This window comes from Flavobacterium sp. (assembly GCF_041392085.1).
Classification (GTDB): domain Bacteria; phylum Bacteroidota; class Bacteroidia; order Flavobacteriales; family Flavobacteriaceae; genus Flavobacterium.
The window spans coordinates 1-57671 of record NZ_JAWKMW010000010.1; the positions used below are offsets into that span (position 1 = coordinate 1).

A 57671-nucleotide genomic window follows, 5' to 3' on the forward strand; every position below is an offset into this window, starting at 1 on the left:
CTCATTTTTCATTAAAAAGATAGAAACCCCATGAATCTTAAATTAAAGAAAGTTTATTTACTAGCAGCATTTTTTCTTTCACAAATGATGTATTCGCAAGAAGGAATAGCAGTATATTCGGATTATTTAACGGATAATTATTATCTAATACATCCTTCGATGGCCGGTGCTGCAAATTGTGGAAAACTCAGAGTAACCAGTAGGGCACAATGGTTTGGTCAAGAAGATGCACCTAGTTTAAGTACAGCAAGTTTTAATACAAGTGTAGGGGATCGTTCCGGAATTGGAGCTATTTTATTTTCGGATAAAAATGGGTATCACTCACAAAAAGGAATAAAATTAACCTATGCTCACCATATCATGTTTTCACGTAGTGAAATCGATTTAAATCAGTTGTCATTTGGTATTAGTGGAGCATTGGTTCAGAGTCAATTGGATGAGACAGAATGGTTAAATAATCAGCCATTTGATCCTATAGTTGGTGGTTTTCAACAAAAAGACTCGTATTTTAATATAGATTTAGGAGCATCCTATAATTATTTAGAGTTTTATGCTCATTTTACGGTAAAAAATGCAATAGCAAATGTTAGACGTGAAATTTATACAGAATTTGAGTCTGATAATTTGAGGAAATTTTTATTAAGTGCCGGTTATGTTTTTGGAAATAGTGACCGATTACAATGGGAGCCATCTATTTTGTTTCAATTGGTTGAAGAGACGAAAGAAAAGTCAATTGATTTAAACTTAAAAGTGTATAAAGACATGGATTTTGGTAAACTATGGGGAGGTTTGTCTTATAGAAGAAGTTTTGATGGAGCTCAATATCAAGACGGGAGTAGTGTAAAAGATCAACGTTTACAATATTTTACACCAATAGTGGGGGTTAATTTTAAACAATTTATGGTCGCTTATACTTATTCTTACTTAACCGGAAATGTTCGTTTTGATAATGCTGGTTTCCACCAAATTACGTTAGGGATGAATTTATTCTGTAAGAGAGAAAAATATCAATGTAACTGTCCTGCAATTAACTAATCAATTTTATCCCGACACTTGTCGGGATTTTTTATCTATGATAATAAAGACTGTAAACGGTAAAACCCCTATCATCCCTAGTGATTGCTACGTAGCCGATAATGCCACTATTATTGGTGATGTTCGGTTAGGTTCTTTGTGTAGCATTTGGTTTAATGCCGTGGTGCGTGGGGATGTTCATTTCATTAAAATTGGCAATAAAGTGAACATTCAAGATGGAGCGATTATTCATTGTACTTATAAAAAACATCCAACTATTATTGGTAATAATGTGTCAATAGGGCATAATGCAATTGTTCATGGTTGCACCGTACATGATAATGTTTTAATTGGAATGGGAGCTATTGTGATGGATAATTGTGTAATAGAAAGTAATTCCATAATAGCTGCAGGAGCTGTTTTAACGCAGAATACACATGTGGAATCCGGAACAATTTATGCCGGGGTTCCTGCAAAAAAAGTCAAAGAAATTGACCAATCTGATTTTGCCGGAGAAATTGATCGAATTTCTACTAATTATGTAATGTATTCCGGATGGTTTAAAGATAAATAATTAAAATTCTTTTTCTATAACGGGGTATTTATTATTTAAAATCGATTTTAAAACCATTGGATTGTAATTAGTGTAAAAGATTTGTGAGCTTTTTTTCTCTAAACCAAGTAAATTAGTCTGCGTTAAAATATTCTTTGTTTGGCGGGCTACCGCTTCCCCTGAATCGATAATTTTAATATGCTTGGGGATGATTTTTTTAATCTGTGGAATTAGATAGGGGTAATGACTACATCCTAAAACCAGATAATCAATATTAGCTTCCATCATTGGTTTTAGGTATGTTTTGAGTAATGAGGTCATTTCAACGGATTCTATGTTTCCTTCTTCTATTAATTGTACTAAACCGTTGCCAACTTGCTCAATTATTTTAGTGTTCGGATAATTCATTACATTTTGATTAAACAATTCACTGCTTAAAGTTCCTTTAGTTGCCAAAATGCCAATAGTATGCGTTTCAGATTTGTTTGCGGCTGGTTTGATAGCAGGTTCAATTCCTATAAAAGGCACATCATAACTAGCTCTTAATTCTTTGATAGCATTTGTAGTTGCCGTGTTACATGCTACTACAATTAGTTTTGCGTTTTGATTTAGTAGAAATTCTGTATTTTTTTTACTTAACGCAACGATTTCTTCTTTTGATTTCAGTCCATAGGGAGCATTCTTGCTGTCGGCTAAATAAATTGTGTTTTCATTTGGTAGTAAGTTGTGAATTTCTTTCCAAATAGAAGTTCCGCCAATTCCGGAATCAAAAAGACCAATAGGATCTGAATTTATCATATTTCAAAAATAAAAAAAACTACTCAAATCCCTTTAGTTTGGGTGAGCAGTTTTTATGTTTTTTTTTTGATAGATTTCTTAGAAACCTAAATCTTTCTTAACATCTAAAGTTAAATCGGTTCCGTCGGCAAAGATTGCAGAGTTCACATCGATAACGTAGTTAAACCCTTTTGCTTTTCCTACTTTAGCTATTGAAGCTTTAATTTTTTCCATTAAAGGTTTTGCCAAATCAGATTCTTTTTGTTGCAACTCTTTTTGAGCAGTTTCTCTATAATCTCTGATTCGTTTTTCCATATCCTGTACTTCTTTCGCTCTTTCTTCGTTTACCTTTTCAGTAACAGTTGCAGCTTCTTCATCATATTTTTTCAACTTAGCATAATATTCATCAGCCATTGTTTTAAATTCAGCATCGTATTGTTTGCTAAGTGTTTCTAATTGTTTTTGAGCCTCAATCATTGCGGGCATTTTTGTAATCAACTCATTTGTGTCGACATGTGCTATTTTTGTTTGTGCAGTGGTGACTTGACTTGCACTAAAGAATAAAATAGTCGCAATAAATAAAGTTTTCAATTGTTTCATCATTTCTAGTTATTATTAATTATTGTTTTCGTTTTCTTTATCTTCGTTTTGTTTTGCTTCTTTTGCTTTTTTGGCAGCTTCTCTGTCTGCTAAAATTTTTTGTTTACGCTCTTCTATTTGTCTCTTTCTTTCTTCTAGTTTTTGTTGTCTTTCTTGTTCTGCTTTGAGTCTAGCATCGGCTGGAGTTTCTTTTGTTTCTTGAGAATCATTATTTTCAGTTTCTTTTTTTTCAGTTGAAGCACTACCGTTTTCCGTTTTTTTATCTCCTTCATTATCCTCTTTATCAGAAACTGTGCCATTCTTTTTCGCTTCCCTTTCTTCTTTTAATCTCGCTCGTTTATCTTCAAAATCTTTTTTCTTTTGAGCTGCTATCGCTTTACGAGCTTCAGTAATACTATCACGTCTTGATTTACGTTCTTCTAAGATTTTTTTACGTTCTTCTAAAGCGGGGTTGTTATCGTCTTTGTAATCTTCTATTCGTTCTTTTTCTTCCAACGCTTTGAGTTGCTTTTTACTCATTTGTTCTCGTTTAGCAGCTCTAGTTAAAGTTCGGATTACTTGGTCACTGATATCATGTCTTTTGGCAGCAAAAAGCACCGTTAAATCGGAAGATTTATCTAAAATGAAATCAAACTTTTTTGCTTCTGCTAAATCTTGAACTGCTGTAAAAACCTGATCTTGAATCGGTTTTACTAACACAGCTTTTTGCACTATTAAATCACCATTAGGACCAAATCTTTTTTGTTGGTATTCTATTAGTTCTGTTTCAAGGAATTTGATTTCTTCTTCTTTTTCTTCAATTAGTTCTTTTGTTAAAAGCACTTTTTCGTTAGCTAAACTTTCTTTTAAGGCATCAATTTCATTTTGTTTAGTTTCAATTTCCTGTTTCCATTTTTGAGCTTTTAATTCTAATTGATTTTTAGCTTCTGTATAATCCGGAACATTTTGAAGTATATATTCCATATCAATATAGCCAATTCTAACACCTCTGGTTTGTGCTTCTAAGGCAATTCCGGAAAGTGCTAAAAACAATAAAAAAACAAATTTCTTCATATTCTTTAAAATTATCTTGTAAATATAACAGAAATTAACAATTAAAATTGTTGTCCGATGATAAAATGTGTTTCCCACCCATTTTTTTGGGTCTGACCAGGAACTGCATCAAAGCCGTGTCCGAAGTCAATTCCTAATAAACCAAAGGCAGGCATGAAAACCCTAAGACCCAATCCTGCAGATCGTTGCAGTCTGAACGGGTTGTATTCTTGAAAGTTATTAAATGAAGCTCCTGCTTCCATAAACCCAAGTACATAGATAGATGCAGCAGATTTTAAAGTTATCGGATAACGAAGTTCCATAGTGAACTTGTTGTAAATTGTTCCACCATCTGTAGATGATAACGATTGATTAGGGTATCCTCTTAATTGAATAATCTCTCTGCCATCTAGAGCAAAGTTAGCCAGTCCATCTCCACCCAAGAAGAATCGCTCAAAAGGCACTAAACCTCTTTCATTATTGTAAGCCCCCATAAATCCAAACTCTCCAAGTGTTCTGAGAACAAGTGCGTTTTGATTTGTTCCTGCAATTTTGGTATACCAATCTGCTTTCAATTTAATTTTATAAAACTCCAACCAATTAAATCGTTTTTGATCTACCTTACTTTGGTCTACAGCAGCATCTTGAAAATTGGCTTCAGATACGGGTGAACCGTTTTCATCAATTAAAGTGCCAATAGGAATAATATTCCCTGTATCAGGATCGCTGGTTTCTTGGGTTGTTCTGAGTTTGTATTCTTTTAAATTCTCTAAATTTTTGTAATCTACACCATTAAAAAGTGAATAAGGAGGGGTGAATTTTGCAGTAATAGAAAATTCTGAACCATATACCGGATAAATTGGATTCACTCCTTTGTTATTTCTCGTCAATCCAACAGTATAGGCTAAGTTTCTGGCAGAACCATCGCCAAAAGTAAATAAACCTGTATTATAATTATTCAAATCATAATATTGAAAACTGATTGATTGAGATAAGACGAAGAAATCATCCGGAACGGTTAATCTTTTTGCAATTCCTACAGAAAGCGAAGTAATGTTAAAACTTCTGCTTCTGTCTACATCTCTGGTTTGAAAATTATTTAAGTATTGTTTACTATGCGATAATGATGTGGAGAATTGTACTGGTTTTTTACCTCCTAGCCAAGGCTCAGAAAAAGTTAAGCTATAGGTTTGAAAGAAGGAACTACCTTGTAACCTCAATGACATACGTTGTCCGTCGCCCATTGGAAGTGGTTTATAGGCATCTTTCTTAAAAATATTTCTGGCTGAAAAATTATTAAATGACAATCCAAGCGTTCCGATGAAACCGCCGCCACCATAACCTCCTTGTAATTCAATTTGACTTGACCCTTTTTCAACTAAGTTATATTCAATATCGACTGTTCCGGCAGCCGGATCAACATTTTTAAATTTAGGGTCGATTGCTTCAGGGTCAAAAAATCCTAGCTGACCAATTTCACGAATAGTACGCACTAAATCTTCTTTGCTGTATTTTTGTCCCGGTTTTGTTCGAAGTTCACGATAAATTACATGATCATTTGTTTTGTCGTTTCCAACTACAGTAATCTTGTTGAAATAAGCTAAGGGTCCTTCCAAGATTCTGATTTCAAAATCGATAGTGTCGTTAGCTGTTCTAACTTCAACAGGATTTATAGTAGAAAATAAATAGCCGTTATTTTGATACAAATTAGTTATATCATTAGCATCAGGATTTTTTTTGTTGGCAATTCGCTCCTGCAATAAAACACCGTTGTAAGTTTCTCCTTTTTTAATTCCTAATACCCGACTTAACCCTTCATCAGTATAAATCGTATTCCCTAAGAATTTAATATCACCAAAATAATATTTATTACCTTCTTCTACTTTTAATTTGATATCAACCGTGTTTTTTTTAGTATTAAAGGTTACACTATCATAAATAATTCGAGCATCACGATAACCTTTCTCTTTGTACTTATCAATAAGGCTAACAAGGTCTTCTTTGTATTTTTCTTTAATAAATTTTGAACCTTTCCAAAATCTTCCAAAGAATTTAACTTTGGTGTTAGACATTGCTCTTCTGAGTTTGCCCTCTTTTATTTGTTCGTTTCCTTCGATTGAAATACTGGAAACTTTTATTTTTTTTCCTTTATCAACATTAATAACCATTTTTACTTCATTACCGCTTGTTGTATCTGGAATGGTGTTAATGGCTACTTTGGTATTATAAAAACCGTCTTTTTTGTATTTGTTTTCAATGGTAGTCTTGGTTGTAGTGATTAAATTTTCATTCACCACTTTACCTTTGGTTAGGTTAATTTCTTTGAGTAAAGATTCGGCTTTATTTTTCTTGAGGCCTTGAATTTTGGCTTCATTTAGCTTTGGGAGCTCTACCATGTTTAATTCCAAAAAAATGGTGTCGCCTTTAATCTGATTAACATACATGTCAATGTCACTAAACAAACCTAACTTGCCTAATTTTTTTATTGCTGTACTTATTTCTTCACCTGGAACAACAATTTTTTGACCTTTCTCCAATCCTGAAAAGGTTACAACAGTTTGTTGGTTAAACGTTATTTTCCCTGTAACTTCAACACCGCCTAATATGTATTGAGAGCCTCTTTCAAATGGCGTTGACTCTTGTGCTTGTAATTGAAAAATACTTCCTAAAATAAGTATTGTAAAAATGGACGTAAAGTTTCTCAACACGTTTTTTTTATTTAATTTGTTCACTTGTTTTTCCAAACCTACGTTCTCTTTTTTGATAACTAATAATAGCTTCATATAAATGTTGTTCTCTAAAATCCGGCCAAAGTACATCTGTAAAATACAATTCCGCATAGGCTATTTGCCATAATAGAAAATTACTGATTCGATGCTCTCCACTGGTTCTGATTAATAAATCAACATCAGGTAGATTGTGTGTGTAAAGATGTTGATTAATAATTGTTTCGTCAATAGATTCTGGTGAAATTATATTATTTTTAACTTTATCACAAATGGCTTTTACCGCAGAAACCAATTCCTCTCTGGAGCCGTAGCTCAAAGCGAGGGTTAAGGTCATCCGTCTATTTTCTTTAGTTTTGTTAATTACTTCTAAAAGTTCTTTATGTGCAGTGGCAGGTAAAAGCGATAAATTACCAATAGAATTTAATTTGATTTCGTTTTTTTGGAGCGTTTTTAACTCTTTTTTTAGTGATTTTATTAATAAATTCATCAAAGTATCAACTTCTACTTTAGGACGATTCCAATTTTCTGTTGAAAAGGCATATAAGGTTAAGTTATTAATACCGAGTTTAGCACAACTTTCAACAGTTTCTCTTACAGACTTCGTTCCTTTTTCATGGCCAAATGCCCGCATCATACCTTGCTGTTTAGCCCAACGACCATTGCCATCCATAATGATGGCGAGATGTTTAGGTAAATTATCTTTATTTATTAATTCTTTCAAAATCATTTTATTCAGGACAAAAACATGGGTTTTCGCCAAAAGTATAAGTTAATGTAAATCCGGTAAACATATACCAATCTTTACTGTTGATATTTCCAAATTGTAAAGAAGACAAGTTTTCGTTTTTAGGATTACTACCGTCTAAATTGTCAGTAAACGTAAACCGAGCTCCAATCTCGACGCCTGCAACCAAATCTCTTGTCAATTTTGCCTTTAAACCAACAATCATTGGGATTGCCAAAGATCCTTGTTGATTATCCACACTAGCTTTGTTATCTGTATAGTACAGTTCTTTATAAAGAAAATAACTCAAACCGGTATAGACATAAGGTGTAAATTGAGACTTTAGACTATGTAAATCAAATTCAAAAAAATTAAATTCCATTCCGGCGGAAACTTCGTGAACAGTATTTTTAAAATGAAACCCTCTTAATTGTCTATCTGCTACGTCAGCATCTAAATCATTTGATGAAATTTTTCCAAATGTATAAGAAAAACGATAAGTGTGCCTTGTGCTTCTATTCCATTTATAGATAAATCCAACAGCCAAATCATTAGGTGCAATATAAGTAGTTGGTCCAACGTCACCTATATAGTTTGCCCCACCGGAAAAAATACCTATTTCGTTAATTTGGGCATTTAATCCGGCATAAATGAGTATAAAAAACAATGCAATCTTAATTCTATTCATTGGTTTTTGAAATAGCGTGCAAATATAACAATTATGACTAGTTTACAGCTAAATAATTGCCATTTATCACAAATTAATTTCAAAAAAAACGGAAATAAATGAGAGGTAGTATAGTTATGAGGGTTAATTTTTCAATGTTAAAGTGTTAATTTCTTTTATCAACACCCCAAAGCAATTTATTGCGTAACGTTTTTAGAAATGTTTCATCGCGTATTTCAACCATGTTTATTTTAAATTCTGTTTTTTTGATGGTTAAAACGGTTTCGTTATTCATTGTGGCTATTCTACTGTCTAAAGAGACTAAGAATTGTGGTTCTCTTCCGGTAACTTTTAAAATAATTTCTGTATTATCCGGAATAACTAATGGTCTAGCATTCAAATTGTGCGGAGCAATTGGAGTAATAACCAAACTTTTTACATCCGGAGTTAATACCGGACCTCCACAACTTAAAGAATAACCTGTAGAACCCGTAGGTGTAGAAATAATTAACCCGTCAGCCCAATAAGAAGTTAAATATTCTCCGTTTAAGTAAGTTTCAACGGTAATCATCGAAGTGGTGTCTTTGCGACTCACCGAAATTTCATTTAGTGCAAAATTCAGATTATTGATTTCAGCGTTTTTTGGATTACTTTCCAAACTTATCAATGTGCGTTTCGAAAAATTGTAATTTCCATCCAAAATAGATTGCAAAAACAATTCAATATTTTCTTTTTGTACTTTGGCTAAAAAACCTAATCTACCGGCATTGATTCCTAAAATTGGAATCCCGGAGTTTCGAACATAAGTTATAGCTCTTAAAATTGTGCCGTCTCCACCTATACTAATCAAAAGATCAAAACTAGAGTCTAAATCGTTGAATGTAGAAAACGTTTTGTATTCTTTTTTTAGGATATCTTCGGCATACAATATTTTTAAAAAAGCTTCTTCAATTACCAATTCAACATGATTGTGATTTAGATAAACAAAAATATCTTTAATGATAGGTCGTGTATCGTTTTGATAATATTGTCCGAAAATGGCAATTTTCATGTTTAGATATTTAAGTATTTATCCAAATAATCTGAACGTTCTTTCAAATTGTTCAAATAATTATCTTCTTGATGTTCAGAGATGATTTCGTAATTGTACCTTCTAAAAGTTTGTATAATTTCATTCATTCCGCCAAGTGATAGTTTGATGGTAATTTCAACAAAATCAACATTAGCTTCTGAGATAAAAGCCCCCAAAATCTTACCATTATTGGTTTCTATAATTTGAGCAACTTGACTGAATGAAAAATCAACGGTAGGTTTTTTTACAATAATAATACCTCCTTGTTCTTTTAAAAAAGGTGTTTCGGCAAAAAATTGAACAATATCATTTAGTTCGTAGTAACCCAGATAATTGTTTTGCTCATCTAAAACAGGAATCAAATTGGTGTGGTTTTGAGCAAAAACTTCTAAGACATCTAGCCAAATCATTGTGTTTCGTGCAAAAAAACCTTCGAAAGTATAGCGGTATTCAATCACAGATTTATGATTGTCAAATGTTATAACATCATCGGCGGCAATACTCCCAATAAAAACCCCTTCCTCAACAATAGGAAAATGAGAAAACGTTAAGTCCGTAAAAAAATCTTGAATGTTTTCAATAGTTTCTTTACTGTTAAACGGTTTAAAATCATTGTTAATATAGTTCGTTATTTCTAACATGGCTATTTAATTTCGTTGCAAAATAATCAAAAAATACTATAAAAGAGCATGTTTTAGTTTGTATTTTTGCAGTCATTTTCTAATTCAATCGTTATCAACACATGACAAAGTTAAGTGTAAATATTAACAAAATTGCAACCCTCCGAAATTCCAGAGGCGGAAACATGCCTAACGTGTTGCAAGTGGCCAAAGACGTGCAACGTTTTGGAGCTCATGGTATTACTATTCATCCTCGTCCGGACGAACGGCATATCCGTTATCAGGATGCTCGTGATTTGAAGCCGATTGTTTATACTGAATTTAACATTGAAGGAAATCCGGTTCAAAAATTCATTGATTTAGTATTGGAAGTAAAACCTACTCAAGTTACTTTAGTGCCAGATGCGGATGATGCATTAACCTCTAATGCCGGCTGGGATACCATTAAAAACAAAATTTTTTTAACAGAGGTTATTCAGGAATTCAAACGAAATGATATTCGAACTTCAATTTTTGTTGATCCTGTTTTATCTATGATTGAAGGGGCTAAAATAACCGGAACAGACCGAATTGAATTATACACCGAAGAATTTGCTCATCAATACGTATTGGGTAATGAAAAAGGAATTCTACCTTATGTTGAAGCAGCTGTTTTATCCAATCAATTAGGAATGGGTGTAAATGCCGGTCATGATTTAAGTTTAGAGAACATCTTATTCTTCAAAAATAATATTCCTAATTTATTAGAAGTTTCAATCGGTCATGCTCTCATTTGCGAATCACTTTATTTGGGAATCGAAAATGTGGTGAATATGTATTTACATAAACTCAAATAGATTTTCAATCTATAATTAAAAATAAATTCAAATGCTATATTCAAAAATTGAAGGTACAGGAAAACCATTGATAATTTTACATGGATTTCTGGGTATGTCTGATAATTGGAAAACCCTCGGAACGCAATTTGCAGAACAAGGTTTTCAAGTTCATATGCTCGATTTGCGAAATCACGGGCGAAGTTTTCATTCGGATGAATTTAATTACACTGTAATGTCCGAAGATATTTTGAGGTATTGTAACTTTCATCAATTGGTAAAGATTGATATTATCGGACATTCTATGGGAGGGAAAGTGGCAATGTTTTTAGCATCAAATTATCCTGATTTAATTGATCGTTTAGTTATTGCAGATATTGGACCGAAATACTACCAACCACATCATCAGGATATTTTAGAGGGGTTGAATGCAGTTGATTTTTCAGTAAAACCGGAAAGAAATGATGTGGAAGAAGTGCTTAAAAAATTTATATCGGATTTTGGAACCCGTCAATTTTTAATGAAAAGTTTGTATTGGAAAGAACCCGGACAATTGGCGTTTCGTTTTAATTTAGAGATATTTAATAAAGAAATTGAACAAGTTGGGATTGCTCTTCCAAAAGATACGCATTTTGTAAAACCAACTTTGTTTATCAGGGGTGGAAATTCAAGATACATATTAAACGAAGATTTGGATGAGATAAGAAGTCAATTTCCCAAAGCTAAACTTGAAACAATTCCAAACGTTGGGCATTGGCTACATGCCGAAAATCCGAAATTGTTTTTCGAAATTGTTATGGGTTTTTTAAAACCATAATTTTTTTTGTAATTTTATTAAAAATTTTATTGTATGGGATTATTACTCAGAATTCTAATTACTGCTGGTTTAGTAATGTTAATTTCTCATCTTTTGCCTGGTGTAAAGGTTGATAGTTTTGTTCAATCTATTTATGTAGCTATTATTTTGGGGTTGCTTAATTTGTTTATCAAACCGTTGATAATTTTGTTTACGTTGCCGGTAACCATTTTAACATTAGGGTTTTTTCTGTTGGTAATCAATGCGTTTATCGTTCTGCTTTGCAGTAACATTGTGGGAGGATTTCATGTAGAATCATTTTGGACAGCGTTGTTTTTTAGTATTATCTTATCGGTTTTTCAGTCTGTTGTTTATAAATTAACCGCAGCACACGAAAAATAATAGTTCTGAATTGTTAAAATTCAGCTCATTACTGTTGGTTGGGTGGCGAAAAAGTTGTACTTTTGCCACCCAATTTTAGTATATAAATAGAAATGAATATTACAAGAACAAATGTAGATGCTTTGAATGCAGTGGTTACCGTGGCGGTTTCCAAAAATGACTATGCTTCTAAAGTAGAAAAAGTATTGGCAGATTATCGCAAAAATGCTTCGATTCCTGGGTTTAGAAAAGGTGCTGTGCCAATGAGTATAATTCAGAAACAATACGGGAAAGCTGTGTTGTTAGACGAGGTGAACAAAGTGCTTCAAGAAAATTTAAACAACTATTTGGTTGAAGAAAAATTAGATATTTTAGGGAATCCACTTCCTAAAGTTACAGAAGATTTCGATTGGAATAAAGAAGATTTCACGTTTGATTTCGAGTTAGGATTAGCTCCTGAATTTTCGGTTGATTTGTCTGCAAAAAACAACATTACAGCTTTCAAAATTATTGCTGATGATAAAATGTTGAATGATCAAGTAGAAAGAATTCAAAAACAATACGGAAAATTAATTTCTAAAGATACAGTGGAGGAAGGTGACGATTTGAATGTAACCTTTGAAAATGAAGCAAATGGAATCAATAATACAACTTCCATTTCTTTAGATGCTTTTAAAGATAAAAAAACAGCCAAAAAATTTGTTGGTAAAAAAGTAGGAGATGTAGTTGAAATCTCAACCAAAGGTTTATTTGATGATGATCATAAACTAATGGATTATTTAAAAGTAGACCACGATTTAGTACATGGTTTGGATATTGAAGTTTTAGCTAAAATTGAAGGAATAACAACAAGTGAAAAAGCTGAATTGAATCAAGAATTATTTGATAAATTATTTGGAGAAGGAAATGTAACTTCAGTTGACGAGGTAAAAGCAAAAATCAAAGAGGATGCTGAAAAACAATTTGCTCAACAAGCCGATCAAAAATTCCTAAACGATGTTACTGACTTTTTGTTGGAAAACACCAAGTTTGATTTACCGGCCGAATTTTTAATTAAGTGGTTGCAAAATGCAGGGGAAAAACCATTAACAGAAGAAGAGGCAAGAGAAGAATTTGCTAAGTCTGAAAGAGGTCTTCGTTACCAATTGATTGAAGGAAAAATTATGACAGAGAATAACTTGCAAATCACTTTTGATGATTTAAAAGCATTTACATCTGAATTAATCAAAAAACAAATGGCTCAATTTGGTCAAATGAATCCTACACAAGAAGATATTGATGGAATTGTAGCCCGTGTACTTTCTAACCAAGATGAAGTTAAAAGATTGTCAGAACAAGTCATGAGCGAAAAAATGTTAGGTCTTTTTAAAGACAAAGTAAAAGCAAAGTCAAAAGAAGTTTCTTACGAACAGTTCGTTAAAGAAATGTACGGAGAATAATAATTTTGAAAAAAAGTAGTATATTTGGGCGTCGAATGTAAATTTGACGCTCTTTTATGTTTAAAAGAGGAAACAATAATAGCCTATTTTAAAAATGAATTTCGGAAAAGAATTTAAAAAGTTTGCTACCAAACATCATGGTGTGAATAGCATGTATTATGATAAAATTGTAAGTGGAATGACTCCTTACATTATTGAAGAGCGTCAATTAAATGTGTCTCAATTAGATGTTTTCTCTCGTTTGATGATGGATAGAATCATTTTCTTAGGAACAGGGGTTGACGATTATGTTGCAAACATTATTCAAGCTCAGTTATTGTTCTTGGAAAGTGTTGATGCGTCAAAGGATATTCAAATTTACATCAACTCACCTGGCGGGAGTGTGTATGCCGGACTAGGAATTTACGATACGATGCAGTATGTAAAACCTGATGTAGCTACTATCTGTACAGGTATGGCAGCTTCTATGGGGGCTGTTTTGTTGTGTGCAGGTGCCGAAGGGAAACGTTCTGCATTACCACATTCAAGGGTGATGATTCACCAACCATCGGGTGGGGCACAAGGTGTAGCTACCGATATGGAAATTAACTTGAAAGAAATGTTGAAACTAAAGAACGAACTCTATCAAATTATTGCCAATCACTCCGGACAATCGTTTGAAAAGGTTTACAAAGATTCAGAACGTGATTATTGGATGATTGCAGATGAAGCCAAAGAATACGGAATGATTGATGAAGTTTTAAGAAGAAAATAATCAAGTCTAAAGTTCCAAGTTTAAAGTCTAATAATACATACGAACGACTTTTACTTGTAATTTTCAGGCTTTTGACTATATAAAAATGGCAAAAGAAATGTTGGAATGTTCTTTCTGCGGCAGAAAGAAACCTGAGACAAATTTGTTAATCGCCGGTATTGATGCTCACATTTGTGATAAATGCATTGATCAGGCACATGGCATTGTTTTAGAAGAGCTAAAGCAAAGTAAACACTCGCATGGTTTAGGCGATTTAGTGCTTAAAAAACCAAAAGAAATCCGTTCCTTCTTAGACCAGTACGTAATCGGACAAGACCAAACTAAAAAAGTAATGTCTGTTGCCGTTTACAACCACTATAAAAGATTGATGCAGAAGAATCATGATGATGAGGTTGAGATTGAAAAAAGCAACATCATTATGGTAGGCCAAACCGGAACAGGAAAAACATTGGTGGCTAAAACCATTGCCAAAATGTTGAATGTACCTTTAACTATCGTCGATGCAACCGTACTAACCGAAGCCGGTTATGTTGGAGAAGACGTAGAAAGTATTTTAACCCGCTTATTGCAAGTAGCCGATTATGATGTAGCAAAAGCTGAAAGAGGAATCGTTTTTATTGATGAGATAGATAAAATTGCCCGGAAAAGTGATAATCCTTCCATCACTAGAGATGTATCCGGTGAAGGGGTTCAACAAGCTTTGTTAAAACTATTAGAAGGAACTGTAGTTAATGTCCCACCTAAAGGAGGAAGAAAACATCCTGATCAAAAATTTATTGAAGTTAATACACAAAATATATTATTCATAGCCGGCGGTGCTTTTGACGGAATTGAAAGAATTATTTCAAAACGATTAAACCGCCAAGCAGTTGGTTATAGTGCTTCGGCCAATACAGACCAAATTGATAAGGATAATTTGATGCAATACATTATACCGAAAGACATTAAAGATTTTGGATTAATTCCTGAAATTATTGGCCGTCTTCCTGTTTTATCGTATATGAATCCGTTAGACAGAGAAACCCTTCGTTCGATATTAACAGAACCTAAAAATGCTTTAATCAAGCAATACAAGAAGTTGTTTGAAATGGATGATGTGGTGTTTTCAATCTCTGAGGAAGCCTTAGATTATATTGTCGATAAAGCTTTAGAATACAAATTAGGAGCTCGTGGATTACGTTCACTTTGCGAAGCCATTTTAACTGATGCAATGTATGATTTGCCAAGTTCTGAAGAAAAAACTTTACATATTGAAAAAAGCTATGCCGAACACACGTTGAACAAAAACATGTTACAACGACTAAAAGCTGTTTCTTAGAATTACTTACTATACTAAATCAAACTAATCCTGAGGTTTTTACTTCAGGATTTTTTTGTGGAATTAAATTAAGCTTTTCTTTTTGAGTAGGAACTTCACATCGCCTTCCCGGTCCACAACCAAGTCTTCTCGGGCCACAAGAGTATAAAGTAATTAGGATTAAAAATAAAAGTAATTTTTTCATCTTAAACCTTTTCTGCAAATTGCATTCGTAATAATTGCTCCAAGTATGTTCTTTCGTTAGAAAGTCTCGGAATTTTATGCTGTCCTCCCAATTTGTCACTTTCTTTCAACCAATCATAAAACAAATTCGGTCTGGCAACATTAATAATCAACGGATTTAATGTCATATTATTACGTCTTTTGGCTTCATAATCTGAATTGAGGGATTGCAAAGTATCGTCTAAAATTTTTCTAAAATAGTTAATATTTTCAGGCGATTTTTTAAATTCAATCATCCATTCGTGAGCCCCTTTTTCTTTCCCCTTCATAAAAACAGGGGCAACAGTATAATCAATTACTTCGGATTCGGTTGCGTGACATGCTTTGGAAATGGCTTGGTCAGTGTTTTCTACAATCAACTCTTCACCAAAAACATTGATAAAATGTTTGGTTCTTCCGGTGACTCTAATACGGTACGGATTTAAAGATGTAAACCGAACTGTATCGCCAATCATATATCGCCACAAACCGGAATTGGTAGTAATCACAACGGCATAATTTTTAAATAATTCTACTTCCGCTAATCGAATAATTTTTTGTTCCGATGTTCCTAAAGTTTCCATTGGAATGAATTCATAGAAAATGCCATAATCCAACATCAGTAATAATTCATTGGAATTATTCAAATCTTGAATAGCAAAAAATCCTTCAGAAGCATTATAAATTTCGTAGTAGTTAAAATCATTACTCGGAAATAATTTTTGATACTGTTCTCGATACGGATCAAAACTCACGCCACCATGAAAGTAAACTTCAGCATGTGGCCAGATTTCTAATAAATTTGTTTTCCCGGTTACTTCCAACACTTTGTTTAACAAAACCAACATCCAAGAAGGAACGCCAGCAAGACTAGTAACGTCTTCATAAATAGTTTCTTGAACAATAGCCATTAATTTGATTTCCCAATCGCCCATGAGTGAAACGCGATTGCTGGGAGTCGAACTAAATTCGGCCCAAATAGGCATATTGTCAATCAGAATTGCAGATAAATCACCAAAAAAAGTGTTATTATCTTCATACAATTCTTTGCTCCCTCCTAAACGAAGGCTTTTACCAACAAACAATTGAGAATCTTCATTGTTGTTTAAATACAAACTCAACAAATCTTTACTGGCTTTATAATGACAGTTCTCTAAGGCTTCATTGCTTACCGGAATAAATTTGCTTTTGGCATTTGTTGTTCCGCTCGATTTAGCAAACCATTTGATGGAAGTAGGCCAAAAAATATTTTGCATTCCTTTTCGAGTTTGTTCAATCATGGGTTCTAAATCTTCGTAGGAAGAAACAGATACCCGCTCAGCAAAAGTTTGGTAATTTTTGATTGAGTTAAATTCATATTGTCTGCCAATCACTGTGTTTTCCGAAGTTTTGAGTAACGAAAGAAGTAATTCTTCTTGCACCTCATTCGGGTATTTCATAAACAATTCAATTTGATGAATCCTTTTCTTTAAGATCCAAGTAGCAATTGAATTGATAATGGGTAGTGGCATTTTTCTATTATTAATTAAAGTAGTGTTTGATTTGATTTGTGAAAATACAAACTTAACTTTACAACTTCACCAAAAATAATGATTTTTGATGAACCTTGAACTTTAATGAATAAACTTTCTCTTTTATGATATACGAAGGTGTTCTAACAAAAATGCAAACCGAACTTGGCAATCCTATTCACTATTATTTGGTGTTTGAAAATAGCTTTCTAAATCTTAATCAGTTGTTAGATAAAGAACTTGAAATTTCATTTTTAGGTTATCAATGTTTACATTGTGGAAAAAAGAAAAAAATTTTTCGCCAAGGTTTTTGCTATGATTGTTTTATGTCTAGTGCAGCTGCCGGTGATTGGATTATGAAACCTGAACTCAGTACAGCTCATTTAGACATTGAGGACCGTGATTTAACATATGAAAAAAAGGTGCAATTGCAACCACATATTGTTTATTTGGCCTTATCAAGTGAGGTAAAAGTAGGAGTTACCCGTAAAACACAAGTCCCAACCCGATGGATAGATCAAGGAGCCGTGAAAGCCATTCCTATTGTAGAGGTTCCCAATCGCTATTTAGCCGGAATTACAGAAGTGGCACTTAAAAGTCAATATGCAGATAAAACCAATTGGCAAAAAATGCTTAAAAATGAAATTCCTTCGGTTGATTTAGAAGAAGAACGCTTAAAGGCAAGAACGTTTTTGCCTAACGAGGTGCAAGCTTATTACAGTAGTCAACAACAAAATTTGATTGAACTTCACTATCCGGTTTTACAATACCCTAAAAAAGTAACTAGTTTAAATTTAGATAAATCACCTTTTTATCAAGGAAAATTATCCGGAATAAAAGGCCAATATTTGCTTTTCGAAGATGGAACGGTGTTTAATATTCGAACTTTTGAAGGATATGTGGTAAAAATTAAATTATAAGTTATTAACTATTTCGATTTCGAACGGTCTTTACTTTAAGTAAGAAATAAATTTCTTTTTAAACACTGACATTAATTATGTTTTTTGTCTTTTTTCGGGCGGAAATTTGTCTCACAATTCAAAACCTCACAATTATGAAACGATTATTCAGTTTGAAAAAAGCAATTTTGTTTTTGTTTTTTTTCACTATTTCTACATTAGGTTTTGCTCAAAAAACTTTTACACTACAGGCAAAACCACATTTAAAAATCTCCGGAACATCTAGTTTACACGATTGGGATATGGTTTCTGAAACGGCTACCGGAAAACTTGTGGGAACTATAGACGGGAACGGATTAGTTTCTATTTCGTCTCTTGCCGTTGAAATGCCAGCAGAGAGTATTAAAAGCGGGAAAAGTGGAATGGACAAAAATGCCTACAAAGCATTAAAAACAAATCAATTTAAAATAGTAAAATTTGATTTAAAAGCAGCTACTAAAAACTCAGATGGCACTTGGAATTTTACCGGAACATTTGCCATAGCGGGTGTTACTAAATCGATAACATTAAAAGTCAAAGAAACTTCAAATCTAGGTCAATCTGCTTTGGAAGGAAGTTATTCATTTAAATTAACTGACTACAAAATTACGCCTCCAACTGCTTTGATGGGAACCATCAAAACAGGGGATGATGTTAAAATAAGTTTTACACTAAAATTCAAATAACTCTAAAAACCAACCTCTAAATTAATTAAAAAATGAGAAATTTATTTATCCTTGCTCTTGTATTGATAAGTACACTAGCAACCGCTCAAAAGCAACAATATCAGTTAGATAATTGGAGACCATATGATAAGACAGGATTGTCTATGTTTGAATCTCCAAAAGATACCGCTACCACATTTGAAAATGTGAAAGTTAGAATAGGTGGAGCATTTGCTCTCCAATACCAAGCATTGGATCATGAAAATAATGCCGACGAGGTTTTAAATGCCAATGGTGTTAACACCAATCAATTGGCAGCATTAGGAAACAATTTTAATTTAGCGACAGCCAATTTAGACATTGATGTGGCTTTGTATGATGGGGTTAATCTTCATTTAAGAACCTATCTTTCATCTCGCCACCACCCAGAACCTTATGTAAAAGGAGGCTATATTCAAATTGATAAACTAGATTTTATCAGCAAAGGATTTATGGCCGAAACAATGAAGAATCTTACCATCAAAATTGGTCATATGGAAAACAATTATGGCGATGCACATTTTAGGAGATCAGACAATGCCTTAGCCATTTATAATCCATTTGTAGGTAATTATATCATGGATGCTTTTACCACAGAAGTGGGTGCAGAAGTTTATTACCGTAAAAGTGGTTGGATTGCTATGCTTGGAGCTACAAATGGAAAATTAAACCAAACAACCAATGCCCCAGGAGTTACAAGTCCTTCAGTAATGGCTAAAATAGGTTATGACAAACAATTGAATAGTGATTTACGTTTTAGATTAACTGGGTCTTTGTATAATACGGCTCAATCTGCAAGAACCTATCTTTACGGTGGTGACAGAGCCGGTTCTCGATATTATTTTGTAATGGAGAATACCTTGGCAACTTCTTCTGCAAACTTTTCTTCCGGATTATTAAACCCCGGACTTACAAATGAGTTAACAGCTATTATGATTAACCCTTTTGTGAAATACAAAGGACTAGAGTTCTTTGGTATGGTTGAAAAAGTAAGTGGAAAAACCAAAGCAGAAGTAGATGAAAGAGATTTCACTCAATTGGGAGCAGAGCTAATCTACCGTTTTGGAAAAAATGAAAATATTTATGTAGCGGGTCGTTACAATAGCGTTTCGGGAGAAACTGTAGCTAACGAAGAGATAGATGTAACACGTTTCAATATCGGAGGCGGTTGGTTTATGACTAAAAATATTTTGCTTAAATTCGAATATGTTAATCAAAAGTATGACGGTTTTGCTAAAACAAATATCCTAAACGAGGGTAAATTTAATGGATTTGTTGCCGAAGCTGTGATTGCATTCTAAAACAAATGATATGCGTGTTTTTGGTCTCATATTAGTTTTAACTAGTGTACTGTTTTCAACACCTAAAGATTATATGTTGGTCTGTACAAAACAGTTCACTGTTCAAGGTACTACATCAATTGGAGGTTTTGAATGTAACTACGATATGAATACCAAAGACACGCTTTTCTTTAATCAACCGGATAAAACAAAAAAAATATCACACAGTGTTCCGGTCAAAAACTTTGGATGCGGAAACTTTGTTCTCAACAATGATTTTAGAAAAACACTAAAAGAGAAAGAGTTTCCAACTGTTAAAATTGAACTTTCAGATTTTAAAAAAAATAACAATTCTTATAGTTGTGATTTAACACTAAACTTGGTTGGAAAACAAAGGATATATAAAAACCTCCCTTTGAAATTTGATAAAAATTATTTAGTTGGCAACATAACGTTACAATTTACGGACTTCAATCTTACTCCTCCAAAAAAAATGGGAGGAATGGTAAAAATTAAGGAAGAGATTAAATTGACTGTTAGTTTGCAAACAGAATAGTTGAATAGTTGCGTTAGTTATTCAGTTTTAAAAGAACCCCAAATTTATGATTCAAATTTGGGGTTAATTTTTTTATTGATTTTTCTTTTTGTTGCCGAACAAGCTGTTTAATCCTTCTTTGACTTTATCTTTTACAACTTCTTCCGTTTTGGTTTTTACCTCTTCTTTTGTTGCTGAGGTATTAGTTTTTGTAGTGTCTTTTGAATCTTTTGTTTGATTTAGTAAATTGCCCAGGGCAGATGCTCCTTGGTTTACTAGTTTATTTTTTTGCTGTTCAACCAATTGGTTCACTAATGCAGAAGTCGCTTGTTTCATGTCGGTTGAAATGATTGGTTTTGAAAAATTTCCTCCCAGCACCGCATTAACCGGAATGTTTTTAATATTTGCTGCATCTGCCGGAGATAATTTGGCAATTAAATTGTTTGCTTCTTTTCCTAAATATTTAGCGGGAACATCAAATTTTAGATTGTAATTCATCGATTGATCAAAACCATGGGTTCCAGCAATATTTACTGTAACATCTTCATATTTAATGTCAAATGGTTTCAAATTTACTTTTCCGTTTTCAAACGACAAACTTGTTTTTAAATCATTTAAATTCACTTTTTTCAAATCGATAAAATTAATTTGATTGTCCAACGCACTCAGCAAAGTAGAGTTGGAAGCATTTACAGTAGTAGAAAGCAACTGCCCAACCAAATCTCCCGTTAATGATTTTAAATCCGGAGTCATTTCCTTAGCATCTAAATTACCGGAAACTTTAATAGTAGAATTCAATTTCCCGTTAATAATATTAGCAATCGGAGCAATGCTTTTCATCATATCCAATTGCGTAAATGTTTCACTAATGTTTACTGAACTTAAATCTAAATTCATTGCAAATGTTGGTACTTTTGTTTTCGTAGAAACATTTCCGTTCACACCAATCATACCACCAAAAATGTTTGTTTTAACATTTTCTAATGTTACTCTTTCATCTTTCACAATTAATTTTCCTGAAACATCTTTTAACGTAAGATTATCATACAAAACCGTATTAGCTTTTGCATTTAAAGTGACATCCAGGAACGAAGGTATCTTCAAAGCTTCACTAGGCTTTTGACCTTCTTTCGTTGGTTCTTCCGTTGTCATGAAATCATTCACCGCCAATTGATTGGAGGTCATATTAAAATTTCCTTTCAAATTCTGATTATTAAATAAATAACCATAGAAATTTTCTAAAACACCATTTACATTGATGTCGCTCTTTCCGGTTTGTGCAGCAAATTTTTGTAAGTTCAATGTGCTAGGGTTAAACTGAACAATTGCTTCGCTTATGTTCATTCCTTTTCCGTTTTCATCGGTATATTTGAATCCGGTTATACTAACTAATCCGGCATTTTGGATGTTTTGGTATTGTTCTTTTTCCACCGATTGCATGTCGAATTTTGTGGTTACATCGGCTTTTAAAATTCCGGATAGTGGCGTATCTAACTTTATCGGATAAGCTTTGCTTAAATTCCCTAAGTTAAGGGTTCCTTTTAAAGCGGCATCAACTAACGGGTTTTCAGAAACATTTCTAATATTTGCTTTCGCATTAAAAATATCCTGATCAATTTTAAACGACAAATTATCGATGTTCACATACGTGTCGTTGATTAAACCGGTTTCGTTTTTAATTTTTGTGTCAATGATAATATTTTCTACTTTTTTGGGTAAGTCAGGAAACTTAAAGGAAGCATTATTAGAAGCTATTTCTAAGTTGAACTTCGGAATTGTTGTCTCAGAGTATAATCCTTTGGCAAAACCGGCAACTTTAAAATCTCCTGTGGTTTGAATTTTATCTAAATCACCTTTATAAGCAGAAGGAACTAATCCTAAAAAGTTTTTAAACGATGAGGTTGGGGTGTTAAACGTCAAGTCATATTGTTGTCCGGATTCAACCAACTGAATAAAACCGGCAAATTTTAAAGGCAATTGGTTAATTAAAGCTTCATTGTCTTTAAACTCATATTTGCTGTTTTCCAAATCAATACCCAACACGGCATCCAACGTTAATGAAACGTCTTTCATATAATTGGTTTTGTCCATGTCCAAACTCATCATAGCATTGGTTTCAGTGTCTAAATCCAGCTTTGAAGCCGCAAAATTTCCTGTTCCGGTATGATTAATTTTATCCACAACCATCCTGATTTTTGAACTTTCATCCAAAAAAGTGAATTTCAAATTTTCAATGGAATAACTTTGAATATTCATTGCAAAAGGCTTGCTGTCCGAAGGTTTTTCTTCTACATCGTCTTTCATGGCAATGTCAAAATTACCAATTCCGTCTTTATTAAAAATGATATTTATAATACCATCTTTACTCGAAAATGACTCTAATTCCATCGCTTCGCCTTCCGATTTAAACAATTCTTTCACCGACATTTTCAGGTTCAATTCACCGGAATAAAATAATGTATCACCTTCGAATGGAGCTTTATTAATGATGCTCAACTTGTCAATCGTCACATTGGCACGTGGAAAACTCTTAAACAAACTCAGGCTTACATCTTCAAACGCCACATTGGCATCTACATTTTCATTTATCGATTTCAAAACCAAAGCCTTGATTTTATCTTTAAACAAAAACGGAGCGGCAGCCAAAGCAATGATGGCAACCAACAAAAATATTCCTAAACCTTTTAAAATTTTTTTAATCATAATTATGTTAATTTTTTTGGAGCAAATAAGAGTATATATTTTTTTAATCTAAAAGTAATTCTTCTCCTCGAGTTAATTTAAAACGTTTCTGAAAAAAATAAACAGCCAAATATAAAATTGGGGTATCCAAGGCTGCAATTAATACTTTAAACAAAAAACCACTCAGTAACAATCCGGGAAACAAATCCCATTTTAATATATTAAAGCTACATAGCAAAAATAATACCGCAAATGTATCAACAAATTGCGAGGTAAAAGTAGAAAAGTTATTACGCAACCAAAGCATCTTTCCTTTGGTTATTTTTTTCCAAAAATGGAATATGTAAATATCAATATATTGTGCCGCCAAGTAAGCAATCATAGAAGCTAAAACCGCCAACGCAGTTTGTCCAAACACTTTAGAAAACAATGCATCATCTACAGGAGAATTTTCTATTGCCGGAGCAGCATTTGCCACATAAATAATTAATAACGAAAAAACAGAGGCAAAAATTCCCGCTGTCACTACTTCATTGGCTTTTTTCTTTCCGTAAACTTCAGAAATAATATCAGTAATTAAAAATGTAATCGGGTAGGGTAGAATGCCTACCGAGATTTCAAACCGATACAAACCAAAAAAATTCCAATAAAAAAATTTCTGAAAGATTAAATTCGAGACCACCAAGGAAGCAATAAACAAAGCCCCTAACGTGAAATAAATTTTATAAGCAAACAACTTCTCTTTTGTTTCCAACTCTTTTTTCAACAAAAGTAGGAAATAAGCAAGCAATCAGTTGTTAAGAAAATTAAAAAACCTGACAGTTTTTGGTTTCTGTCAGGTTTCAACTTTATTTGATTTTCAACTCAAAAGGCATCAACGTTTGAATGCCGGTTCGAGCAGTAGCTCTTTTTACTTGTTGTAGGGTTTGATAGGCTTCTTCTCCAATTTCTTCTTTAATCATAGCCTCTTTGGATTTAGCAAAAGGAATACCGTTTTGGTCGCTTAAAAACTGCATAAAGGTTTTATCAAATTCGGGATAGTTCACCGTTTTGTATTTTTTGATTTTTGCTAAAGTAGCCGCTTCGCTCAACGCTACATCTAAACCGCCTAATTTATCCACTAAACCATTTTGTAATGCTTCTGTACCGGTCCATACTCTTCCTTGAGCAATTGCATCCACTTGTTCAAACGTCATTTTTCTTCCGGCTGCAACACGATTAACAAAAACGGTGTAAATGTTTTCTACCGATTCTGTGGTTACTTCTTTAAATTTCTCATCAATTGGTTTAAACGGACTATAACCAACCGCATGATCATGTGTTTTTACCTGTGAGGTATTAATTCCGATTTTTTTAGATAATTCGGTCATATTTGGTAACACGCCAAAAACACCAATCGAGCCGGTAATTGTGTTGGGTTCTGCAATAATTTTATCGGCATTACAAGCAATATAATAACCACCTGAAGCAGCTAAATTACCCATCGATACCACAACCGGTTTTACTTTTTTGGTTAATTCTATTTCTCTCCATATTAATTCGGAAGTCAAAGCACTTCCCCCCGGACTATCAACACGAATTACGATGGCTTTCACTTTTTCATCTTTTCTAGCTTCTTGCAATGAAGTTCTCATGGCACCCTCGCCAATTACATTTACATCTCCCTCGCCACCTAAGATTTCTCCTTGAGCATAAATAATGGCTATTTTGTCTTTAGAATCTATTTTTTTTGGTGTTTTGGAAATGTTTTTAGCATAATCCATGATAGAAATCCATTCATAATCTTCGTCTTTTTTAACTTTCAACGCTTTTTTAATGCCGTCGTGATATTGATCTTCATAGCCAATTTTGTCAATCAGTTTTTTTGATCTAGCCATTTCCGGTGTTCTAGCCGAAAGTTGATTGGCAATACTGTTTAAACTATCTACAGAAATATTTCTGCTTTTTGAAATATCGCTAACAATCGAACTCCAAGCCGAATTTAACAAAGCAGTCATTTGTTCTCTGTTTGCTTCGCTCATTTCATTTTCTAAAAATGGCTCAACCGCACTTTTGTATTTTCCATGACGAATGACTTCCATTTTAACACCTGTTTTTTCTTGAATGTCTTTAAAGAACATGATTTCGGAAGCAAGACCTTTAAAATCCATTTCGCCTACCGGATTCATATAAATCGTATCGGCAACCGAGTTGATATAGTATTCACCTTGCGTAAAATAATCCGCATAGGAAACAATAAATTTTCCGGATTTTTTAAAATCAATCAATTTGTCTCTCAATGCTTTAGATTGGGCTAATCCTAAACTACTGCTACTGTTTAAGATTGAAATTCCCTTGATTTTATCATCTGTTTTGGCGTTGTCAACAGCATTTAAAACATCAATTAATCCTACTGACTCTTCTTCATTTAGTAAAGTTACCCAAGGATCGGTGAATTTTCCGGTATAATCTAACGATACATTCTTCATATCTAAAACCAAAACGGAATTAGATTCTACTTTTGCCACATCAGAACCGCTACCGGCAACTGCTCCAACAATCATTAACCCGAAAAATAATAGCATAAAGAATACAAATAATCCTATGATAGTGGCCAATACATTTCCTAAAAATTTCATTTTATATTTATTTAATTAAATTACTTCTTAATTAGTAGTATAATAATGTATTCTGTTACACAATATTTACAGAGATATGTATAGTAAAAGAAACTTATTAACAGGATTGGTAAAGATACTTTATTTCTAAAATAGTTTTAGTTATTTTGCTTTTCTATGAATAATCAAAGCCAAGTCATTTTATCGTTAGGCAGTAATTTAGGTAACCGTCTGGAAAACATTCAGTTGGCTATAAAATTCATTCATCAAACCATTGCCACTGTTATCAAAGTTTCTTCATTATACGAGACACCTTCGTGGGGTTTTGATAGTGAACCCTTCTGTAATTGTGCATTAGTTTTGCAAACTTCTAAAAATGCCGAACAAATTTTAGATGAAGTGTTACAACTGGAAACCAAATTAGGAAGAGTACGAAATGGCGGAGAAGGTTATCAATCCAGAGTAATTGATATAGATGTTATTACGTATAACGAGGAAATCATCGACACCGAAAAATTAAAAGTTCCGCACCCGCACATGCAAAACAGAAAGTTTGTGTTGTTGCCCATGCGTGATTTGAATTTGGATTGGCGACACCCCATTTTACAAAAATATTTACCGGAATTAGTCGCTTTGGCGGAAGATAAAAGCAATTGCAAAGAAGTTCAAAGGTTAGAAGCACCATTAGACAAAATAAAACTTCAACAATTTAATTATATTGCGATTGAAGGAAATATTGGAGCAGGAAAAACGACTTTATCAACCAAAATTTCAGAGGATTTTAATGCCAAATTAGTGTTGGAACGCTTTGCCGATAATCCGTTTTTACCAAAATTTTATGAAGACCAAAGTAGGTATGCTTTTCCTCTGGAAATGTCATTTTTGGCAGACCGATACCAACAACTTTCTGATGATTTAGCACAATTTGATTTATTTAAAGATTTTATAGTGGCCGATTATCATATATTTAAATCCTTAATTTTTGCCAAAGTAACCTTGGCTGAAGATGAATTCAGGCTTTATAATACGATGTTTGACATCATCCACAAAGAAATGCCAAAGCCCGATTTGTATGTTTATTTATATCAAAACACAGAGCAACTTTTAGAAAACATCAAAAAGAGAGGCAGAAGTTATGAAATGCAAATTCCGGCAGAATATTTAGAAAAAATCAATCAAGGTTATTTGGATTTCATCAAGACACAAACCAATTTAAACGTATTGATTATTGATGTTTCAGATAAAGATTTTGTAAACAATCAGGAAGATTATATTTTTATTTTAGAAGAAATAGAGAAAAAAATAACCGGATAAATTATCTTTTTAAAGAAAAATGACCTTTTCGTTCCGCTGTAGCATTGTCAATTTTCAAAACATACCAATAATCATCTGCCGGTAAATTTTCACCTTCAAAAGTTCCATCCCAAAAAAGATTTGATGGTGTAATTTGTTTAATTAATTTGCCGTAACGATTAAAAATGGAGATCGAAGAGTTCGGATAGAACTCCATTCCTTTCAAATAAAAAACATCGTTTTGACCGTCGCCGTTAGGAGTGAAAAAGGGAGGAACCAAAAGTACAACAAAGGTTTCCTCGTCGGAATAACCACAATTGTTGATTTTCTCTCGCACATAAGCCGTGTATAATCCGCCTTCGCCAACGGTAAATAAATTTGAATCTTGGTAAGTAAAACCATCAATAGAATACTCATATTCGCCATTTCCTGAAGAAATAATTTCAACAGAAGTATCATTTACAACAATAGTTTCAATTACCGGTATATCATATTGAACTATTGTGAAGTTCTTTGTTTTAGAACAATTTCCTTCATCTAAAGAGGTTACAACAACGGAGTAGTTTGCATTGTTATTCACTTGAATCGTTTGCGAAGTTTCTCCGGTTGACCAAAGATAAGTGGCATTTGAAACACCTGCATCTAAAGTGATAACTGTACCTTCGCAAAGTGTAACCGTTTCGTCTTCCACATCCGGTAAGTCATATACCAAAACATTAATTGGAATTCTATTTCCTGTTGAGCAACCATTATTTATTCCTTCCACATAAAAAGTAGTGTCTTCTGAAAGAATTTGGGTTGTGAATGAGGTTCCGGTTCCCAAGCTAGTTCCACCAGTTTCAACAGCATACCAATTGATTGTTCCTGCAGTAGTTGAAGCACTTAAAACAGTTGAATTTTCTCCACAAACCGGAATTGGTTCAACAACGGTAACTATCGGAATTTGATTTATTGTTGCCGTGACAGCTGTTCTTGTTCCGCTTGTACAACCAATTTCAAATGCATCAACATAGTAAATTGTTGTCTGAGTTAAACTTGGTGTTGTAAAGCTATTTCCCGAAGCCAAAGGTGTTCCTCCGGTTTGTGTGGCATACCATTTTATGTTTCCGGCAGAAGCACTGGCGGTTAGTGTTACCGAACCGTCTCCACACCTTGACTGACCTACTGAAGAAGTAATATTCGGAATTGTAATGGTCGTACTCGTAGAAATCTGCAAAATAGGATCACCAGGCATCCCGCCATATTCCACAATATATCCTTTGGGTTGATAATTGCCACTTGCTTCACCTGTATTGGATAAATCATTCCACGAACCTGTAATTCCAACACCTGGAGCGGTTACGTGAGCATAATTTTCATTACCTAAATTATTTGGTTCGCCATTATTCCAATTGGCATAATTTGGTGTTGAACCGTTTATTCCACCATTCCAAAAAATAGTACCATTTTCAGGTCCCGTCATCCAACGCCAAACACCTTCATTTGCTTCATCGCTTCCGCCAATCCAACCTGCACCGGCTGCTTGTTCGCCGGAAAGTTGAGCTTCATCAGGAGCTGTAATTGTGGCTAAATAGCCTTGTAAGCCATAATACGTTCGATTTGCGGCGGCTGTTCTTGCGTTGTTCCAAGTGATGCCAATGGAAGGTACAAACTCGTAATAATGACCATTTGAAGGAAGATAGTTTGCCTGGCCTACCGTAATGGAAAAAGTTCTAACCCCTGTTGGATTTGCAGAAGAATTTGAATAAACTACATCTTCAATAGCTGCAATCAAATTTGCATATGTGGGTTGTCCGGCAGAACCTGTTAAGGTTAGTTTTCCAGTGAGGGCATCCCAACTTGTAGTGATGGTTGGATGTGTTCCGGTTAAAATTAATATGTCCTGACCATTCACATATCCGGATGAAATTTGAATATATATTGCATCAATTCCTGTGTCATCTGGATCTGTAATCGTCATATTAGTGACAATATTCATTTGCGAACCCGGACAATAAATTTGATTACCTGTCGCAATCAAAATAGGAGCATCATTTAAAAGAACTGGTTTTTTTTCTTCATGTTTTAGAGATAAATTTTTATCAGCCAAAGATGAAAAAATACCGGAGCAAAAAAATAGAATGAGTAAGGAATTGCGAAACAATGAAAATCCGTTCATTTTGTAAAAGTAAGAATTAGAAAGCAAAAGACTTGTTCACTGATTGCTAATTTTCTCCTAAAACTATTAGTTTAGTGAATAAATCCCAAACTACAATTCCGGTACTCACCGAAATATTCAATGAATGTTTGGTTCCCAATTGCGGAATTTCAATCACACCATCACATTTTTCAATGGCTTGTTGCGAAACACCCTTGACTTCATTACCGAAAATTAAAGCGTATTTTTTTCCTTTTTCAACTTCAAAATCATTTAACATCACCGAATTTTCAACTTGCTCTATGGCAAAAACTGAAATGTTATTTTTTTTCAATTGCTCAATAACCGATAATATATCTTTTTGATATTCCCAAGCTACAGTATCCGTTGCTCCTAAAGCTGTTTTATGAATTTCCTTGTTGGGTGGAGTCGCTGTGATGCCGCATAAATAGATTTTTTCAATCAAAAAAGCATCTGATGTTCTGAAAACTGAACCAATGTTATGCAAACTTCTAATATCATCTAGAACAATGATTATTGGTGTTTTTTGAGCTTGTTTAAACTCATCAATATTTTTACGTTCCAATTCAGAATTCGCTAATTTTCTCATATTGCAAAAATAAGTAATGCATTTGGATTTATGTTAACCTACTAAATGTTTTCATTTCACGCTCCCCTCTCCTTTGGAGAGGGGTTGGGGGTGAGGTCTCTATCCGCAAATTTCACTAGATAAATTTTTGTCATTGTCATTGATTTTTACCATTGCATTGAAATTTTATTTCTGTATTTTTGAATCCTAACCATAATAAAAGCACCTTGTCAGCAAAAGTCAAAGCCGTAAAAGAACCAAAGGAAACTCCTTTGATGAAACAATACAACCAAATTAAAGCAAAATATCCTGATGCATGTTTGCTTTTTAGGGTTGGAGATTTTTACGAAACATTTGGTGAAGACGCAGTTCGGGCTTCTCAAATTTTAGGAATAGTTTTGACAAAAAGAGGTGCTGGCTCTGAAACCGAAACTGCTTTGGCGGGTTTCCCACATCATTCATTAAATACCTATTTGCCAAAATTAGTCAAGGCTGGATTACGTGTAGCGATTTGTGATCAATTAGAAGATCCAAAAATGACTAAAACCATTGTAAAGCGAGGTGTAACAGAATTAGTTACTCCCGGGGTTTCTATGAATGATGAGGTGTTGCATGCCAAGGCGAATAATTTTTTAGCTTCGCTATATTTTGGTAAAAAGCAAATTGGTGTTTCGTTTTTAGATGTTTCTACCGGTGAGTTTCTAACTTCTCAAGGGAATGAAGAATACATTGACAAATTGTTACAAAATTTTAGTCCAAGTGAAATTTTAGTAACCAAAAATCATAAGCAAAGATTTAGAGAAATTTTTGGTGAAGATTATCATACTTTTTTTATCGAAGATTGGGTTTATACAGAAGATTACGGTAACGAAGTATTGACAAAACATTTTCAAACCAATTCACTTAAAGGTTTTGGAATTGAAGAATTGCAAGAAGGTATAGTAGCTTCGGGTGCGGTTTTGTATTATTTGTCTGAAACGCAACACAACAAAATTCAGCATATTACTTCCATTCAACGTATTGCAGAAGATGCGTATGTATGGATGGATCGTTTTACGATTCGTAATTTAGAATTGTATCACAGCACTAATCCCAATGCGGTCACGTTGTTGGATGTGATTGATAAAACGCTTTCGTCAATGGGTTCACGCTTGTTGAAACGTTGGTTGGCGTTGCCTTTGAAGGATGTTGCGAAGATTCAATCTCGTCATGAAGTGGTCACATTTTTAAAGGATAATTCGGAAGTTTTACAGAAAATTCAATACCAAATTAAACAGATTTCCGATTTGGAACGATTGATTTCTAAAGTTGCTACCGGAAAAGTTTCGCCTCGTGAAGTGATGAACCTTTGTCATTCTTTGGATGCCATTATTCCAATCAAAACTTTGGCTTTGACCAGTGCAAATGAATCGTTGAAAGCGATTGGGGATAGTTTGCATGCGTGTGATTTATTACGTGAAAAAATCAAAACGACGTTGAATCACGATGCTCCCGTTTCCATTAGCAAAGGAAATGCAATCGCCAAAGGAATTCATTCCGAATTAGACGAATTGCGAGCTATTTCATCTTCAGGAAAAGAATATTTAGAAGGAATTGAAGCAAGAGAATCGGAACGAACCGGAATAACCTCGTTGAAAATTTCGTTTAATAATGTTTTTGGCTATTATATAGAAGTTCGAAATACCCACAAAGACAAAGTTCCATCGGAATGGATTCGTAAACAAACATTGGTAAATGCCGAGCGTTATATTACTGAAGAATTGAAAGAATACGAAACAAAAATTCTAGGAGCAGAAGATAAAATTCAGCAATTAGAATCGCAATTGTTTGAACAGTTAGTCATCTGGATTGGCACGTATATCAAGCCGGTTCAGTTGAATGCGGCTTTAATTGCTCAATTGGATTGTTTGAATTCGTTTACGCAATTAGCAATTGAAAATAATTACATTCGACCAGTTTTGGATGATTCATATGATTTAGAAATAACTAATGGACGTCATCCGGTAATTGAAAAACAACTACCCATTGGTGTTCCGTATATTGCTAATGATGTTTTTTTAGATAGAGATTCGCAGCAGATTATTATGATAACCGGACCTAATATGTCGGGTAAATCGGCGATATTGAGACAAACGGCATTGATTGTACTCTTGGCTCAAATGGGGAGTTTTGTTCCGGCAGAAGCGGTGCGAATGGGAATAGTAGATAAAATTTTCACTAGAGTAGGAGCGAGTGATAACATTTCAATGGGTGAATCGACATTTATGGTGGAGATGAATGAAACCGCATCGATTTTGAATAATATTTCCGAGCGAAGTTTGGTTTTATTAGATGAAATCGGGCGAGGAACCAGCACGTATGACGGAATTTCTATTGCGTGGGCCATTGCAGAATACTTGCACGAAAATCCAAACCGACCCAAAACATTGTTTGCTACGCATTATCATGAGTTAAACGAAATGGAAATTACCTTTGACCGCGTGCAGAATTTCAATGTTTCGGTGAAAGAATTGAAAGATACCGTTTTGTTTATTCGAAAATTAGTGAAAGGCGGAACTGAACATAGTTTTGGTATTCATGTAGCCAAAATGGCGGGTATGCCCCAAACCGTCATTCAAAAAGCACAAAAGATTTTAAAGAAATTAGAAAAAAATCATTCAAGTGAAGAGTTATCCGGCATAAAATCTCCGAAAGATGAATTACAACTTAGTTTTTTCAATTTAGATGATCCGTTATTGGAAGAAATTAAAGAAGAAATTATAAATTTAGATATTAATACATTAACACCGGTCGAAGCTTTGATGAAGTTGAATGAAATTAAACGAATGTTGACCAGAAAATAAAAGCTATTGAATTAACTTTCAAATTATTAGTTTTTCAAATTAATTTTTTTGCAAAAAACGCTTGTAAAAGTAAATATTTATAGTACATTTGCATCCGCATTGCTCAATAAGTAATGTTGTTCTTTTTAAAAAAATGTACGCGAAAATAGCTCAGTTGGTAGAGCACGACCTTGCCAAGGTCGGGGTCGCGGGTTCGAATCCCGTTTTTCGCTCTACCATATTATAATGCTCGAGTGGTGGAATTGGTAGACACGCTGGACTTAAAATCCAGTGAACAGTAATGTTCGTGCGGGTTCAAGTCCCGCCTTGAGTACAAAAAGCTTCATTTGTTTTTACAAGTGGAGCTTTTTTTATTTTTTTGTATTCAAGCAGTTTAGGTTGTTTATTTTGTTGAATTCTTCTGTAGTTGTTTTTAAAGGCGACGAACAGTTGACGAATGTTGTTGCAATAAATGTTTTAGGTTTTTTTAAAAACAATCATTCTATATTCACTTTAAAGCAAAAAAAATCCCGAACAACGTCGGGATTATTTTTTCTATTAGTTTGTTACTAATTACTGAGCAGCAGGAGCCTCAACAGCTTCTTCAACAGCAGCAGCAGCAGTATCAACAACAGCAGCAGCCTCTTCAACTACTTCAGTAGCAGTTTCTTCTACAGCTTCTGTAGTTTCTTCCATAGTAGCTTCAGCTTCTTTCTCTTTACAAGATACTACAGTTAAAGCAGCAACAAATACTAAACTTAAAATTACTTTTTTCATCTTACTAAATTATAAAAGGTTAATTATTAATTCGGAGCAAAGATATAAATTTTTTGGTTTAACAAAATATTTTACTATTTTTTTTTAAAAAAAAATAAACATATTGTTTTTCAAACGTTTGAGCTAAAATTATAATAGAATTTTTACCTAAAAAAAGCCATTTTAACTAAGGTTTTTATTTTTTCCCCACTACTTTCATTTCATTTATTAAATGTTTGGCACCTGCATACTTATCTATTACAAATAAAACATACCGAATATCAACCATGATATTACGGCAAATGGCAGGGTCATAATAAATATCGCTCATTGTTCCTTCCCAAACACGGTCAAAGTTTAAGCCTATTAAATTTCCATGTGCATCAATTGCCGGACTTCCGGAATTTCCGCCTGTGGTATGATTTGTACCAATGAAATTGACAGGAAGTTTCCCGTTTTCCGCATAAGGACCATAATCTTTGTTGTTATATAATTCAATTAATTTCGGGGAAACATCAAATTCGTAATCGCCCGGAATGTATTTTTCGATTACACCATCTAAATAGGTAACCGGGCTGTAGTAAACCGCATCGCTTGGTGCATAGCCTTTTACTTTTCCGTAGGTTACACGCAATGTAGAATTAGCATCTGGGAATATTCTGGCTTCTTTTGGACTTAATTCCAATATTCCTTTCATGTAGGTACGTTGCAAAGCCGTATTTTTCAGATTTATTTCTTCATATTTAGGTAAAACATTCTTTGTGTACGCTTCGGTGAGCAATTTTGCAAATGCAAATCCGCTATCGTTGTTTAATTTTTCAAGAACAGATTTGGCATCACCGGTTAACAATTCTTTTAACCCGATGTAGTTTGATAATTTAGATGTCTTGAAAATTTCTGCTGTTTTCGCTGTTAAATCTAGATTCAATAATTCTTCGGGTAAAAATTGTTTAGGAGATTTAGCAACGTATAATCTAATTAATTGCTCCATAACCTTTTCATCTACCAACGGATTGAAGTCTTTATACAATTCTTCGAAACCAAGTATGTAGTTCTCCTTTCGATCCATAAATGCTTGTTCTCCTCTAGAATTGTAAATATTTTCCAGTTGAACTAAACGATAACCAAAACTTAAAATTTCTGTATTTCTCATCACCACTTCCATAAAATAATCACGGCTCAAAGCATATGGAGCGATTTCAGTATAGTTTTTTTCAAATTCTGAAAGTAAATTACCATATTCAGCCTGTTTCCCGGCTTTAGCAACTTTGTTCATGAAATCTTTTTCAAATTCTTTTTTGATTTGAACAGCATTTGATTTTTTCAATCCTTTGGTTTCACCAATCCATTTTTTCCAATAATTGGCTACCGAAGCATATTTGGCAGCATATTGAATTTTAATAGCTTTGTCTTTTCGCATGAATCCGTCTTGTACTTTCAAAGCGGCATCACGTACTTCAATTTTGGCCGGATTGAGTTCATTTACAATTTGTTCAACAGCAACGGCAGGCAAATATTCTTGTGTTCTACCCGGATAACCAAAAACCATTGTAAAATCATTCTCTTTTACCCCATGAATAGAAACCGGAAAAAAGTGTTTTGGTGTATACGGGACATTATCTTTTGAATAGGTCGCCGGTCGATTATTTTTGTCTGCATAAATTCTAAACAAAGAAAAATCTCCCGTATGACGTGGCCAGACCCAGTTATCTGTATCCGAACCAAATTTTCCGATAGAAGAAGGCGGAGCCCCTACTAAACGAATATCTTTGAATGTTTCCACCACAAACCAGATGTATTGATTGCCGTCATAAAATGCTCTGATTCGGTTTTCTTGCCAACTTTCTTTCGGTAGCGAATTGGTTAAAGCAGAAATGTTATCTTGAATTTTTTTTTGCTTTTCTGCTTCGGTGGTAATGGTTTGCGTGTTTTCTAACACTTTTGCCGTAATGTCTTCAATTTTTACAATGAACGTAACAACTAAACCTTCGTTTGGAAGTTCTTCTTCTAAACTCATTGCCCAAAAACCTTTTTCTAAATAATCGTTTTCAACCGTTGAATGTGATTGAATTTGTCCGTAACCACAATGATGATTCGTTAATAGTAATCCTTTTGGTGAAATGACTTCTGATGTACAACCGTTGTTGAAATGCGGTACCGCATCTTTCATACTCGATTTGTTTACATCATAAATGTCTTTGGCCGACATTTTCATGCCGAGTGATTTCATTTCCTTTTCGTTCATTCCTTCCAAAAGTGAAGGAATCCACATACCGCCTTGTTGGGCATAAGTTGAAATTGAAATAAATAAAAGTAAAATTCTAAGCAGTTTCATATTATAGTATTGTTTAAAGTGGCAAGATACAATTTTTGAATTTTTATAGCATTATTTTAGGGTTTCATTAAGAAGATGGTGCATAATTATATCCGTGGCACCCTTGTTCATTTGCACAAAAGTGCTACAAATATGACCTTTTTCATATCGAATATCTTCATTGGTAAGTAAAGTAGAAAATGCTTTATTCAATTCGTTTTGGTCGGAAAAAGAAATGCAGCCTTCCATGTTTACTAGTGCGGTTGCTTCAGCAAAATGAGCATAATTAGGACCGATTACGATAGGAATGCCAAAGGTAGCCGGTTCCAAAATGTTATGCACACCGGGATTTCCGAAGCCACCACCCACGTAGGCGATATCGGCGTATGAATAAATTTTTGTTAAAAATCCAATCGTGTTGATGATGAAAACTTCATATGCTTGTAGAGATAGGTCGTGACCTGATTGTTCAGAATCATTATAATCCGAAAATAGAATCGTTTTTTTTGTAATCGATTTTTGCAATTCCAAAATTTGTTCCGGTTTGATGTTGTGTGGAGCAATGATGAATTTCAGTTTTTCAGTTGAATTATTGATGAAATTTACCAATAATTCTTCGTCTTTTGGCCATGAACTTCCAATAACAATAGTGGTTGTATTGTTTTTGAATGTTTCGATAAAATCTAATGAATTATCCCTTTCCAAAATCGAAACCACCCGATCAAAACGCGTGTCTCCTGATATTTTTACATTTTGATAGCCAAGCGATTGCAATAGTTTTTTGGAGGATTCATTTTGCACAAAAAAGAAGTCAAAAGCAGTTAAACATTTTCGGTAAAATCCGCCATACCATTTAAAAAAGACCTGATTTTCTCTGAGAATTCCCGAAATTAAATAGATTTTTATTTGCCTCTTTTTGAGCTCGTTGAGGTAATTTGGCCAATATTCATATTTAATAAAAAACACCATTTCAGGATGAACTAAATCTAAAAATTGTTTAGCGTTTTGTAGTGTATCTAATGGAAGATAAATAGTCATATCTGCTATTGAATTATTTTTTCTGACTTCAAAACCCGATGGAGAAAAAAAGGTGACAATGATTTTATGATTAGGAAATTTAATTTTGATTTTTTCCATCACGGGAATTCCTTGTTCAAACTCGCCTAAAGAAGCGGCATGAAACCAAATTGTTTTGTCTGTTGAAGAAATTTTCAGTTTGATTTGTTCAAAAACATTCTTTCTTCCATCCACAAATAGCTTCATTTTTGGGTTAAAATTGGCAATGATTTTCAATAAAAACCCTACTAAATGAACCAATACATTATATAAAAAATACATAGAATATAAATTGTGTCGCTAAAATACATCACTTTACAGAATTTTCATTGTTATAACTCCTTAAATAATTACTTTTGTGTTATGATTAAGGTTTTCGACCTTACTCTTTTAAAATTTAATAAAAATACAATGCGTAAACTCCAAATGGTTGACTTAAAAAGTCAATATGATAAAATTAAATCTACGGTTGATGCTTCCATTCAAGAAGTTTTAGATACTACAACCTACATTAATGGTCCGAAAGTTCACGAATTTCAAAAAAATTTAGAAGAATATTTAGGAGTAAAGCATGTAATTCCATGTGCGAATGGAACCGATGCTTTACAAATAGCCATGATGGGACTTGGTTTACAACCAGGTGATGAAGTGATTACTGCTGATTTTACTTTTGCCGCCACTGTTGAAGTGATTGCTTTATTGCAGTTGACTCCCGTTTTAGTAGATGTGGATATGGTAAACATGAATATTTCAATTGAAGCAATCAAAAAAGCCATTACGCCAAAAACGAAAGCGATTGTACCTGTTCATTTGTTCGGAAGAGCAGCCAATATGGAAGTCATTATGCAAATTGCGAAAGAACACAATTTATATGTCATCGAAGATAATGCTCAAGCTATTGGAGCCAATTGTCGCTTTTCGGATGGAACAAAAAAGAAAGCCGGAACGATTGGTCATGTGGGAGCAACTTCTTTCTTTCCTTCTAAAAATTTAGGTTGTTACGGAGATGGTGGTGCCATTTTTACGAATGATGATGCGTTAGCTCACACCATTCGTGGGATAGTTAATCACGGCATGTATGTACGTTATCACCATGATGTGGTTGGGGTTAATTCTCGTTTGGATAGTATTCAAGCAGCAGTTTTGAATGCTAAATTACCGTTGTTAGACAGTTATAATGCCGCACGTCAAAATGCCGCAAGAAGTTATTCTAAAGCATTTGAAGGGCATAAAAATATCATTGCTCCAACCATTTGTGCTATTTGTGATTGCCATGTTTTTCATCAATATACATTGCGAATAATCGATGCGGATAGAAATGCCTTGATGGATCATTTGCAAAGCAAAGGAATTCCTTGTGCGATTTATTACCCGATTCCGTTACATGCACAAAAAGCGTATGCGGATGTTCGATATAAGGAAGAAGATTTTCCGGTAACGAATCAATTGGTAAAAGAAGTGATTTCGCTACCCATGCATACCGAATTAGATGACGAACAAATCAAATTTATAACCGATTCAGTTTTAGAATTTTTTAATTAATGTTATTAACCCATTACCAAAAAAATGAAAGTACTTGTAACCGGAGGCCTTGGATTCATTGGCTCACACACTGTAGTTGAATTGCATAATGCCGGATTTGAGCCATTGATTGTAGATAATTTATCTAATTCTTCTATTGAAGTTTTAGACAGAATTGCAGCAATTATTGGGTATAAACCTGCTTTTGAACAAATGGATTTGAGAGAAAAAGCAGACGTAAACCAATTGTTTCAAAAACATGCTGACATCAATGGGGTTATCCATTTTGCGGCTTCAAAAGCTGTGGGTGAAAGTGTAGAAAATCCGTTATTGTATTATGAAAATAACATTAATGCTTTAGTGTATATTTTACAAGAATTACAGAAAAAAGAGTCAACTAATTTTATTTTCAGTTCTTCTTGTACAGTTTACGGTCAAGCCGAAAAAATGCCAATTACGGAAGATGCTTCTGTACAACCGGCCATGTCTCCTTATGGAAACACCAAGCAAATTGGAGAAGAGATTATTACTGATGTAGCTAAAGTATCCAATATAAAATCCATTTTATTACGTTATTTTAACCCTATTGGAGCTCATCCTTCTGCTGAAATTGGTGAATTACCAATAGGAGTTCCACAAAATTTAGTGCCTTTTATCACACAGACAGGAATTGGTATTCGTAAAGAATTATCTGTTTTTGGAGATGACTATCCAACACCTGACGGAACGGCAATTCGTGATTATATTCATGTAGTAGATTTAGCAAAAGCACATGTGGTTGCTTTACAGCGATTAGTAGAAAATAAAAACGTAGATAAAGTAGAAACATTTAACCTTGGGACCGGGACCGGGAGTTCCGTTTTAGAAGTCATTAAAACATTTGAAAAGGTTTCCAATAAAAAGTTACCGTATAAAATTGTTGCCAGGAGAGAGGGTGATATCACCTCCGCCTATGCTAATACGGATAAAGCAAATAATGTTTTAGGTTGGAAAGCACTATCCACTTTGGAAGAAGCATTAGCAAGTGCTTGGAAATGGGAACAAAAAATTAGAAGTTAGCAAATAATTTTAATAAAAAGGGTCAAGTGTTTTTTTATAACCTGACCCTTTTTTAATTTCATTTTGTGTTTTTCATATTAAGCCGAAATCGTCTCTACTTCTTTATTAATTTTATTTACTAATCCAACCAATACTTTTCCGGGGCCCACTTCTGTAAAACTGGTCGCACCGTCGGCAATCATTTGGTTTACAGATTGTGTCCATTTAACCGGAGCTGTCAATTGAATGATTAAGTTCTTTTTAATCTCTTCAGGATTGGAAACGGCATTTGCTGTAACATTTTGATATACCGGACAAATAGGTGTAGAAAAAGTTGTTGTTTCAATGGCAGTCGCTAATTCTTCTCGGGCAGGTTCCATCATGGGTGAGTGGAAAGCTCCGCCAACAGGTAAAATCAATGCTCGTTTGGCTCCTGCTTCTTTCATTCTTTCACAAGCTAATTCAACTGCTTTGTATTCGCCGGAAATTACTAATTGTCCTGGGCAATTGTAATTTGCCGCAACCACTACGCCTTCAATTGATGCACAAATGTCTTCCACTATTTTGTCGTCTAAATTCAAAACTGCTGCCATAGTAGAAGGGGTGATTTCACAGGCTTTTTGCATGGCCAAGGCTCGTTTTGAAACCAATTGCAATCCGTCTTCAAAAGATAAGGCTCCATTAGCTACAAGTGCCGAAAATTCACCCAAAGAATGTCCTGCCACCATATCCGGTTTAAAATCGGGTAGGGTTTTAGCTAAAATGACGGAGTGCAAAAACACTGCCGGTTGGGTCACTTTGGTTTCCTTTAATTCTTCAGCAGTACCTTCAAACATAATGTCAGTAATTCGAAAACCAAGAATTTCATTGGCTTTTTCAAACAATTCTTTGGCTAAAGCTGAATTATCATATAAATCTTTACCCATTCCGATAAATTGTGCTCCTTGTCCCGGGAAAACGTATGCTTTCATAAGTATATTTTATAAAGTTGTCTTCGCAAAAATACTATTTATATGGACTCGATAATTTCTTTAGTAGGCGATTTTTTGTATTCCTTTGTCATTTAAGTTATTTTGACATCCAATTACCGAAAATTTTTCGCAATAGCGGCAACAATATAAACACCATCAAAGGGACCAATATTCCGGTAACGATTAAAGTGCGAATCGGAATTGGAAAATGATTTAGTCCTTCACCAATTATATAATTTAGCAAAGTGATACTCGGGTAAATGGCAATCCAAACGATAAACGCGAATTTCCATTTAGGAGGATTTTTCATCATTGAGAAAATAAGTTAAAGCTCCGGAAGGACATTTGTGTATGGTTTCAATAATTTTATCCGTAGTTGAGCCATCGGTTTTAATCCATGGTTTTTCTTTAGGTTGAAATATAGCCGGATTATTTTTTACGCAATTCGCAGAGTGAATGCATTTGTGAGCTTGCCAAACTATGGTTACTTCTCCGTTGGTGTATTCTTTAGTGGTGGGTTCCATACTGGTTAGGTTTTTTTGGTTATAATACGTCTCTAAAAGCTTCCGTTTTATCAAAAACACTTTTGGCAAACGGACACAAAGGAATGATTTTTAGGTTTTTTTCTCGAGCCATTTCAACGGCCGCGGTAACCATCTTTTTCCCAAAACCTTTACCATTGTTTCCCGGATTTACCTCCGTATGATCAATGATAATTTTATCGGTACCAGCAAAAACAAAAGTCATTTTAGCTTCGGTTTTACCCTCAACTTCTACTGAAAAGTAGCCGTTTTTTTCGTTTTGATGGAGTTGAATTGTTTCGTTCATGTGGATTAGGTTTTAAACCTGTCAAGAAGGTTATTCAACTTGACAGGTAAAGTTACAAAATTATTCCATCGGAATATCCATTAAAAGTAATTCGGCATTTTCATCTACTTTGATATCAAGTTTTTCTGTATCCCAAACACCTAATGCGTCTTTGGTGTTTAAAGCATACCCATTAATGGTTACTTTTCCGGAAATTACAAAAGCATATACTCCGTTTTCTTTGCGTTTAACGTTGTATTCGGTTGTAAAACCTTGGTCGAGTTTTCCCATAGAAAACCAAGCATCTTGATGAATCCATACGCCTTCGTCATCTGCGTTGGGAGACAAAATTTGTTGTAATTTATTGTGGCGGTCGCTTACATCCAAAGTGATTTGTTGGTAACGTGGCGTTACGTTTCTTTTGTTTGGAAATAACCAAATTTGCATCAATTTTGTTCTTCGATCCGCATTTGGATTGAACTCACTGTGGCGAATTCCGGTTCCGGCACTCATTACTTGCACATCGCCAAATTTAATGGTTTCGGCGTTGCCCATACTGTCTTTGTGAGCCAAATCGCCTTCCAAAGGAATGGTGATGATTTCCATATTATCATGTGGATGCATCCCAAATCCCATTCCGGGAGCAACGGTGTCATCATTCAAAACTCGCAATACTCCAAATTGAACTTTATCGGGATTGTACCAATTGGCAAAACTAAAACTGTGGTAAGCATTCAACCAACCGTGGTCGGCATGACCTCTTTCGTTGGCTTTGTGTAAAACTACATTTTTCATAACTAAAAAAGATTTTGTGTTATTGATGATACAAATTTACAACCCAAAGAAAGGTTGAGCACTTAATGTAGGTTAAGAAAGTTGTTGGGTGTCTGTTGTCCGTTGTCGGTTGTAAGTTCTCTGAGACTGCGACTGTAAACTGCGACTGCCTACTTCTTAAGCATTCGGCTTTTCATTTTACTAAAAAATTCCGGTGTTACACCGATATAGGAAGCAATCTGTTTTTGAGGTACCCGTTGAATGAGTGTAGGATAGCGTTTGCAAAATTTATCAAATCGTTCTTCGGCTGATAAACTTAAATTATCCATCAATCGTTCTTGATGAGCCACCAAGGATTTTTCAGTTAAAATTCTAAAGAAGCGTTCTAATTTTGGAATATCAAAATACAGTTGTTCTTGATTTTCTTTGGATAACAAAACAACTTCGGCATCTTCCATTACTTCAATAAAGAGATTGCCTGGTTTTTGAGAGAGCAAACTATACATATCGCCAATCCACCAGCCTTCGCAGGCAAAATGCAAAACATGTTCTACGATATTATCATTGATGTTGAAACTTCGCACTAATCCGGAATTAACAAAATAGGAATGTTTGCAGATTTCTCCGGCATTATGCAAAATGGTTTTGGCTTTGTACTGTTTGGTTTCAATTTTAGACAAAAACAATTCTTTTTCCGCTTCAGAAAGGGAAACAATTTTGGCTATGTTGTCTAAAATCAAGGTCATTATGCATTTACTTTTACCAATTTTGCTGCTGCTTTTGCTCGTTCGATAATTTCTTCGATGGGTGTGTCTAACGAATCATTTACCAAGGCAACGCCCATTCTTCTGTACGGTCGTGAAGTGGGTTTGCCAAAAATTCTGAAATCGGTTTTAGGTAAAGCTGCAATTTGTTCCATTCCTGAATAGGTGGGATGGTTTGAGTTTTCAGATGCTATGATAACGGCACTGGCTCCGGCTTTTTCTGAGGTAATTTCGGCTATTGGCAAACTCAATACAGCTCGTAAATGCAATTCAAATTCGTTGAAATTTTGTGTTCCGGCTAAGGTTACCATTCCGGTATCATGCGGTCTTGGTGATAATTCAGAGAAATAAACGCCTTCATTAGTTAGGAAAAATTCTACTCCAAATAATCCGGCTCCACCTAAGGCTTCGGTTACTTTGCGAGCCATTTCTTGAGCTTCTAAAATATCTTTTTCAGAAACTTTTGCCGGTTGCCAACTTTCTTGATAATCTCCTCGTTCTTGTCGGTGACCAATGGGAGCACAGAATAAAGTGGGTAAATTGTTGTTTTGAGTGACGGTTAACAAAGTGATTTCTGAATGAAAAGTAACGAATGCTTCGACAATAACTTCCACTACATCGCCACGAGAACCTTCCACAGCATAATTCCAAGCTTTGGTAATATCTTCATTTGATTTGATGGTTGATTGTCCTTTTCCGGAAGAACTCATTAAAGGTTTCACCACACATGGAATTCCAACTTCTGAAACTGCTTTTTCCAATTCTTCTGCTGATTTGGCATAGCGATAATTGGCTGTTCGTAATCCTAATTCTTTTGCTGCCAAATCGCGAATGGCTTTTCGGTTCATGGTGAAATTGGCTGCTTTCGCAGAGGGTACAACCGTTATACCTTGCTTTTCATAATCATAAAAACGTTCGGTTCTTATGGCTTCAATTTCAGGAACAATGAAATCGGGTTGGTGTTTGGCTACAATTCGGTCGAGTGCTGCACCATCTAACATATTGATGACTTCAAAACCGTGAGCGACTTGCATGGCGGGAGCATTTTCATAACTATCCACTGCAATTACGGTCTGACCGATGCGTTGTGCGGCGATGACAAATTCTTTTCCGAGTTCTCCGGAACCGAGTAGGAGGATTTTTGTTTTCATATTCTAATTGAGTAGGTTTTACGTGAGGGATTTTGGCGGCATCTTTTTTTTTATCCGATGTAATCGGGGTAAAAAAGATATAGCGAAAAGCCCGTTCGCCTTTAGGGCGGAATACACCAAAGTTATAAAAAAAGCCCCAAGATTCCTTGAGGCTATTGTGTTATGCTAAAACTTCTTTGATTCTTCGCATTGCTTCGATGAGCAATTCTTCGCTGGTGGCGTAAGAAAAGCGAATGCAATCCGGGTTTCCAAAAGCATCTCCGGTTACGGTGGCTACGTTGGCTTCGGCAAGCAAATACATCGAAAAATCAGTTGCGTCTTTGATGAATGTGCCGCGTAATGTCTTTCCGAAGAAAGAAGAAACATCCGGAAATACATAAAAAGCTCCTTCGGGAACGTTAATTTTTAGTCCCGGAATTTCTTTGATTAAACCTACGACTAAATCTCTTCTTTTGTGAAAAGCTTCCACCATGTAATTCAGCACTTTTGGGTCGGCATCCACAGCAGCAATCGTAGCTCGTTGAGCAATAGAATTGGCTCCAGAAGTCACTTGACCTTGCATTTTGGTACATGCTTTTGCGATAAATTCGGGAGCTCCGATGTAACCGATTCTCCAACCGGTCATCGCGAATGCTTTGGCTACGCCATTCACCGTGATAGTTCTATCGAACATTCCCGGAATGGAAGCAATACTGCAAAAAGTGCCTGAGAAATTGATGTGTTCGTAGATTTCATCAGCTACAACATAAATGTTTGGGTATTTTTCCAACACTTTGGCAATAGCTGTAAATTCTTCACGACTATAAACTGATCCGCTTGGGTTGCAAGGCGAACTGTACCAAATCATTTTTGTTTTTGGAGTGATGGCTTTTTCTAATTGTTCTGTAGTGATTTTAAAATCGCTTTCTACAGAAGTTGGAACTTCAACCGGAATTCCGCCTGCCATTTTGATGATTTCGTAGTAGCTTACCCAATAAGGAGCGGGCAAAATTACTTCATCACCCTCATTCAACATACATTGAGCAATGTTGTAAAGGGATTGTTTTGCTCCGGTTGAAACCACAATATTTATCGGTTTATAGTCTAAATTATTATCTCTTTTGAATTTACGACAAATGGCTTCTTTTAATTCGGCATAACCATCAACAGGCGAATAAGTACTATAGTTTTCATCGATGGCTTTTTTTGCGGCTTCTTTAATAAAGTCGGGCGTATTGAAATCAGGTTCGCCTAAACTTAAACTGATGATGTCTTTTCCTTGGGCTTTTAACTCTCTGGCCAATGCTGCCATAGCCAAAGTTTGAGAGGTAGATAAATTATTAATTCTATCCGATAACGAATTCATTATAGTTGTGTTTTGTGTGTTTAAATTTTAATTAAAATTAGGCCATTTGAGGTTTTTGTCCTAATTCCTTTAAATGCTTAAAGTGTGAATAAATAGCCTCACGCGTGGTTTTAAATTCATAGTAAGGTAAATTACATTCTTTGGCTGTTTGTTTTACAATTTCTGCAATTTTTCCGTAATGAATATGACTAATATGAGGAAAAATATGATGCTCAATCTGATGATTTAACCCTCCGGTGTACCAATTGACAATCCAATTTTTGGGAGCAAAATTGGCTGTAGTAAACAATTGGTGAATAGCCCAAGTGTTTTCAATTTCTCCTTCATTGTTAGGAATTGGATTGTGCGTGTCTTCTACTACGTGAGCCAATTGGAAAACGATACTCAAAATTAAACCAGCTGTATAATGCATTACAATGAAACCTAAAACTACCTTCCACCAAGTCACTCCCAAAAGCATGGGTAAAACTAACCAAATCGAAAAATAAATAACTTTAGTGATAATTAAGGTTGTCCAACGAATCGCAGGACTTTTGAATTCACCGTAGGATAATTTTCGTTTTAAATACCGTTTCATTTGAAGAAAATCGGTGGTAATTGCCCAGTTGAAAGTTAATAATCCATACAAAAAAACCGAATAATAATGTTGAAATTTATGGAAACGATGCCATTTTGCTTGTTTAGAAAAACGGATGATTCTTCCGGCATCCAAATCTTCATCATGACCAACTATATTGGTGTATGTATGGTGTAACACATTGTGTTGTACTTGCCAGTTGTATACATTTCCGGCCAAAATGTAAATGCTTCCTCCCATGATTTTATTTAACCAAGGTTTGTTGGAATAGGAACCGTGATTGCCATCGTGCATCACGTTCATACCTACACCTGCCATGCCAACACCAATTACTACGTTAAGTAAAAGGTATGTCCAAAAGGGCATATCCATAGCTAAAAGGAAGAAGTATGGTGAGAGGAAAATGGAAAACATAATGATTGTTTTCAAGTGTAATTTCCAGTTTCCGGTTTTTTGAAGGTTATTTTCTTTGAAGTAATTGTTTACTCGACTGTTTAGTGTTCTAAAAAACTTAAGGTTGTCTTGTTTAGAAAAAGTGGGAATTGTGGTATTCATGTAAATAAAAAAATTTTTTCAAAGTTAAGTATTAATCTATTTCATAACGTGTAACTTTTGATAAAATTTCAACACCAAAATGTTTACTTTTGTTAAAAATGACACAATATGGAAGAAATTTTGAAGTATTTTCCTAATTTATCTGAAAATCAAATAGTTCAGTTTAAAAAATTAGGCGAATTGTATCCCGAATGGAATGCCAAAATCAATGTAATCTCCCGAAAAGATATTGATGAATTGTATGTGAAACACGTTTTACATTCGTTAGGTATTGCCAAAGTGACGGAATTTCAACCTAAATCTACAGTTTTAGATGTAGGAACCGGTGGTGGTTTTCCCGGAATTCCGTTAGCGATTTTGTTTCCTGAAACGCGTTTTTATTTGATTGATGTAATTGCTAAAAAAATTAAAGTAGTCAATGAAGTAACAGCCACTATTGGTTTAAAAAACGTAAAAGCCGAGCAGCTGAGAGCCGAAAATGTCAAAGGTGAATTTGATTTTATTGTTAGCAGAGCCGTTACCAATATGCCTGATTTTGTTTCTTGGGTAAAGAATAAAATCAAAAAGCAGAACAATCATGAACTTAAAAATGGAATTTTATATCTAAAAGGTGGTGATTTGACCGAAGAATTAAAAGATTTTCCAAAATCTACGCTCTACAACTTATCCGATTATTTTTCAGAAGATTTTTTTGAAACGAAAAAAGTGGTGCATTTGCCGTTGAAGTTTAAAATATAAAACCACGAATACACAAATTTATTGGTTTATTCGTGGTTAATTTTATTGCGTAAATACTGTATTTGTTTTCTACTACTAATTCTTGCTCTGTTTACTGATGTTAAATTTGGAAATGGATTAGGTGAAAAAGCTTTAAACAATCCACTCCAAGCCAAGTCTGTATACAACTGTTCTGGAATTTGCCCTTCAGGCACCGGAACACCTGTATCATATTCTTGTAATGCTGCTCCCATTATATTTACATAATGATTTCCCATAAAAGTGTGACTATTATCATCATTTGTTCCAGTTTTTAAAACTACAAAAGCGTTCCGAATAGCAGGGTGGTTGCATGCTATAGTTATTTGAAATACCCACTAAAATCCATTCTTTTTTTTCTTTGATAAAGATATAATAATTACAATATCCATTAGATATTAACTTGCTCATTAAAACTGCTTTATCACGTTTTTTGTTGAAGACCGGAAGGCTAAATTGTAGTAAGTAGTTGCAGTTAATAATTTGTTTTGTAAAGTCTTTATTCTTCTCAATTTCATTTAGAAACTTAGGTGAACTTGTTAGAACAATTACCTTATTAGTCTTTAGATTATTTTTCTTCAAATGGACTATCTTATTTTCATATGTGGTCATAAAATTAACATCTTCTTTACTCAATACCCATTTTTTATCATTGTCAATCCATCTAATATATGGATGATGAGATGGAAAATCATTGTTTATAAACTTGAGTTCAGCTTTATGATAATTCTTAAAAAAATCATAGTTAAATTTGATGGTTTTATTGATTAAAGTTGTTGTGTCACAGTCCTTGTCTGAATTAAAATCAATTGATTTTTCAATTAAATAAAATTTCTCATTTTTTGTTGCACATTTACAAAGAGTAAAACTTACCAAGATTATGAAAGTTATTTTGATATAAAATACTAAATGTTTCATTGAAGACATGGATTATTTGAAGAAGGTGTCATTCCGAATGCACTTGATTTGTTCATCTCAGTGTTTTTCCTATTAGAAATTCGTGCCTTATCTGTACCTGTTAGAACACCATGAAATTGATTATAGCTAGGGTCGGGAGCCCAAATTCCAGCCCAAGCCAAGTCTGTATATAACTGTTGTGGTGTTTGACCATCAGGCACCGGAACACCTGTATCATATTCTTGTAATGCTGCACCTATTATATTTGTATAATGATTTTCAATTTTACTACATAACAAAATTCAAGTTAATCCATCTTAAAACCATTCTCTGTAAAAATTAATCTGTTATAATTTGCCAGTTTCCATTTATCTTTTCTAAAATATAAACTTTTGAAAATTCAGTATAATACGTATAAACAAAAACTATCGCCTTAGTCTTGTTTTTATTCATTAATGGTGTTGATAATCTGTAAAAACGAGTCCCACCAGTAATCGAATTGATAAAATGTTCATCTAGTTCTTTACAATTTGTAATATTTTTATAATCTTCATAAATAATATTCTCTCTAAATAATTTATTTTTTGTTAAGTCAATCTTTTTTTGATTATTTATCTCTTTTTTCATCCATTCAATATCACTATCATTAATTGTCCACTTGAAATCGTCGTATTTCCATCTTAAATTATGCTCATCTGATATTTTAATTCCCTTAACGTAATAGTTTTTAAATTCTTTATAGGTATCAAAATATATTTCTGGAAAATCACATGTTGTATAAAATATATTAATAGTGTCTTTATCTTCATTTTGATTGACAACTTTGGATAATATTATTATCTCATTTTTTGAAACCGAACAAGATGATAATGAAAAAATTAAAAATAGAGAAATTATGTTTTTCATACTCATCAATTTAAACAAGGTGGATTATTACTTGGTTGAATTCCATTCGCAATTTGATTAGTCATTTCTGCTTGCTTTGTGCTTATTATTCGTATTTTATCTGCTCCAGATAAAATAGTGTCAAAAGGTGTGACAAAAGGCATAAAAGGTTGAGGAACCGCAATTATTCCACTCCAAGCCAAATCTGTATACAACTGTTCTGGAATTTGCCCATCAGGCACCGGAACACCTGTATCATATTCTTGTAATGCTGCACCAATTATATTTACATAATGATTTATTATAAAAGTGAAATTTCTTAGACTATCTTACATTTTTAAATACAATAAAATAATTTCTCAGAATAATGTTAATTTCTTTAACCTTTTAATAATATTCTCCTACTAGTTCCCATTTATTATTTATTTTTTTATAAAACATTATCGACCCTGAACCAAATAAAAAAACTAAATGACTAGAAATAATGGCTTTGTCTTTCTTTTTATTGAATATAGGTGCTGAAAAAACATATAAAGGTTTTCCATTATTTACCCCATAATATATTTCTTTTTCAAAATCTTTTAAAGTTTTATTTTGTTGCAAAACTGGAGTTTCAATGACATTTACCTTTACATCTTTATTCGATTTAAAATTATTTGATTTCCAAAACTCTTTCTTTTGAGTCTTTAATTTACTGGTCATATATTCAACATCTGAATCTGTTAAAAACCAATCATTGATAGTGTCTTTCCAATGAAAAATTCCGCCTGAATCATAAATTCCTTTTTCTTTATAAATTTTTTGATGAGATTTATATCCTTTTTCTAAAAATGATTCATAAATAATTGAAGTATGCTCCAAAATATCAATATCATTAAATCCATAAGGTTCTCTAGTATTTTTAAAAACTTCTGACATCAAAGTATATTTTTCCTTTTGAGTTGAACACCCTAGTAGGAAAATAGCTATTAATAATACAATTAGATTTGTTTTCATAAAAAATTAATCTAAACATGATGGATTATTCGTTGGCATTACACCATTAGCTTCTTGATTAGTCATTTCAGCTTGTTTTCTAGAATCAATCCTTATTTTGTCGCTTTGGGAAAGCACACCACTAAAAGACAAATTTGGTGTCCATGGCTTATACAAGCCACTCCAAGCCAAATCTGTATACAACTGTTGTGGCGTTTGGCCATCAGGCACCGGAACACCTGTATCATATTCTTGTAAGGCTGCACCAATTATATTTACATAATGATTTCCCATAAAAGTATGATCCTCTGGAGTTGCACTTCCTCTTTTTAAATTAACATAAGCGTTCCAAACTTCCGGAAAGTCGGTTGAATCTGTATTGTTTGGTGTGTTAGGATTTTGAATAACACTTGCAATTAACGCATGCATAAATTCATGCAGTATTGTCGAAGCTTTTCCTAGATTTGTAGCCCCATCATCTTTAAAGTAATTTGCATTTAATTGTATGTCATAATTTAATGGTTCTTGAGTGGGAACAAATAAACCATATGCCGGTTGTTGAGTGTCAGGATATACCAAGTTTGGTACTTGAGAAAGATTAACATTAAAAATCGAATACGGAGCATCAAATCTCCTCATAATATTAGCAATGTCATTTTGTCTTAAATCCTTTAATTTGTTAAGAATTTCTTTTGTACAATTATCAAGATCAGTGTCGTTTATTCTTTTTTCAATAGCATCTTCAATATTTTTTACAGGTAATACCGCTACTAAGTCACCTTCTTCATCACAAGGGTCTAATTCCATTCTGCAAGCAAATTGAACCACTACAATAGTTAAATCATAACTAGGGTTACTTCCATCTCCACACATTGAACTAGTATAACTTTCCAAATTTTGATATGTTCTCCCACATTCACAACTCAAATAAAAACTTATGCAACCACCTCCACTACCACCGCCTATTCCACTTGAACCGCCATTAGTAGGGTCAGCCCCTGTATTATCCCCACCTTCATAAGCCCCACCAGAACTTCCAGGAATATCTATAATTAAGTCATCACAAGGATTTTCATCTAAACTTATGGATGATATTGTCCCTTTAAATTCTGAAAAAATATTTGAATCTAATACAAATTCCAAAGCAAACTCATCTGTCATTTCATACTTAATCAATTTTAACTTTAGGTTTTCATCCTTTTCTGTTACAACTAAATTATGAAAAACTTTATAACTATCATCTGGGTGGTTAAGAATTTTAAACGTATAATTCTTAACTCCTAATGTGTCGATAACCTCCATGATTTCTGAAAAATCAATTTCTAAATTTTCAGAACCTCTTGCTGATAATCCTGAATTTCTAAAAATGTTGAAACTTGACGATTTGCCCATCATCTGTTCAAGTTTGTTTTTCATTTGTGTGGCATCAGCACCTTTAAAAGTTTTTACTTTTGGACCCTTATTTTTTACTCCAAAATGTGTGCCTACTGAATTGTCTATCACTTCAAATTCGGTTGAGCAACCATAAAATGTTAATAGAGTAAGTAAAGAAAAGAATTTGAATAGTTTTATAAATTTTATCTTCATGTTTCACAAATTATTATAGAATTTGTTTTTATTTCTAAAATTAGAAAGGATTAATTCTTAATCAATTTCTGCACAAAACTTCTTTCCGCAGATTCAATTTTAATCAAGTAAAATCCGTTCGATAAATTGACATCCAATTGATGATTTCCTTCGATAGAAATGTTGTTTTGAGAGAAAACTTTCTTGCCTGAAGCATCAACAATCGAAATTGTTGCATTGGAAATCATGTTTGAACTATACATTTCAATCGTATTTTTAATTGGGTTTTTGATTAAAAACGTTTCAGATAAAATAGGTTGGTCAACTGATAAAGGTTCGTTTAGAATTTCATTCAAAGCAAATTCAACATTTCCATCAGATAATGTTACGTGATCTTCATTTTCAGTTGGAACATAAGTTGCTGCAAAAGGTGTAATGGACGTATCGTCAACTGTTGCATACCAATTAGGATTAGTAATCGCAAGTGAACTCAACGTTGGAATAAAACAAAAACGATCAATCGCTAGATTAGCTAAGAAATCATCGACTGTTGGGTTTCCGCTCCCGGTTTCTGTAAAATCTGCTATATTAAACAAACCGCCCGGAGCAGAATCTAATCCTGACGAAGTAGCAGGAGAAGCAGCATTTGCCTGACTGGTTAGAATCGTTATCCAAATCACGATATTTTGCTGAGCTCTGAATCGACTTACCAATTGATTTGAAACACCGGCCGGAGGTGTAAAGCGAATGTCAAATCGAGCTCTTTGGGTTGCAGAAGCATTTACGGTATAATCGTTCAAAACAAACATCCCGGGCGTTCCTGTCATCATTCCTGTTGCACTTCCGTTGCTGATGGCTACATTTCTGGTCTCAGTTGGGAATCCCATTGTGTTTAATTCATTTTGAAATGCAGTTCTAAAGTTTGGAGCTCCTGTTGGAAGTTGAATGTTATTGTCAAATTCGGTTGCACTTTCACTTTGCAAATGTCCTAAATAATGGTCGAGCAACATTTGTTTGGCTGCCGGACTAGATAACACACTATTCACAATTTCTTGGAGTGTCACATCGCCTAGCGGGCCATTAGCCATATAATTAAAAAGATGTTGAAAACCAATGGGTACGTTGGCTCCTAAATGTGGTGAATCAAACGAAATGTATAAACGAGTATCGTGTTCTAAATCGTTTTGTTCCATGTAACGCAAAGCATAACGCGAAATAAGTCCGCCCATACTTGGTCCGATCACAACATTTTTTTCTGTTCCTACTTTTTGAGCGTTAATTTGATTAATCAATTCAACTAAAATCATCGCGTTTCGCTGAATAAAATCGGCACCACCATCAATCACAATTCCGTCTGCGGGAGAATACTGCGGAAAATTCAGCACCACAATATCAAATCCTTCATTCCGAACAATGTCGCCTAAATTTTGATTGGTATCGCCATAATTCAAAAGAGAATAAATCAATGCTGTGTTTCTTGTGTCACCCGGATCAAATCCGTCAACTAAAAAAATGGGTTTGTCTAAAACTTGATCTACATTATCCAAATAGATTTCGTATTCACCTTGACCAAGATAGGGAGCATTTTCACCAAAACCTTGATAAGGAATCGAGGCAGTTATGGTTTCGGCTAAGATTTCATTTCCATTGCGATGGGTAAGATTTGAACCTCCTTTGACATCGAAAGTTGATTTGATTATTTTGCTCTCTCCATTTGTAAATTCAATTTTGAAAGAAATCGATTTTTGACCAGCAGTTGTAAAATCTACTTTGATAGGTTGGTTAACAATAACCGTTTGCCAAAGACTTTCATTAGTAAAGCTGATAAAAATGGATTGAATATTTTTAGAAGTTGTGTTAAAAATATTTTTATCTTTTAGAATGAATTCAACGGTTTTGTTTTTTGTTTTGGAAACTAACGGAGCCATCAAAGTAATTTCGTGTTTTTGAAAAGCTTCAGCAGACGGATTATTCAAAACAAATTGATTGTTATTTTTTGAAATGATGTTGTTTTCTAAGGCTTCTGTTTTTATGGTTTCCACTTCAGAAATTAAGATTGAAAGTGGAATTTGTTTACTAAAAAAAGCATCGTCGGCCTCTTTTTTCAGACTTTCATATTTTGGTAATCGTTGTAAAAAATCAGCCCGTTGAATTTCATGATATACTTGTCTGAAATACATTGCCGAAATTTCGTTTTTTTTGATTTGAGTAATTTTAGAAATCTCAAAAACTTGATTATACAAAATCTTGGTCTGAGTATGGTCTTTCAATAAATCATATTCTCCTTTTTGAGCAAAAGATAATGCAATTGAAAATAAAGCGATGAAAGTAATTTTTGTTGTCATTAGCAGAGGTTATTGATGTGAAATAGAGTTGTTTAAAGCTATAAATATAAAAAAAAGTCCGAAGATTTAACATTCGGACTTTATAATTTTTAATTAATTTACTATCCCAAAAACGGATAACGATAATTTTCAGGAGTTACAAACGTTTCTTTGATTGTTCTTGGTGAAACCCAACGCAACAAGTTTTGTGCAGAACCTGCCTTGTCATTGGTTCCGGAAGCTCTTGCTCCACCAAATGGTTGCATTCCTACCACAGCTCCAGTTGGCTTGTCGTTGATGTAGAAGTTTCCGGCACTATTTTCTAGGGCTTGCGTAGCTTCAGTTATTGCATAGCGATCTTGACTGAAAATGGCTCCGGTTAAGGCATATTCAGAAGTTTCATCAATTAATTTTAAGGTTTCTTTCCAATTGGTATCTTCGTAGATATAAATAGTTAAAACCGGTCCGAATAATTCGGTTTCCATCGTGACATATTTTGGATTGGTAGTTAATATAACCGTAGGTTCTACGAAATAGCCAACGGATTTGTCATAATTTCCACCAATGATTACTTCTGCATCAGTGTCTTTTTTAGCTTGGTCGATAAATTTAGCTAATTTATCAAACGAACCTTCATGAATGACAGCCGTAAAGAAATTGGAAAAATCTTCCGGTGAACCCATTTTAATGGTTGCCATTTCAGATTTTAATTCGGCATGCACAGCTGGCCAAATACTTTTAGGAATATACGCTCTGGATGCTGCTGAACATTTTTGCCCTTGAAATTCAAATGCACCTCGAATTAATCCGGTAACCACTTGTTTAACATTTGCACTTGGATGGGCCAAAACGAAGTCTTTTCCGCCGGTTTCTCCAACAATTCTTGGATAGGTTTTGTATTTGTGAATGTTTGTTCCGATTTTTTTCCAGATTTCTTTGAAAACAAATGTTGAACCGGTATAATGAATTCCTGCAAAATCAGGATGGTCAAAAATAGTATCTGAAATCATCACCGGATCGCCAAAAACAACATTAATTACACCATCAGGAACACCGGCATCTTTGAAAACGTCGATGATGATTTTAGCTGAAAATACTTGACTGTCGCTTGGTTTCCAAACCACAACGTTACCCATCATGGCAGCACTGGCCGGTAGATTGGCGGCAATTGCGGTGAAATTAAAAGGAGTTATTGCATACACAAATCCTTCTAACGGACGGTATTCTACACGATTCCAAACCGAAGAATCTGAGGTTGGTTGATCGTTGTAAATTTGTGTCATAAATTCGACATTGTATCGCAAAAAGTCAATTAATTCACAAGAAGCATCAATTTCGGCTTGGTGAATGGTTTTGGATTGAGCAATCATGGTAGCGGCATTGATTTTAGCACGATACGGACCGGCAATCAATTCTGCAGCCTTTAAAAAAATAGCGGCACGTTGTTCCCAAGGCATGGCAGCCCAAGCTTTTCTTGATTCTAATGCGTTTGCAATGGCTTTTTCAACATGTGATTTTTCGGCTAAATGATACGTTCCAACGATGTGCTTGTGGTCGTGTGGGGCACTCATTTTACGTGTCTCCCCAGTGCGAATTTCTTCGCTTCCTATATATAATGGCACATCAATTTGGTTGTTCCACATTTCTTTGTAAGCGGCTAAAACGGCTCCTTTTTCAGCACTGTTAGGAGCGTAAGTTTTTACCGGTTCGTTGATGGCTTTGGGTACGTGAAAAAATCCTTTTAACATAAACGTGTTGTTTGAATATTAGACATTTTTATCAATTATTGAATTAATTGAATGTGAATTTGATAATTGAACACAAAAGTACAAAGGTTTTTTTGAATTTTTGGTAATGTTAGTTACATTTTAGTAGATAAGAGGCAGTCGTTGTTTAAATGTAAAATAAAGCTCTCAAGAATAGTATGTAATGATCAAGCAAGGCTTTTTTCTTTAAATATTAGCTAAGAGCAAACGGAGCAGCCAATTTGAAAGTAGGGACAATTACTCTAAAATTTCGAGTTGTAGTGAAATTAACCATGTTAAAATGTCCTCGCATGGCTCCAAAAGGTGAGGAAAGTAAACAACCCGAGCTGTAGGTGTGTTTTTCACCTGGCTTTAAAACGGGTTTTTTGCCAATAACTCCCTCACCATCAACAATTTCTTTGTGATTAAGGGAGTCAAAAATTTCCCAATGACGCGACAATAATTGAACGGAATCTTTGCTGTGGTTTTCAATGGTAATATGGTAACTAAAGGCAAAATGAAGCTTGTAGTTTTTGAAGTACGTACCTTCAAAACTAGTAGTAACTGAAATTTTTATGCCTCTTGTTATTTGTGAAACCATAATTTAGTATAACAAAAATCCTATAAATAAAATAAAGAGTGCTACAAATGAAGCAGTTATTGGTAAAAGAATGCTCAAAATTACAAATTTTAAAATTGTTTTCCACCTACTTTGTTGATAAAAATTTCTTAAAGACTTGTAGAAGTAAAAGATGACGATGAGGTTAACGAGCCAATCTAATGAAATGTTGAAAAGAAGAAATATTACTTCATTTATAAAAATGAGAAGAAATATAAAGCTCATAAAACTAAATACTAAAACCATGTGTTCAGCATAATTCATTTTTTTCCTAAAGTAGAGTAGTGCAAACACTATAGTTAAAAATGGTAGCGAGATAAACAGTATAAAAGGAAGCTTATCAGTAAAGTAGTCAAAAAATTTATTAAAACCTTTTTTGCCCGAATTGTCTTCTTCGTCCAATTTTTTAAATTGGTAGGTTTTTTTGAGCAAATAGAAGTTCCACTTTGACTTCTCGTGTTTTAGCGTGTCCAGAATTTTTGAAGGATTGATTGTTTTGGAATGATCAAAAAAGTTAGCATAAGTTTGAATCTTTCGAGAGGTTTTTTTAAAAAAGCCGAAATTAGCTATTTGTTTTTCAGTGTATAACTTTTGTTCTTTTACAGTGTCTTTTTTTATTTCATTGTTGCCAAGGTTAATCTGTACGGGCGATTTCGGGTCGTTTAAATTAAGTTGATTGTCGTTTGTTTTTGTGGACTCATTTTCTTGTTTCTTTTCTTCACTTTTTTTAATAATTGATTGATCTAAATCAAGAATTGTTTCGTCGTTAAATTTGCTCTCCATTCCACTAAAAATGAAATAAATCAGAGAAACACTCAAATAAAACCGAAATGGGTTGGCGTACGTTTGTCGCTTTCCGTTAATAAATTCTTTAGCCGCTACCCCAGGTTTAGTAAAGAGTTTTACGATTGTGTTTTTTACTTTGGAATCATACGCATAAAAATTAGACAAAAACTCATCGACAAAGTCTTTCAGGCTAAGTTTTTTTGTGCTGTTTTTTTGTCCACAATTGGGGCAAAATTTATCTGAAATGTCTAACGGATGATTACAGTTTAAACATTTTAAACCGCGATAATTTTTAATTTCTCTTGTAGATTCAGACATACATTATTTTATAATATCAACCGAACTGGCCATTCCTTTTCCGATAACACGGTCAAAACGATCGTTGTTCGCACGATAATATACTATACAAAAATAATTATTTTCAGTTTGAAAAAAGTTGCCGTCTAACGCATTTTCAAAATCAACTTGACCATTGGAGTCGGCTAAGGTGTATTCGTAATTTGTGAATCCTTGTTTTACTATTATGGCTTTTTCATAAACGCCTTTTTCTTTGTTATAATCCATTTTATATTCGGGTGTAAGGGCATAATTGTTAAACATACCGGTTACATAAACATCTTTCTTTCCATAGTAGGCAGGAGCACTCAAGGTGAAAAAGACCCACGAATAATCTGCTTCTACATTAACGTTTTCTCGGGCACCAACATTGTTTACAAGAAAGTTTCCGTTGTAATCAGGAAAGTAGGTATACTCTAAATTTCCTCGGCTCGAATTAGGCATTAAGTAAGTATTGTAAATCCCTTTTAATTCTATAAAACGTACATTATTCACGGCATTTCGAATGTCTTTATTTTCATAAAATAAAAATTCATTTCCTGCCCAAAATTGGGTTTCTTTGTCGTATTTATA

Annotated in this window: 56 protein-coding genes and 2 tRNA genes (1 of these 58 running past the window's edge); 19 read left to right on the top strand and 39 right to left on the bottom strand. The window is 34.0% G+C overall.

The annotated features are described in order from the left end of the window. Nucleotides 1–30: 30 nt before the first annotated feature. Both R2782_RS09515 and R2782_RS09520 read left to right on the top strand, forming a co-directional pair. Nucleotides 31–1035, top strand: coding sequence for a type IX secretion system membrane protein PorP/SprF (locus R2782_RS09515; protein ID WP_371267998.1), 1005 nt, complete (start codon nt 31–33; stop codon nt 1033–1035). A gap of 37 nt (nt 1036–1072) precedes the next feature. Next, nucleotides 1073–1588 (top strand): gamma carbonic anhydrase family protein, encoded by a 516-nt coding sequence (locus R2782_RS09520; RefSeq protein ID WP_371267999.1) that lies wholly within the window; start codon nt 1073–1075, stop codon nt 1586–1588. Here R2782_RS09520 and murI read toward each other — a convergent pair whose 3' ends face one another. The 8 genes from murI to R2782_RS09560 form a co-directional block, all read right to left on the bottom strand. Further along, nucleotides 1589–2365 (bottom strand): glutamate racemase, encoded by a 777-nt coding sequence (gene murI / locus R2782_RS09525; RefSeq protein WP_371268000.1) that lies wholly within the window; start codon nt 2363–2365, stop codon nt 1589–1591. Nucleotides 2366–2443: 78 nt separating this feature from the next. Further along, a complete protein-coding gene (locus R2782_RS09530) occupies nt 2444–2944 on the bottom strand; it encodes an OmpH family outer membrane protein (RefSeq protein WP_371268001.1) in 501 nt (166 codons plus the stop codon). Nucleotides 2945–2959: 15 nt separating this feature from the next. After that, the gene (locus R2782_RS09535) at nt 2960–3997 is read right to left on the bottom strand and encodes an OmpH family outer membrane protein (RefSeq protein ID WP_371268002.1); all 1038 of its coding nucleotides are present in this window, start codon (nt 3995–3997) and stop codon (nt 2960–2962) included. Between the two features lie 41 nt (nt 3998–4038). Beyond that, complete coding sequence (locus tag R2782_RS09540) at nt 4039–6759, bottom strand: outer membrane protein assembly factor (RefSeq protein WP_371268003.1); 2721 nt, start codon at nt 6757–6759, stop codon at nt 4039–4041. Then, entirely contained in the window at nt 6692–7432 is a 741-nt protein-coding gene (locus R2782_RS09545; RefSeq protein ID WP_371268004.1) for an isoprenyl transferase, read from the bottom strand. Before R2782_RS09545 ends, R2782_RS09540 begins: the two co-directional genes overlap by 68 nt. 1 nt (nt 7433) lies before the next feature. Beyond that, nucleotides 7434–8117 (bottom strand): DUF6089 family protein, encoded by a 684-nt coding sequence (locus R2782_RS09550; protein ID WP_371268005.1) that lies wholly within the window; start codon nt 8115–8117, stop codon nt 7434–7436. Between the two features lie 145 nt (nt 8118–8262). Further along, nucleotides 8263–9147, bottom strand: coding sequence for an NAD kinase (locus tag R2782_RS09555; protein ID WP_371268006.1), 885 nt, complete (start codon nt 9145–9147; stop codon nt 8263–8265). A gap of 2 nt (nt 9148–9149) precedes the next feature. Then, on the bottom strand, nt 9150–9809 hold the full coding sequence (locus R2782_RS09560; RefSeq protein WP_371268007.1) for an acetoin utilization protein acuB: 660 nt from the start codon (nt 9807–9809) through the stop codon (nt 9150–9152). A gap of 101 nt (nt 9810–9910) precedes the next feature. Here R2782_RS09560 and R2782_RS09565 point away from each other — a divergent pair, with 101 nt between their 5' ends. The 6 genes from R2782_RS09565 to clpX all read left to right on the top strand — a co-directional run bounded on the left by R2782_RS09565 (nt 9911) and on the right by clpX (nt 15291). Further along, nucleotides 9911–10624 carry a pyridoxine 5'-phosphate synthase gene (locus R2782_RS09565; RefSeq protein ID WP_371268008.1) on the top strand — a complete coding sequence of 238 codons (714 nt, stop codon included), beginning with the start codon at nt 9911–9913 and terminating at the stop codon, nt 10622–10624. A 31-nt stretch (nt 10625–10655) separates the two neighbouring features. After that, nucleotides 10656–11420, top strand: a complete 765-nt coding sequence (locus R2782_RS09570; protein ID WP_371268009.1) for an alpha/beta fold hydrolase — start codon at nt 10656–10658, stop codon at nt 11418–11420. A gap of 33 nt (nt 11421–11453) precedes the next feature. Further along, a complete protein-coding gene (locus tag R2782_RS09575; RefSeq protein ID WP_371268010.1) occupies nt 11454–11801 on the top strand; it encodes a phage holin family protein in 348 nt (115 codons plus the stop codon). 92 nt (nt 11802–11893) lie between these two features. Continuing rightward, nucleotides 11894–13219: a trigger factor gene (gene tig, locus R2782_RS09580; RefSeq protein WP_371268011.1), complete on the top strand. Its 1326-nt coding sequence runs from the start codon at nt 11894–11896 to the stop codon at nt 13217–13219. Nucleotides 13220–13313: 94 nt separating this feature from the next. Continuing rightward, nucleotides 13314–13973, top strand: a complete 660-nt coding sequence (gene clpP, locus R2782_RS09585) for an ATP-dependent Clp endopeptidase proteolytic subunit ClpP (protein WP_371268013.1) — start codon at nt 13314–13316, stop codon at nt 13971–13973. A gap of 85 nt (nt 13974–14058) precedes the next feature. Beyond that, nucleotides 14059–15291 carry an ATP-dependent Clp protease ATP-binding subunit ClpX gene (clpX, locus tag R2782_RS09590; protein WP_371268014.1) on the top strand — a complete coding sequence of 411 codons (1233 nt, stop codon included), beginning with the start codon at nt 14059–14061 and terminating at the stop codon, nt 15289–15291. A 19-nt stretch (nt 15292–15310) separates the two neighbouring features. On the opposite strand, the gene R2782_RS09595 is transcribed toward clpX, so the two are convergent. Together R2782_RS09595 and R2782_RS09600 are read right to left on the bottom strand one after the other, a co-directional pair. Next, the gene (locus tag R2782_RS09595; RefSeq protein ID WP_371268015.1) at nt 15311–15475 is read right to left on the bottom strand and encodes a hypothetical protein; all 165 of its coding nucleotides are present in this window, start codon (nt 15473–15475) and stop codon (nt 15311–15313) included. A gap of 1 nt (nt 15476) precedes the next feature. Next, a complete protein-coding gene (locus tag R2782_RS09600) occupies nt 15477–17003 on the bottom strand; it encodes a GH3 auxin-responsive promoter family protein (RefSeq protein WP_371268016.1) in 1527 nt (508 codons plus the stop codon). Nucleotides 17004–17128: 125 nt separating this feature from the next. Here R2782_RS09600 and R2782_RS09605 point away from each other — a divergent pair, with 125 nt between their 5' ends. From R2782_RS09605 to R2782_RS09620, 4 genes are all read left to right on the top strand, one after another. After that, nucleotides 17129–17923: a DUF2797 domain-containing protein gene (locus R2782_RS09605; protein WP_371268017.1), complete on the top strand. Its 795-nt coding sequence runs from the start codon at nt 17129–17131 to the stop codon at nt 17921–17923. A gap of 134 nt (nt 17924–18057) precedes the next feature. Beyond that, complete coding sequence (locus tag R2782_RS09610) at nt 18058–18627, top strand: YceI family protein (RefSeq protein ID WP_371268018.1); 570 nt, start codon at nt 18058–18060, stop codon at nt 18625–18627. A 32-nt stretch (nt 18628–18659) separates the two neighbouring features. Next, on the top strand, nt 18660–19946 hold the full coding sequence (locus tag R2782_RS09615; protein WP_371268019.1) for a hypothetical protein: 1287 nt from the start codon (nt 18660–18662) through the stop codon (nt 19944–19946). A 10-nt stretch (nt 19947–19956) separates the two neighbouring features. Beyond that, complete coding sequence (locus R2782_RS09620; RefSeq protein ID WP_371268020.1) at nt 19957–20481, top strand: hypothetical protein; 525 nt, start codon at nt 19957–19959, stop codon at nt 20479–20481. A gap of 72 nt (nt 20482–20553) precedes the next feature. Here R2782_RS09620 and R2782_RS09625 read toward each other — a convergent pair whose 3' ends face one another. From R2782_RS09625 to sppA, 3 genes are all read right to left on the bottom strand, one after another. Next, the gene (locus R2782_RS09625) at nt 20554–23163 is read right to left on the bottom strand and encodes an AsmA-like C-terminal region-containing protein (RefSeq protein ID WP_371268021.1); all 2610 of its coding nucleotides are present in this window, start codon (nt 23161–23163) and stop codon (nt 20554–20556) included. A 43-nt stretch (nt 23164–23206) separates the two neighbouring features. Then, nucleotides 23207–23896, bottom strand: coding sequence for a queuosine precursor transporter (locus R2782_RS09630; RefSeq protein WP_371268022.1), 690 nt, complete (start codon nt 23894–23896; stop codon nt 23207–23209). Between the two features lie 94 nt (nt 23897–23990). Next, nucleotides 23991–25760: a signal peptide peptidase SppA gene (gene sppA, locus R2782_RS09635; protein WP_371268023.1), complete on the bottom strand. Its 1770-nt coding sequence runs from the start codon at nt 25758–25760 to the stop codon at nt 23991–23993. A 156-nt stretch (nt 25761–25916) separates the two neighbouring features. Here sppA and folK point away from each other — a divergent pair, with 156 nt between their 5' ends. Beyond that, entirely contained in the window at nt 25917–27053 is a 1137-nt protein-coding gene (folK, locus tag R2782_RS09640) for a 2-amino-4-hydroxy-6-hydroxymethyldihydropteridine diphosphokinase (RefSeq protein WP_371268024.1), read from the top strand. Between the two features lies 1 nt (nt 27054). Here the strand turns inward: folK and R2782_RS09645 are convergent, their stop codons facing one another. Both R2782_RS09645 and R2782_RS09650 read right to left on the bottom strand, forming a co-directional pair. Then, the gene (locus R2782_RS09645; RefSeq protein WP_371268025.1) at nt 27055–29190 is read right to left on the bottom strand and encodes a T9SS type B sorting domain-containing protein; all 2136 of its coding nucleotides are present in this window, start codon (nt 29188–29190) and stop codon (nt 27055–27057) included. A gap of 46 nt (nt 29191–29236) precedes the next feature. Continuing rightward, the gene (locus tag R2782_RS09650; protein ID WP_371268027.1) at nt 29237–29779 is read right to left on the bottom strand and encodes an RNA methyltransferase; all 543 of its coding nucleotides are present in this window, start codon (nt 29777–29779) and stop codon (nt 29237–29239) included. 254 nt (nt 29780–30033) lie between these two features. Here R2782_RS09650 and mutS point away from each other — a divergent pair, with 254 nt between their 5' ends. The 3 genes from mutS to R2782_RS09665 all read left to right on the top strand — a co-directional run bounded on the left by mutS (nt 30034) and on the right by R2782_RS09665 (nt 32914). Continuing rightward, complete coding sequence (gene mutS, locus R2782_RS09655) at nt 30034–32601, top strand: DNA mismatch repair protein MutS (RefSeq protein WP_371268169.1); 2568 nt, start codon at nt 30034–30036, stop codon at nt 32599–32601. Nucleotides 32602–32740: 139 nt separating this feature from the next. Then, nucleotides 32741–32813: transfer RNA gene (locus tag R2782_RS09660), tRNA-Gly, on the top strand. 15 nt (nt 32814–32828) lie between these two features. After that, a tRNA-Leu gene (locus R2782_RS09665) sits at nt 32829–32914 on the top strand. Nucleotides 32915–33153: 239 nt separating this feature from the next. Here the strand turns inward: R2782_RS09665 and R2782_RS09670 are convergent. The 3 genes from R2782_RS09670 to R2782_RS09680 form a co-directional block, all read right to left on the bottom strand. After that, a complete protein-coding gene (locus tag R2782_RS09670; RefSeq protein WP_371268028.1) occupies nt 33154–33357 on the bottom strand; it encodes a hypothetical protein in 204 nt (67 codons plus the stop codon). Nucleotides 33358–33532: 175 nt separating this feature from the next. Beyond that, the gene (locus R2782_RS09675; protein ID WP_371268029.1) at nt 33533–35671 is read right to left on the bottom strand and encodes a S46 family peptidase; all 2139 of its coding nucleotides are present in this window, start codon (nt 35669–35671) and stop codon (nt 33533–33535) included. A 51-nt stretch (nt 35672–35722) separates the two neighbouring features. After that, the gene (locus R2782_RS09680; protein ID WP_371268030.1) at nt 35723–36988 is read right to left on the bottom strand and encodes a 3-deoxy-D-manno-octulosonic acid transferase; all 1266 of its coding nucleotides are present in this window, start codon (nt 36986–36988) and stop codon (nt 35723–35725) included. A gap of 129 nt (nt 36989–37117) precedes the next feature. Here R2782_RS09680 and R2782_RS09685 point away from each other — a divergent pair, with 129 nt between their 5' ends. Then, on the top strand, nt 37118–38248 hold the full coding sequence (locus R2782_RS09685) for a DegT/DnrJ/EryC1/StrS family aminotransferase (RefSeq protein WP_371268031.1): 1131 nt from the start codon (nt 37118–37120) through the stop codon (nt 38246–38248). Nucleotides 38249–38272: 24 nt separating this feature from the next. Beyond that, nucleotides 38273–39286 (top strand): UDP-glucose 4-epimerase GalE, encoded by a 1014-nt coding sequence (gene galE / locus R2782_RS09690; RefSeq protein WP_371268032.1) that lies wholly within the window; start codon nt 38273–38275, stop codon nt 39284–39286. Nucleotides 39287–39363: 77 nt separating this feature from the next. On the opposite strand, the gene fabD is transcribed toward galE, so the two are convergent. From fabD to R2782_RS09735, 9 genes are all read right to left on the bottom strand, one after another. After that, nucleotides 39364–40236, bottom strand: coding sequence for an ACP S-malonyltransferase (fabD, locus tag R2782_RS09695; protein ID WP_371268033.1), 873 nt, complete (start codon nt 40234–40236; stop codon nt 39364–39366). A gap of 97 nt (nt 40237–40333) precedes the next feature. Next, nucleotides 40334–40546, bottom strand: a complete 213-nt coding sequence (locus R2782_RS09700) for a hypothetical protein (RefSeq protein WP_371268034.1) — start codon at nt 40544–40546, stop codon at nt 40334–40336. After that, on the bottom strand, nt 40530–40760 hold the full coding sequence (locus R2782_RS09705; RefSeq protein ID WP_371268035.1) for a (4Fe-4S)-binding protein: 231 nt from the start codon (nt 40758–40760) through the stop codon (nt 40530–40532). The genes R2782_RS09700 and R2782_RS09705 overlap by 17 nt, the downstream gene beginning before the upstream one ends. 19 nt (nt 40761–40779) lie before the next feature. Beyond that, nucleotides 40780–41064: a GNAT family N-acetyltransferase gene (locus tag R2782_RS09710; RefSeq protein WP_371268036.1), complete on the bottom strand. Its 285-nt coding sequence runs from the start codon at nt 41062–41064 to the stop codon at nt 40780–40782. 60 nt (nt 41065–41124) lie between these two features. Beyond that, nucleotides 41125–41838, bottom strand: a complete 714-nt coding sequence (locus R2782_RS09715; RefSeq protein WP_371268037.1) for a pirin family protein — start codon at nt 41836–41838, stop codon at nt 41125–41127. Nucleotides 41839–41987: 149 nt separating this feature from the next. Then, nucleotides 41988–42563: a Crp/Fnr family transcriptional regulator gene (locus tag R2782_RS09720; RefSeq protein ID WP_371268038.1), complete on the bottom strand. Its 576-nt coding sequence runs from the start codon at nt 42561–42563 to the stop codon at nt 41988–41990. Then, nucleotides 42563–43732 carry a formate-dependent phosphoribosylglycinamide formyltransferase gene (purT, locus tag R2782_RS09725; protein ID WP_371268039.1) on the bottom strand — a complete coding sequence of 390 codons (1170 nt, stop codon included), beginning with the start codon at nt 43730–43732 and terminating at the stop codon, nt 42563–42565. The genes R2782_RS09720 and purT overlap by 1 nt, the downstream gene beginning before the upstream one ends. Nucleotides 43733–43892: 160 nt before the next feature. Continuing rightward, on the bottom strand, nt 43893–45077 hold the full coding sequence (locus R2782_RS09730; RefSeq protein WP_371268040.1) for a pyridoxal phosphate-dependent aminotransferase: 1185 nt from the start codon (nt 45075–45077) through the stop codon (nt 43893–43895). Between the two features lie 37 nt (nt 45078–45114). Beyond that, nucleotides 45115–46209, bottom strand: coding sequence for a fatty acid desaturase (locus tag R2782_RS09735; RefSeq protein WP_371268041.1), 1095 nt, complete (start codon nt 46207–46209; stop codon nt 45115–45117). A 108-nt stretch (nt 46210–46317) separates the two neighbouring features. On the opposite strand from R2782_RS09735, the gene rsmG reads away from it, so the two are divergent. Then, nucleotides 46318–46947 (top strand): 16S rRNA (guanine(527)-N(7))-methyltransferase RsmG, encoded by a 630-nt coding sequence (rsmG, locus tag R2782_RS09740; protein ID WP_371268042.1) that lies wholly within the window; start codon nt 46318–46320, stop codon nt 46945–46947. 26 nt (nt 46948–46973) lie between these two features. Here rsmG and R2782_RS09745 read toward each other — a convergent pair whose 3' ends face one another. The 12 genes from R2782_RS09745 to R2782_RS09800 all read right to left on the bottom strand — a co-directional run. After that, nucleotides 46974–47204 (bottom strand): hypothetical protein, encoded by a 231-nt coding sequence (locus R2782_RS09745; protein WP_371268043.1) that lies wholly within the window; start codon nt 47202–47204, stop codon nt 46974–46976. Nucleotides 47205–47223: 19 nt separating this feature from the next. After that, nucleotides 47224–47883: a hypothetical protein gene (locus tag R2782_RS09750; RefSeq protein WP_371268044.1), complete on the bottom strand. Its 660-nt coding sequence runs from the start codon at nt 47881–47883 to the stop codon at nt 47224–47226. Next, the gene (locus tag R2782_RS09755; RefSeq protein ID WP_371268045.1) at nt 47880–48161 is read right to left on the bottom strand and encodes a hypothetical protein; all 282 of its coding nucleotides are present in this window, start codon (nt 48159–48161) and stop codon (nt 47880–47882) included. Before R2782_RS09755 ends, R2782_RS09750 begins: the two co-directional genes overlap by 4 nt. Nucleotides 48162–48201: 40 nt before the next feature. Next, nucleotides 48202–48768 (bottom strand): hypothetical protein, encoded by a 567-nt coding sequence (locus R2782_RS09760; RefSeq protein WP_371268046.1) that lies wholly within the window; start codon nt 48766–48768, stop codon nt 48202–48204. Nucleotides 48769–48773: 5 nt separating this feature from the next. Beyond that, on the bottom strand, nt 48774–48962 hold the full coding sequence (locus tag R2782_RS09765) for a hypothetical protein (RefSeq protein ID WP_371268048.1): 189 nt from the start codon (nt 48960–48962) through the stop codon (nt 48774–48776). A gap of 172 nt (nt 48963–49134) precedes the next feature. Further along, nucleotides 49135–49743 (bottom strand): hypothetical protein, encoded by a 609-nt coding sequence (locus R2782_RS09770; protein ID WP_371268049.1) that lies wholly within the window; start codon nt 49741–49743, stop codon nt 49135–49137. A gap of 6 nt (nt 49744–49749) precedes the next feature. Beyond that, nucleotides 49750–51309 (bottom strand): hypothetical protein, encoded by a 1560-nt coding sequence (locus R2782_RS09775; protein ID WP_371268050.1) that lies wholly within the window; start codon nt 51307–51309, stop codon nt 49750–49752. 50 nt (nt 51310–51359) lie between these two features. Beyond that, nucleotides 51360–53633 carry a T9SS type A sorting domain-containing protein gene (locus R2782_RS09780; RefSeq protein WP_371268051.1) on the bottom strand — a complete coding sequence of 758 codons (2274 nt, stop codon included), beginning with the start codon at nt 53631–53633 and terminating at the stop codon, nt 51360–51362. A gap of 101 nt (nt 53634–53734) precedes the next feature. Then, on the bottom strand, nt 53735–55360 hold the full coding sequence (pruA, locus tag R2782_RS09785; RefSeq protein ID WP_371268052.1) for an L-glutamate gamma-semialdehyde dehydrogenase: 1626 nt from the start codon (nt 55358–55360) through the stop codon (nt 53735–53737). Nucleotides 55361–55571: 211 nt separating this feature from the next. Then, a complete protein-coding gene (gene apaG, locus R2782_RS09790; protein WP_371268053.1) occupies nt 55572–55958 on the bottom strand; it encodes a Co2+/Mg2+ efflux protein ApaG in 387 nt (128 codons plus the stop codon). A gap of 3 nt (nt 55959–55961) precedes the next feature. Next, a complete protein-coding gene (locus R2782_RS09795) occupies nt 55962–57080 on the bottom strand; it encodes a DUF3667 domain-containing protein (RefSeq protein ID WP_371268054.1) in 1119 nt (372 codons plus the stop codon). 3 nt (nt 57081–57083) lie between these two features. Further along, on the bottom strand, nt 57084–57671 hold the 3' portion of the coding sequence (locus R2782_RS09800; RefSeq protein WP_371268055.1) for a DUF5103 domain-containing protein. 663 nt of this gene lie beyond the right edge of the window; the window shows 588 of its 1251 coding nt (coding positions 664–1251); the start codon falls outside the window, past its right edge; it ends in the stop codon at nt 57084–57086.

Excerpts from the sequence above, each read along its gene's own strand:
- R2782_RS09515 (WP_371267998.1), top strand. The coding sequence starts at position 31 with ATGAATCTTAAATTAAAGAAAGTTTATTTACTAGCAGCATTTTTTCTT.
- R2782_RS09520 (WP_371267999.1), top strand. The coding sequence starts at position 1,073 with ATGATAATAAAGACTGTAAACGGTAAAACCCCTATCATCCCTAGTGAT.
- murI (WP_371268000.1), bottom strand. The coding sequence starts at position 2,365 with ATGATAAATTCAGATCCTATTGGTCTTTTTGATTCCGGAATTGGCGGA.
- R2782_RS09530 (WP_371268001.1), bottom strand. The coding sequence starts at position 2,944 with ATGAAACAATTGAAAACTTTATTTATTGCGACTATTTTATTCTTTAGT.
- R2782_RS09535 (WP_371268002.1), bottom strand. The coding sequence starts at position 3,997 with ATGAAGAAATTTGTTTTTTTATTGTTTTTAGCACTTTCCGGAATTGCC.
- R2782_RS09540 (WP_371268003.1), bottom strand. The coding sequence starts at position 6,759 with ATGAAGCTATTATTAGTTATCAAAAAAGAGAACGTAGGTTTGGAAAAA.
- R2782_RS09545 (WP_371268004.1), bottom strand. The coding sequence starts at position 7,432 with ATGATTTTGAAAGAATTAATAAATAAAGATAATTTACCTAAACATCTC.
- R2782_RS09550 (WP_371268005.1), bottom strand. The coding sequence starts at position 8,117 with ATGAATAGAATTAAGATTGCATTGTTTTTTATACTCATTTATGCCGGA.
- R2782_RS09555 (WP_371268006.1), bottom strand. The coding sequence starts at position 9,147 with ATGAAAATTGCCATTTTCGGACAATATTATCAAAACGATACACGACCT.
- R2782_RS09560 (WP_371268007.1), bottom strand. The coding sequence starts at position 9,809 with ATGTTAGAAATAACGAACTATATTAACAATGATTTTAAACCGTTTAAC.
- R2782_RS09565 (WP_371268008.1), top strand. The coding sequence starts at position 9,911 with ATGACAAAGTTAAGTGTAAATATTAACAAAATTGCAACCCTCCGAAAT.
- R2782_RS09570 (WP_371268009.1), top strand. The coding sequence starts at position 10,656 with ATGCTATATTCAAAAATTGAAGGTACAGGAAAACCATTGATAATTTTA.
- R2782_RS09575 (WP_371268010.1), top strand. The coding sequence starts at position 11,454 with ATGGGATTATTACTCAGAATTCTAATTACTGCTGGTTTAGTAATGTTA.
- tig (WP_371268011.1), top strand. The coding sequence starts at position 11,894 with ATGAATATTACAAGAACAAATGTAGATGCTTTGAATGCAGTGGTTACC.
- clpP (WP_371268013.1), top strand. The coding sequence starts at position 13,314 with ATGAATTTCGGAAAAGAATTTAAAAAGTTTGCTACCAAACATCATGGT.
- clpX (WP_371268014.1), top strand. The coding sequence starts at position 14,059 with ATGGCAAAAGAAATGTTGGAATGTTCTTTCTGCGGCAGAAAGAAACCT.
- R2782_RS09595 (WP_371268015.1), bottom strand. The coding sequence starts at position 15,475 with ATGAAAAAATTACTTTTATTTTTAATCCTAATTACTTTATACTCTTGT.
- R2782_RS09600 (WP_371268016.1), bottom strand. The coding sequence starts at position 17,003 with ATGCCACTACCCATTATCAATTCAATTGCTACTTGGATCTTAAAGAAA.
- R2782_RS09605 (WP_371268017.1), top strand. The coding sequence starts at position 17,129 with ATGATATACGAAGGTGTTCTAACAAAAATGCAAACCGAACTTGGCAAT.
- R2782_RS09610 (WP_371268018.1), top strand. The coding sequence starts at position 18,058 with ATGAAACGATTATTCAGTTTGAAAAAAGCAATTTTGTTTTTGTTTTTT.
- R2782_RS09615 (WP_371268019.1), top strand. The coding sequence starts at position 18,660 with ATGAGAAATTTATTTATCCTTGCTCTTGTATTGATAAGTACACTAGCA.
- R2782_RS09620 (WP_371268020.1), top strand. The coding sequence starts at position 19,957 with ATGCGTGTTTTTGGTCTCATATTAGTTTTAACTAGTGTACTGTTTTCA.
- R2782_RS09625 (WP_371268021.1), bottom strand. The coding sequence starts at position 23,163 with ATGATTAAAAAAATTTTAAAAGGTTTAGGAATATTTTTGTTGGTTGCC.
- sppA (WP_371268023.1), bottom strand. The coding sequence starts at position 25,760 with ATGAAATTTTTAGGAAATGTATTGGCCACTATCATAGGATTATTTGTA.
- folK (WP_371268024.1), top strand. The coding sequence starts at position 25,917 with ATGAATAATCAAAGCCAAGTCATTTTATCGTTAGGCAGTAATTTAGGT.
- R2782_RS09645 (WP_371268025.1), bottom strand. The coding sequence starts at position 29,190 with ATGAACGGATTTTCATTGTTTCGCAATTCCTTACTCATTCTATTTTTT.
- R2782_RS09650 (WP_371268027.1), bottom strand. The coding sequence starts at position 29,779 with ATGAGAAAATTAGCGAATTCTGAATTGGAACGTAAAAATATTGATGAG.
- mutS (WP_371268169.1), top strand. The coding sequence starts at position 30,034 with ATGAAACAATACAACCAAATTAAAGCAAAATATCCTGATGCATGTTTG.
- R2782_RS09670 (WP_371268028.1), bottom strand. The coding sequence starts at position 33,357 with ATGAAAAAAGTAATTTTAAGTTTAGTATTTGTTGCTGCTTTAACTGTA.
- R2782_RS09675 (WP_371268029.1), bottom strand. The coding sequence starts at position 35,671 with ATGAAACTGCTTAGAATTTTACTTTTATTTATTTCAATTTCAACTTAT.
- R2782_RS09680 (WP_371268030.1), bottom strand. The coding sequence starts at position 36,988 with ATGTATTTTTTATATAATGTATTGGTTCATTTAGTAGGGTTTTTATTG.
- R2782_RS09685 (WP_371268031.1), top strand. The coding sequence starts at position 37,118 with ATGCGTAAACTCCAAATGGTTGACTTAAAAAGTCAATATGATAAAATT.
- galE (WP_371268032.1), top strand. The coding sequence starts at position 38,273 with ATGAAAGTACTTGTAACCGGAGGCCTTGGATTCATTGGCTCACACACT.
- fabD (WP_371268033.1), bottom strand. The coding sequence starts at position 40,236 with ATGAAAGCATACGTTTTCCCGGGACAAGGAGCACAATTTATCGGAATG.
- R2782_RS09700 (WP_371268034.1), bottom strand. The coding sequence starts at position 40,546 with ATGAAAAATCCTCCTAAATGGAAATTCGCGTTTATCGTTTGGATTGCC.
- R2782_RS09705 (WP_371268035.1), bottom strand. The coding sequence starts at position 40,760 with ATGGAACCCACCACTAAAGAATACACCAACGGAGAAGTAACCATAGTT.
- R2782_RS09710 (WP_371268036.1), bottom strand. The coding sequence starts at position 41,064 with ATGAACGAAACAATTCAACTCCATCAAAACGAAAAAAACGGCTACTTT.
- R2782_RS09715 (WP_371268037.1), bottom strand. The coding sequence starts at position 41,838 with ATGAAAAATGTAGTTTTACACAAAGCCAACGAAAGAGGTCATGCCGAC.
- R2782_RS09720 (WP_371268038.1), bottom strand. The coding sequence starts at position 42,563 with ATGACCTTGATTTTAGACAACATAGCCAAAATTGTTTCCCTTTCTGAA.
- purT (WP_371268039.1), bottom strand. The coding sequence starts at position 43,732 with ATGAAAACAAAAATCCTCCTACTCGGTTCCGGAGAACTCGGAAAAGAA.
- R2782_RS09730 (WP_371268040.1), bottom strand. The coding sequence starts at position 45,077 with ATGAATTCGTTATCGGATAGAATTAATAATTTATCTACCTCTCAAACT.
- R2782_RS09735 (WP_371268041.1), bottom strand. The coding sequence starts at position 46,209 with ATGAATACCACAATTCCCACTTTTTCTAAACAAGACAACCTTAAGTTT.
- rsmG (WP_371268042.1), top strand. The coding sequence starts at position 46,318 with ATGGAAGAAATTTTGAAGTATTTTCCTAATTTATCTGAAAATCAAATA.
- R2782_RS09745 (WP_371268043.1), bottom strand. The coding sequence starts at position 47,204 with ATGGGAAATCATTATGTAAATATAATGGGAGCAGCATTACAAGAATAT.
- R2782_RS09750 (WP_371268044.1), bottom strand. The coding sequence starts at position 47,883 with ATGAAACATTTAGTATTTTATATCAAAATAACTTTCATAATCTTGGTA.
- R2782_RS09760 (WP_371268046.1), bottom strand. The coding sequence starts at position 48,768 with ATGAAAAACATAATTTCTCTATTTTTAATTTTTTCATTATCATCTTGT.
- R2782_RS09770 (WP_371268049.1), bottom strand. The coding sequence starts at position 49,743 with ATGAAAACAAATCTAATTGTATTATTAATAGCTATTTTCCTACTAGGG.
- R2782_RS09775 (WP_371268050.1), bottom strand. The coding sequence starts at position 51,309 with ATGAAGATAAAATTTATAAAACTATTCAAATTCTTTTCTTTACTTACT.
- R2782_RS09780 (WP_371268051.1), bottom strand. The coding sequence starts at position 53,633 with ATGACAACAAAAATTACTTTCATCGCTTTATTTTCAATTGCATTATCT.
- pruA (WP_371268052.1), bottom strand. The coding sequence starts at position 55,360 with ATGTTAAAAGGATTTTTTCACGTACCCAAAGCCATCAACGAACCGGTA.
- apaG (WP_371268053.1), bottom strand. The coding sequence starts at position 55,958 with ATGGTTTCACAAATAACAAGAGGCATAAAAATTTCAGTTACTACTAGT.
- R2782_RS09795 (WP_371268054.1), bottom strand. The coding sequence starts at position 57,080 with ATGTCTGAATCTACAAGAGAAATTAAAAATTATCGCGGTTTAAAATGT.